The sequence below is a fragment of the Pseudomonas violetae genome, from assembly GCF_023072615.1.
GTDB lineage: Bacteria > Pseudomonadota > Gammaproteobacteria > Pseudomonadales > Pseudomonadaceae > Aquipseudomonas > Aquipseudomonas violetae.
The window spans coordinates 1-57058 of sequence record NZ_JAKNRW010000003.1; the positions used below are offsets into that span (position 1 = coordinate 1).

General features: G+C 60.1%; 51 protein-coding genes and 1 pseudogene (1 of these 52 cut by a window edge). 33 read left to right on the forward strand and 19 right to left on the reverse strand.

From position 1 onward, the window contains the following. The 12 genes and pseudogenes from L9059_RS04330 to L9059_RS04385 all read left to right on the forward strand — a co-directional run. Window positions 1-389, forward strand: a pseudogene (locus L9059_RS04330) (tetratricopeptide repeat protein); the annotation flags it as partial. Further along, on the forward strand, window positions 386-1069 hold the full coding sequence (locus L9059_RS04335) for a chemotaxis protein CheW (RefSeq protein WP_247288320.1): 684 nt from the start codon (window positions 386-388) through the stop codon (window positions 1067-1069). The pseudogene L9059_RS04330 and the gene L9059_RS04335, both read left to right, overlap by 4 nt. Beyond that, entirely contained in the window at window positions 1066-3363 is a 2298-nt protein-coding gene (locus L9059_RS04340; RefSeq protein ID WP_247288321.1) for a hybrid sensor histidine kinase/response regulator, read from the forward strand. Before L9059_RS04335 ends, L9059_RS04340 begins: the two co-directional genes overlap by 4 nt. Then, window positions 3360-4370 carry a chemotaxis response regulator protein-glutamate methylesterase gene (gene cheB / locus L9059_RS04345; protein ID WP_247288322.1) on the forward strand — a complete coding sequence of 337 codons (1011 nt, stop codon included), beginning with the start codon at window positions 3360-3362 and terminating at the stop codon, window positions 4368-4370. The genes L9059_RS04340 and cheB overlap by 4 nt, the downstream gene beginning before the upstream one ends. Window positions 4371-4418: 48 nt before the next feature. After that, a complete protein-coding gene (locus tag L9059_RS04350; RefSeq protein ID WP_247288323.1) occupies window positions 4419-5420 on the forward strand; it encodes a response regulator in 1002 nt (333 codons plus the stop codon). A 132-nt stretch (window positions 5421-5552) separates the two neighbouring features. Further along, window positions 5553-6648 (forward strand): peptide chain release factor 2 gene (gene prfB, locus L9059_RS04355; protein WP_122837662.1). Its coding sequence is split into 2 segments (ribosomal slippage): window positions 5553-5624 and window positions 5626-6648, totalling 1095 coding nucleotides; the frame shifts between segments, so codons are not numbered across the junction. 125 nt (window positions 6649-6773) lie between these two features. Then, window positions 6774-8276, forward strand: coding sequence for a lysine--tRNA ligase (lysS, locus tag L9059_RS04360; RefSeq protein WP_247288335.1), 1503 nt, complete (start codon window positions 6774-6776; stop codon window positions 8274-8276). A 99-nt stretch (window positions 8277-8375) separates the two neighbouring features. Continuing rightward, window positions 8376-9092 carry a TetR/AcrR family transcriptional regulator gene (locus L9059_RS04365; RefSeq protein ID WP_247288337.1) on the forward strand — a complete coding sequence of 239 codons (717 nt, stop codon included), beginning with the start codon at window positions 8376-8378 and terminating at the stop codon, window positions 9090-9092. 175 nt (window positions 9093-9267) lie between these two features. Next, on the forward strand, window positions 9268-9822 hold the full coding sequence (locus L9059_RS04370; RefSeq protein WP_247288339.1) for a hypothetical protein: 555 nt from the start codon (window positions 9268-9270) through the stop codon (window positions 9820-9822). Between the two features lie 34 nt (window positions 9823-9856). After that, a complete protein-coding gene (locus tag L9059_RS04375) occupies window positions 9857-11134 on the forward strand; it encodes a flavohemoglobin expression-modulating QEGLA motif protein (RefSeq protein ID WP_247288348.1) in 1278 nt (425 codons plus the stop codon). 158 nt (window positions 11135-11292) lie between these two features. After that, window positions 11293-12207 carry an alpha/beta hydrolase gene (locus tag L9059_RS04380; RefSeq protein ID WP_247288349.1) on the forward strand — a complete coding sequence of 305 codons (915 nt, stop codon included), beginning with the start codon at window positions 11293-11295 and terminating at the stop codon, window positions 12205-12207. Continuing rightward, window positions 12204-12533: a PA3694 family proteiin gene (locus tag L9059_RS04385; RefSeq protein WP_247288358.1), complete on the forward strand. Its 330-nt coding sequence runs from the start codon at window positions 12204-12206 to the stop codon at window positions 12531-12533. The genes L9059_RS04380 and L9059_RS04385 overlap by 4 nt, the downstream gene beginning before the upstream one ends. 174 nt (window positions 12534-12707) lie before the next feature. Here L9059_RS04385 and lptF read toward each other — a convergent pair whose 3' ends face one another. The 3 genes from lptF to L9059_RS04400 form a co-directional block, all read right to left on the reverse strand. Then, window positions 12708-13496, reverse strand: coding sequence for a lipotoxin F family OmpA-related lipoprotein LptF (gene lptF / locus L9059_RS04390; protein WP_247288359.1), 789 nt, complete (start codon window positions 13494-13496; stop codon window positions 12708-12710). 55 nt (window positions 13497-13551) lie between these two features. After that, the gene (locus L9059_RS04395; RefSeq protein ID WP_247288361.1) at window positions 13552-13965 is read right to left on the reverse strand and encodes a DUF4398 domain-containing protein; all 414 of its coding nucleotides are present in this window, start codon (window positions 13963-13965) and stop codon (window positions 13552-13554) included. A gap of 379 nt (window positions 13966-14344) precedes the next feature. Further along, window positions 14345-14689: a pilin assembly protein gene (locus L9059_RS04400; RefSeq protein ID WP_247288363.1), complete on the reverse strand. Its 345-nt coding sequence runs from the start codon at window positions 14687-14689 to the stop codon at window positions 14345-14347. A 201-nt stretch (window positions 14690-14890) separates the two neighbouring features. On the opposite strand from L9059_RS04400, the gene ppc reads away from it, so the two are divergent. From ppc to L9059_RS04435, 7 genes are all read left to right on the forward strand, one after another. After that, entirely contained in the window at window positions 14891-17521 is a 2631-nt protein-coding gene (gene ppc, locus L9059_RS04405) for a phosphoenolpyruvate carboxylase (protein WP_247288365.1), read from the forward strand. A gap of 287 nt (window positions 17522-17808) precedes the next feature. After that, window positions 17809-18459 (forward strand): adenylate kinase, encoded by a 651-nt coding sequence (gene adk, locus L9059_RS04410; protein ID WP_247288376.1) that lies wholly within the window; start codon window positions 17809-17811, stop codon window positions 18457-18459. Window positions 18460-18544: 85 nt separating this feature from the next. Continuing rightward, window positions 18545-19219 (forward strand): tRNA (adenosine(37)-N6)-threonylcarbamoyltransferase complex dimerization subunit type 1 TsaB, encoded by a 675-nt coding sequence (tsaB, locus tag L9059_RS04415; protein WP_247288377.1) that lies wholly within the window; start codon window positions 18545-18547, stop codon window positions 19217-19219. A gap of 188 nt (window positions 19220-19407) precedes the next feature. After that, window positions 19408-19713, forward strand: a complete 306-nt coding sequence (locus tag L9059_RS04420; RefSeq protein ID WP_247288379.1) for a hypothetical protein — start codon at window positions 19408-19410, stop codon at window positions 19711-19713. Beyond that, entirely contained in the window at window positions 19713-20573 is an 861-nt protein-coding gene (locus tag L9059_RS04425) for a DUF72 domain-containing protein (RefSeq protein WP_247288381.1), read from the forward strand. Before L9059_RS04420 ends, L9059_RS04425 begins: the two co-directional genes overlap by 1 nt. Before the next feature lie 31 nt (window positions 20574-20604). Then, window positions 20605-21426: an isocitrate lyase/PEP mutase family protein gene (locus L9059_RS04430; RefSeq protein ID WP_247288391.1), complete on the forward strand. Its 822-nt coding sequence runs from the start codon at window positions 20605-20607 to the stop codon at window positions 21424-21426. Between the two features lie 2 nt (window positions 21427-21428). Then, window positions 21429-22124 (forward strand): extensin-like domain-containing protein, encoded by a 696-nt coding sequence (locus tag L9059_RS04435; protein WP_247288408.1) that lies wholly within the window; start codon window positions 21429-21431, stop codon window positions 22122-22124. A gap of 3 nt (window positions 22125-22127) precedes the next feature. On the opposite strand, the gene L9059_RS04440 is transcribed toward L9059_RS04435, so the two are convergent. Continuing rightward, a complete protein-coding gene (locus L9059_RS04440; RefSeq protein WP_247288410.1) occupies window positions 22128-22751 on the reverse strand; it encodes an energy transducer TonB in 624 nt (207 codons plus the stop codon). A 92-nt stretch (window positions 22752-22843) separates the two neighbouring features. Between L9059_RS04440 and L9059_RS04445 the strand changes: the two genes are divergently transcribed. After that, on the forward strand, window positions 22844-23626 hold the full coding sequence (locus tag L9059_RS04445; RefSeq protein ID WP_282615336.1) for a class I SAM-dependent methyltransferase: 783 nt from the start codon (window positions 22844-22846) through the stop codon (window positions 23624-23626). Between the two features lie 114 nt (window positions 23627-23740). Here L9059_RS04445 and L9059_RS04450 read toward each other — a convergent pair whose 3' ends face one another. Continuing rightward, window positions 23741-24388, reverse strand: coding sequence for a TetR/AcrR family transcriptional regulator (locus tag L9059_RS04450; RefSeq protein WP_247288412.1), 648 nt, complete (start codon window positions 24386-24388; stop codon window positions 23741-23743). Between the two features lie 93 nt (window positions 24389-24481). On the opposite strand from L9059_RS04450, the gene L9059_RS04455 reads away from it, so the two are divergent. Then, window positions 24482-25582, forward strand: coding sequence for an efflux RND transporter periplasmic adaptor subunit (locus tag L9059_RS04455; protein ID WP_247288413.1), 1101 nt, complete (start codon window positions 24482-24484; stop codon window positions 25580-25582). A 6-nt stretch (window positions 25583-25588) separates the two neighbouring features. Continuing rightward, on the forward strand, window positions 25589-28654 hold the full coding sequence (locus L9059_RS04460) for an efflux RND transporter permease subunit (protein WP_247288415.1): 3066 nt from the start codon (window positions 25589-25591) through the stop codon (window positions 28652-28654). A gap of 113 nt (window positions 28655-28767) precedes the next feature. On the opposite strand, the gene L9059_RS04465 is transcribed toward L9059_RS04460, so the two are convergent. The 3 genes from L9059_RS04465 to plsB are packed head-to-tail and all read right to left on the reverse strand — an operon-like array spanning window position 28768 to window position 32439. Further along, window positions 28768-29457, reverse strand: coding sequence for a DUF4197 domain-containing protein (locus tag L9059_RS04465; RefSeq protein ID WP_247288417.1), 690 nt, complete (start codon window positions 29455-29457; stop codon window positions 28768-28770). Window positions 29458-29484: 27 nt separating this feature from the next. After that, on the reverse strand, window positions 29485-29883 hold the full coding sequence (locus tag L9059_RS04470) for a YbaY family lipoprotein (protein ID WP_247288426.1): 399 nt from the start codon (window positions 29881-29883) through the stop codon (window positions 29485-29487). 54 nt (window positions 29884-29937) lie between these two features. After that, complete coding sequence (gene plsB, locus L9059_RS04475) at window positions 29938-32439, reverse strand: glycerol-3-phosphate 1-O-acyltransferase PlsB (RefSeq protein WP_247288436.1); 2502 nt, start codon at window positions 32437-32439, stop codon at window positions 29938-29940. Between the two features lie 164 nt (window positions 32440-32603). Here plsB and L9059_RS04480 point away from each other — a divergent pair, with 164 nt between their 5' ends. Beyond that, entirely contained in the window at window positions 32604-32813 is a 210-nt protein-coding gene (locus L9059_RS04480) for a cold-shock protein (RefSeq protein ID WP_010462862.1), read from the forward strand. Window positions 32814-32934: 121 nt separating this feature from the next. Here L9059_RS04480 and L9059_RS04485 read toward each other — a convergent pair whose 3' ends face one another. The 4 genes from L9059_RS04485 to L9059_RS04500 all read right to left on the reverse strand — a co-directional run bounded on the left by L9059_RS04485 (window position 32935) and on the right by L9059_RS04500 (window position 38127). Beyond that, window positions 32935-33312, reverse strand: a complete 378-nt coding sequence (locus tag L9059_RS04485) for a hypothetical protein (RefSeq protein WP_247288438.1) — start codon at window positions 33310-33312, stop codon at window positions 32935-32937. Between the two features lie 76 nt (window positions 33313-33388). Further along, window positions 33389-34198: a putative RNA methyltransferase gene (locus L9059_RS04490; protein ID WP_247288440.1), complete on the reverse strand. Its 810-nt coding sequence runs from the start codon at window positions 34196-34198 to the stop codon at window positions 33389-33391. After that, window positions 34198-35349 (reverse strand): succinyl-diaminopimelate desuccinylase, encoded by a 1152-nt coding sequence (gene dapE, locus L9059_RS04495; protein WP_247288442.1) that lies wholly within the window; start codon window positions 35347-35349, stop codon window positions 34198-34200. Before dapE ends, L9059_RS04490 begins: the two co-directional genes overlap by 1 nt. A 186-nt stretch (window positions 35350-35535) precedes the next feature. Next, entirely contained in the window at window positions 35536-38127 is a 2592-nt protein-coding gene (locus L9059_RS04500) for a glycosyltransferase (RefSeq protein ID WP_247288453.1), read from the reverse strand. A 226-nt stretch (window positions 38128-38353) separates the two neighbouring features. Between L9059_RS04500 and tcdA the strand changes: the two genes are divergently transcribed. Beyond that, window positions 38354-39166, forward strand: a complete 813-nt coding sequence (gene tcdA, locus L9059_RS04505; protein ID WP_247288455.1) for a tRNA cyclic N6-threonylcarbamoyladenosine(37) synthase TcdA — start codon at window positions 38354-38356, stop codon at window positions 39164-39166. Between the two features lie 77 nt (window positions 39167-39243). Here the strand turns inward: tcdA and L9059_RS04510 are convergent, their stop codons facing one another. The 4 genes from L9059_RS04510 to L9059_RS04525 all read right to left on the reverse strand — a co-directional run bounded on the left by L9059_RS04510 (window position 39244) and on the right by L9059_RS04525 (window position 42557). After that, entirely contained in the window at window positions 39244-39648 is a 405-nt protein-coding gene (locus L9059_RS04510; RefSeq protein ID WP_247288457.1) for a SufE family protein, read from the reverse strand. Then, window positions 39645-40850: an aminotransferase class V-fold PLP-dependent enzyme gene (locus L9059_RS04515; protein ID WP_247288459.1), complete on the reverse strand. Its 1206-nt coding sequence runs from the start codon at window positions 40848-40850 to the stop codon at window positions 39645-39647. Before L9059_RS04515 ends, L9059_RS04510 begins: the two co-directional genes overlap by 4 nt. 276 nt (window positions 40851-41126) lie before the next feature. Then, the gene (dapD, locus tag L9059_RS04520; RefSeq protein WP_247288468.1) at window positions 41127-42161 is read right to left on the reverse strand and encodes a 2,3,4,5-tetrahydropyridine-2,6-dicarboxylate N-succinyltransferase; all 1035 of its coding nucleotides are present in this window, start codon (window positions 42159-42161) and stop codon (window positions 41127-41129) included. A 33-nt stretch (window positions 42162-42194) separates the two neighbouring features. After that, the gene (locus L9059_RS04525; RefSeq protein ID WP_282615338.1) at window positions 42195-42557 is read right to left on the reverse strand and encodes an ArsC family reductase; all 363 of its coding nucleotides are present in this window, start codon (window positions 42555-42557) and stop codon (window positions 42195-42197) included. Window positions 42558-42740: 183 nt separating this feature from the next. Here L9059_RS04525 and L9059_RS04530 point away from each other — a divergent pair, with 183 nt between their 5' ends. Next, the gene (locus tag L9059_RS04530; protein ID WP_247288470.1) at window positions 42741-44372 is read left to right on the forward strand and encodes a Na+/H+ antiporter; all 1632 of its coding nucleotides are present in this window, start codon (window positions 42741-42743) and stop codon (window positions 44370-44372) included. A gap of 27 nt (window positions 44373-44399) precedes the next feature. Here the strand turns inward: L9059_RS04530 and dapC are convergent, their stop codons facing one another. The 3 genes from dapC to map form a co-directional block, all read right to left on the reverse strand. Next, window positions 44400-45599: a succinyldiaminopimelate transaminase gene (dapC, locus tag L9059_RS04535; protein WP_247288472.1), complete on the reverse strand. Its 1200-nt coding sequence runs from the start codon at window positions 45597-45599 to the stop codon at window positions 44400-44402. 161 nt (window positions 45600-45760) lie between these two features. Beyond that, window positions 45761-48463, reverse strand: a complete 2703-nt coding sequence (locus tag L9059_RS04540; protein WP_247288473.1) for a [protein-PII] uridylyltransferase — start codon at window positions 48461-48463, stop codon at window positions 45761-45763. 44 nt (window positions 48464-48507) lie between these two features. Beyond that, window positions 48508-49290 (reverse strand): type I methionyl aminopeptidase, encoded by a 783-nt coding sequence (gene map / locus L9059_RS04545; RefSeq protein WP_247288476.1) that lies wholly within the window; start codon window positions 49288-49290, stop codon window positions 48508-48510. Between the two features lie 374 nt (window positions 49291-49664). On the opposite strand from map, the gene rpsB reads away from it, so the two are divergent. The 8 genes from rpsB to rseP all read left to right on the forward strand — a co-directional run. Beyond that, entirely contained in the window at window positions 49665-50402 is a 738-nt protein-coding gene (gene rpsB, locus L9059_RS04550; RefSeq protein ID WP_003219330.1) for a 30S ribosomal protein S2, read from the forward strand. Window positions 50403-50592: 190 nt separating this feature from the next. After that, on the forward strand, window positions 50593-51456 hold the full coding sequence (tsf, locus tag L9059_RS04555) for a translation elongation factor Ts (RefSeq protein ID WP_028622556.1): 864 nt from the start codon (window positions 50593-50595) through the stop codon (window positions 51454-51456). Between the two features lie 210 nt (window positions 51457-51666). Beyond that, window positions 51667-52410, forward strand: a complete 744-nt coding sequence (gene pyrH / locus L9059_RS04560) for a UMP kinase (RefSeq protein ID WP_003189161.1) — start codon at window positions 51667-51669, stop codon at window positions 52408-52410. After that, on the forward strand, window positions 52407-52964 hold the full coding sequence (gene frr, locus L9059_RS04565; protein WP_247288477.1) for a ribosome recycling factor: 558 nt from the start codon (window positions 52407-52409) through the stop codon (window positions 52962-52964). The genes pyrH and frr overlap by 4 nt, the downstream gene beginning before the upstream one ends. Before the next feature lie 13 nt (window positions 52965-52977). After that, the gene (uppS, locus tag L9059_RS04570; protein ID WP_247288480.1) at window positions 52978-53733 is read left to right on the forward strand and encodes a polyprenyl diphosphate synthase; all 756 of its coding nucleotides are present in this window, start codon (window positions 52978-52980) and stop codon (window positions 53731-53733) included. After that, entirely contained in the window at window positions 53733-54539 is an 807-nt protein-coding gene (locus tag L9059_RS04575) for a phosphatidate cytidylyltransferase (RefSeq protein WP_247288482.1), read from the forward strand. The genes uppS and L9059_RS04575 overlap by 1 nt, the downstream gene beginning before the upstream one ends. Beyond that, a complete protein-coding gene (gene ispC, locus L9059_RS04580; RefSeq protein WP_247288484.1) occupies window positions 54536-55726 on the forward strand; it encodes a 1-deoxy-D-xylulose-5-phosphate reductoisomerase in 1191 nt (396 codons plus the stop codon). The genes L9059_RS04575 and ispC overlap by 4 nt, the downstream gene beginning before the upstream one ends. Window positions 55727-55782: 56 nt before the next feature. Beyond that, window positions 55783-57058, forward strand: partial view of a sigma E protease regulator RseP gene (gene rseP / locus L9059_RS04585; RefSeq protein WP_247288486.1) — the 5' portion only. 77 nt of this gene lie beyond the right edge of the window; 1276 of the gene's 1353 nt are visible here — the first part of the coding sequence; its start codon is at window positions 55783-55785; the stop codon falls past the right edge of the window.

Consider the following 57058-nt stretch of genomic DNA (forward strand, 5'->3'; position numbering starts at 1 on the left):
GCCCGCGGCCCTTTGCAATCGCAGCCACGTTACCCGTTGCGGTAACGGTACCTGCGTCGGACGCTGCCGCCTTGTTGGCGAACATCGCCGCCCTGGCCAACGAGGGCAAGAGCGCCGAGGCGCGCGCCGCGTGTGACAGCTATTTGCGCAGCCACGAACCGGTGGCCCAGGTGTTCTACTGGTTGGGCCTGCTCAGTGACCTTGCCGGTAGCGCCCTCGAAGCCCAGGGTTTCTATCGCAAGGCGTTGTACCTTGAACCGCAACATTCCGACGCGTTGATGCACCTGGCAGCCTTGCTGCAATCCCAGGGCGATACGGCGGGAGCCAGACGATTGCAAGATCGCGCTGCTCGCAGCGAGCGCGCCGCTGACAGTGAGCGTAAACGATGAAAGCCTCCGACACCTTGAGCGTCACTCATGAAGATGCCCAGGCCATCGACGACTGCTGGAACCGCATGGGTGTCCACGGCGACAGGTCCTGCCCGCTACTGAGCGAGCACATTCACTGCCGCAATTGCGCGGTATATTCCGCTGCTGCCACGGGCTTGCTCGACCGCTACGCGCTGCAGCATGAAGATCGTGCACAGGTTTCCAGCATCGTCGAGAACGACGTGAAAACCCGTTCGCTGCTGGTGTTTCGCCTCGGCGAAGAATGGCTGGGGCTGGCCACCCGCTCCCTGGTGGAAGTCGCATCGTTGCAGCCGATTCACTCGTTGCCGCATCAGCGTTCCCGGGCCTTGCTTGGCGTGGCGAATGTGCGCGGCGCGCTGGTGGCGTGCCTGTCACTGGTGGAGTTGCTGGGGCTCGACGCTGCGGATGGCGTGGCTTCCAGCGCGCGAATCATGCCGCGCATGCTGATCATCTCCGCGCAGGGCGGCCCGGTGGTGGTGCCGGTGGACGAAGTGGACGGAATTCACGCCATCGCCGAGCGGGTTCTGGAAGCGGCGTCCCGCTCCGGCACCCAAGCCAGCAGCAAATACACCCATGGTGTCTTGCAATTCAAGGGGCGCAGCCTGCGTTGGCTGGATGAAGAGCAATTGCTGGCCGCTGTGACCCGGAGCCTTACATGACCCCCGAACAGATGCGCGACGCTTCGTTGCTGGAACTGTTCAGCCTGGAAGCCGAGACCCAGACCCAGGTGCTGAGCGCCGGTCTGCTGGCACTTGAGCGTGACCCGACCCAGGTCGATCACCTGGAGTCGTGCATGCGCGCCGCCCACTCGCTCAAGGGCGCCGCGCGGATAGTCGGCGTCGATGCAGGGGTCAGCGTGGCGCATGTGATGGAAGACTGCCTGGTCAGTGCTCAGGAAAGCCGCCTGTACCTGCGCCCCGAGCACATCGACGCCTTGCTGCAAGGCACTGACCTGTTGATGCGCATCGCCACGCCCGATAGTGCGCCAGGCACTGCGGACATTGAAGCGTACGTAGCGCTGATGGGGCTGTTGCTCGACCCGATGGCGCCGGCTCCTCCTATCAGCACGCCTATTGCACCGTTCATGGCCGCTCCGGAACCCGAAGCGCTGCCGCCGATGATCGAGTCGCCGGTCCCGGTGATGGAGCCATCACCTGTTGCTCCCGCCGAGCCAGGGGTGAAAAACCGTCGCAACACCGAGAATGGCGAGCGGGTCCTGCGGGTTACGGCTGAACGCTTGAACAGCCTTCTGGACCTGTCGAGCAAGTCCCTGGTCGAGACGCTGCGCCTCAAACCGCACCTGGCCACCATGCAACGCCTCAAGCGCATGCAGGGCAACGGATTGCGTGCGTTGGAAAACCTCAATGTGCACCTCAAGGATCAAGCCTTGAGCCTGGAGGCCCAGGAAGCCCTCGACGATGCTCGCCGGCTCCTGGCGGAATCCCAGTTGCTACTGGTGGAGAAAAACGCCGAACTCGACGAGTTTGCCTGGCAAGCCAGCCTGCGCGCCCAGGTCTTGTACGACACGGCGTTGGCCTGTCGCATGCGCCCGTTCGCTGATGTGCTGACCGGACAGGTGCGGATGGTCCGTGACCTTGGCCGCAGCCTAGGCAAACAGGTGCGCCTGGAAATCGAAGGGGAAAAGACCCAGGTCGACCGTGATGTCCTGGAAAAACTCGAAGCGCCGCTGACGCATCTGCTGCGCAACGCCGTAGACCACGGCATCGAGTCCCCCGAGCAGCGCCTGCTGGCGGGCAAACCCGCTGAAGGCCTGATCCGCTTGCGCGCCTCCCATCAGGCCGGGCTGCTGGTGCTTGAACTGAGCGACGACGGTAATGGCGTCGATCTGGAGAAAGTCCGGCGCAGCATCATGGAGCGCCAGCTGTCCCCGGCCGAAACTGCCGCGCAGTTGAGCGAAGAGGAGCTGCTGACCTTTCTGTTCCTGCCGGGCTTCAGCCTGCGCGACAAGGTGACCGAGGTCTCTGGTCGCGGTGTCGGCCTGGACGCGGTGCAGCACATGGTTCGCCAGTTGCGCGGCGCAGTGGAGCTTGAGCAAACGGCGGGCGAGGGCAGTCGCTTCCATCTTGAAGTTCCCCTGACGCTGTCGGTGGTGCGCAGCCTGGTGGTGGAAGTCGGTGACGAGGCGTATGCCTTTCCGCTGGCGCACATCGAACGCATGTGCGACCTCGAGCCTGCCGACATCGTGCAGGTCGAGGGTCGCCAGCACTTCTGGTACGAAGGCCGGCACGTAGGCCTGGTAGCGGCCAGCCAGCTGTTGCAGCGCCCGGCTAGCCAGGGCAGTCAGGAGTCGCTCAAGGTCGTGGTGATCCGTGAGCGCGAGGCGATTTACGGGGTAGCCGTCGAACGGTTCATTGGCGAGCGAACCCTGGTGGTACTACCGCTGGATGAACGCCTGGGCAAAGTGCAGGATATCTCCGCCGGTGCCCTTCTCGACGACGGTTCGGTGGTGCTGATCGTCGACGTCGAAGATATGCTGCGATCCGTGGACAAACTGCTTAATACGGGGCGTCTGGAGCGTATTGCGCGCCAGGGTAATCAGGTCGTCGAGGCCGCTCGCAAGCGCATCCTGGTGGTCGACGACTCCCTGACCGTGCGTGAATTGCAGCGCAAGTTGTTGCTCAATCGCGGCTACGACGTGGCCGTCGCGGTCGATGGCATGGATGGCTGGAATGCCCTGCGTTCGGAGGATTTTGATCTGCTGATTACCGACATAGACATGCCGCGCATGGACGGCATCGAACTGGTGTCGTTGTTGCGGCGCGACAACCGCCTGCAATCACTGCCGGTAATGGTGGTCTCCTATAAAGATCGCGATGAGGATCGCCGTCGTGGATTGGACGCTGGAGCCGACTATTATCTCGCCAAGGCCAGTTTTCATGACGATGCCCTGCTTGATGCAGTGGTTGAGCTCATCGGAGGAGCACGGGCATGAAAATCGCAATCGTCAACGACATGCCCATGGCGGTGGAGGCCCTACGCCGCGCTGTGGCTTTCGATCCAGCACACCAGGTGATCTGGACTGCCAGCAATGGTGCCGAGGCAGTGCAACGCTGTGCCGAGCAGACGCCGGACCTGATCCTGATGGACCTGATCATGCCGGTAATGGATGGCGTCGAGGCCACTCGCCGGATCATGGCCGAGACCCCCTGCGCCATTGTAATCGTCACTGTCGACCGCCAGCAGAATGTGCATCGGGTGTTCGAGGCCATGGGCCACGGCGCGCTTGACGTTGTCGACACCCCGGCGCTCGGGGCCGGCAACGCCCAGGAGGCGGCAGCGCCGTTGCTGCGCAAGATCATGAACATCGGCTGGCTGATTGGCGACAAGGGCAAACGCGAGCGCCCGGCCACCAGCCCGCTGCGCACTTCCGGCTCGCGCCAGCGGCTGATCGCCATTGGCTCTTCCGCTGGTGGGCCCGCTGCGCTGGAAGTGCTGCTAAAGGGCCTGCCGCGGGATTTTCCGGCGGCTATCGTGCTGGTGCAGCATGTCGACCAAGTGTTCGCCGCTGGCATGGCGCAATGGCTCAGCAGTGCCAGCGGCCTCAACGTACGCCTGGCCCAGGAAGGCGAGGCACCGCAAACCGGCACGGTGCTGCTGGCCGGCACCAACCATCATATTCGCTTGTTGAGAAACGGCACGTTGGCGTATACAGCCGAACCGGTCAACGAGATCTATCGGCCCTCTATCGATGTGTTTTTCGAGAGCGTGGCCAGCTACTGGAACGGCGATGCCGTCGGGGTTTTGCTCACGGGCATGGGGCGCGATGGCGCGCAGGGGCTTAAAATCATGCGTCAACAGGGCTACCTGACGATCGCGCAGGACCAGCAAAGCAGTGCGGTGTACGGCATGCCCAAGGCGGCTGCGGCCATCGACGCGGCAGTGGAAATTCGTTCGCTGGAAAAGATAGCGCCCCGATTGCTGGAGATTTTCGCCAAATGAATACCTCTATCAGCAATCCTGGCCCAGGCAGTACTCAGGTGATAGCACATGAATGATTTACAGCTCGACGACTTCAAGACCGATGAAAACGCCGCCATGGTGTTGCTGGTGGATGATCAGGCGATGATTGGCGAGGCAGTGCGGCGCGGCTTGTCGCACGAAGAAAACATCGATTTTCACTTCTGTGCCGACCCGCACCAGGCCATTGCCCAGGCGATTCGCATCAAGCCGACGGTAATCCTTCAAGACCTGGTGATGCCCGGTCTCGATGGCCTGAGCCTGGTGCGCGAATACCGCAACCACCCGGCAACCAAGGACATACCGATCATTGTCCTGTCGACCAAGGAAGACCCGCTGATCAAGAGCGCGGCATTTGCGGCCGGGGCCAACGATTACCTGGTCAAACTGCCTGACAACATCGAACTGGTGGCGCGTATTCGCTATCACTCGCGCTCTTACATGACCCTGCTGCAACGGGACGCGGCGTATCGGGCCCTGCGCGTGAGCCAGCAGCAGTTGCTCGACACCAATTTGGTGCTGCAACGCCTGATGAACTCCGATGGCCTGACCGGGCTGTCCAATCGCCGGCATTTTGATGAATACCTGGAGCTGGAGTGGAGAAGGTCGGTGCGAGACCAGACCCAGTTGTCGTTACTGATGATCGACGTCGACTATTTCAAGTCCTACAACGACAGCTTTGGTCACCTGGAAGGCGATGAAGCCCTGCGCAAAGTCGCCCTGGCGATCCGCGATGCAAGCTCCCGGCCGTCCGACCTGCCGGCCCGCTACGGTGGCGAGGAGTTCGCGCTGGTGCTGCCCAACACATCGCCCGGTGGCGCCCGACTGGTTGCGGAAAAACTGCGCCAGACCGTCGCGGCCCTGAAGATTCCACACATTGCGCCGGCCGAAGGCTCAAGCCTGACCATCAGCATCGGCCTGTCAACCATCACGCCGGAGCACGGCAGCGACTGCCGGCAATTGATCCTGGCGGCGGACAAGGGGCTGTACCAGGCCAAGCACAATGGGCGCAATCAGGTGGGCATCTCGTAGCGCACCAATGTGGTTCCAGTGTGGCAACAGGGCAAATCATTCACCCCTAAAGCCGCCAGGCGGGCTGCCGCGACAGCCTGATTACGGTATACTCGCCGGCTTTCAAAAGTTCGCCAACGAGTGCTGCCCGCCATGGAAATCAACCCGATCCTTAACAGCATCAAGGACCTGTCCGAGCGCTCCGAAACTATTCGGGGGTATCTTTGACTACGATCAAAAGCATGAGCGCCTGACCGAAGTCAATCGCGAGCTTGAAGATCCGAGTGTCTGGAACAACCCTGCCTACGCCCAGGAACTGGGGCGCGAGCGCTCCCTGCTGGCGCAGATCGTAGAAACCCTCGACGAGATGCACTCGGGCCTGGCTGATGCCAAGGACCTGCTGCTGATGTCCGCCGAGGAAGAAGACCAGGCTGCCGTCGATGACGTCGCCGCCGAAGTCGAGCGCCTGCGCGAGTCCCTGGAAAAACTCGAATTCCGCCGCATGTTCAGCGGTGAGATGGATGCCAACAACGCCTACCTGGACATCCAGGCCGGTTCGGGTGGCACCGAGGCCCAGGACTGGGCCAACATCCTGTTGCGCATGTACCTGCGCTGGGCTGACAAACGCGGTTTCGACGCGACCATCATGGAACTGTCCGCCGGTGAAGTCGCCGGGATCAAGGGCGCCACCGTGCATATCAAGGGCGAATACGCCTTTGGCTGGCTGCGGACCGAAATCGGCGTGCACCGCCTCGTGCGCAAGAGTCCTTTCGATTCCGGCAACCGTCGCCACACCTCGTTCTCGGCCGTTTTCGTTTCGCCGGAAATCGATGACAACATCGAAATCGACATCAATCCGTCGGACCTGCGCATTGATACCTATCGCTCCTCCGGTGCCGGTGGTCAGCACGTAAACACCACCGACTCGGCGGTACGTATCACCCACGTACCGTCCAACACCGTGGTCAGTTGCCAGAACGAACGTTCCCAGCACGCGAACAAAGACACCGCCATGAAAATGCTGCGGGCGCGCTTGTACGAGCAGGAAGTGCAGAAACGCAACGCTGCCTCGCAAGCCCTGGAAGACACCAAGTCGGATATCGGCTGGGGTCACCAGATTCGCTCCTACGTTCTGGATGCGTCGCGAATCAAGGATTTGCGCACTAACATCGAACGCAGCGACTGCGACAAGGTGCTCGACGGCGACATCGACGAATACCTGGTAGCGAGCCTGAAACAAGGCCTGTAACACATGCAATACGGGATCGCCTGAAAAACCGCGATTTCTGTGGGAGCGGCTGTGCGGCGATCCGACTTGCCCGCGATCTGCAGCCGCAGGCTGTGGACAATGAACCTGATGGAATACTTAAAGACATGAGCGACCTAGAACTCGACCCGCAAGCCCTGCAACAGGAAGAAAACTCCCTGATCGCACTGCGCAAGGAAAAGCTGGCTGCCGAGCGCGCCAAGGGCAACGCCTTCCCGAACGACTTCCGCCGCGACAACTACTGCGATGCGCTGCAGAAGCAATACGCGGACAAGACCAAGGAAGAGCTGGCCGAGGCTGCGATTCCGGTCAAGGTTGCCGGTCGTATCATGCTCAACCGTGGCTCGTTCATGGTGATTCAGGACATGACCGGTCGAATCCAGGTCTACGTCAACCGCAAGACCCTGTCCGAAGAAACCCTGGCCTCGGTGAAAACCTGGGACATGGGCGACATCATTGCCGCCGAAGGCACCCTGGCCCGTTCCGGCAAGGGCGACCTTTACGTCGAAATGACCAACGTGCGCCTGCTGACCAAGTCCCTGCGCCCTCTGCCGGACAAGCACCACGGCCTGACCGACACCGAGCAGCGCTACCGCCAGCGTTACGTTGACCTTATCGTCAACGAAGACGTGCGCCAGACGTTCCGCGTACGCTCGCAAGTCATTGCTCACATCCGCACCTTCCTGATGCAGCGTGACTTCCTGGAAGTGGAAACGCCGATGCTGCAAACCATTCCGGGCGGCGCGGCAGCCAAGCCGTTCGAAACCCACCACAACGCATTGGACATGGGCATGTTCCTGCGTATCGCGCCGGAGCTGTACCTCAAGCGCCTCGTGGTAGGTGGTTTTGAGAAAGTGTTCGAGATCAACCGCAACTTCCGTAACGAAGGCGTTTCGACTCGTCACAACCCTGAATTCACCATGTTGGAGTTCTACCAGGCGTACGCCGACTACGAAGACAACATGGACCTGACCGAAGAACTGTTCCGTGAGCTGGCGCAACTGGTTCTGGGCAGCACCGACGTGCCTTACGGCGACAAGGTGTTCCACTTCGGCGAACCGTTCGTGCGTCTGTCGGTGTTCGACTCGATCCTCAAGTACAACCCTGAGCTGACCGCCGACGACCTGAACGACATCGACAAGGCTCGCGCCATCGCCAAGAAAGCCGGCGCCAAGGTGCTGGGCTTCGAAGGCCTGGGCAAGCTGCAGGTGATGATTTTCGAAGAGCTGGTCGAGCACAAGCTGGAGCAGCCGCACTTCATTACCCAGTACCCGTTCGAAGTGTCGCCGCTGGCTCGTCGCAATGACGACAACCCGAACGTCACCGACCGTTTCGAGCTGTTCATCGGTGGTCGTGAAATCGCCAACGCCTACTCCGAGTTGAACGACGCGGAAGACCAGGCCGAGCGCTTCATGGCGCAGGTGGCCGACAAGGACGCCGGCGACGACGAAGCCATGCACTACGACGCTGACTTCGTTCGTGCGCTGGAGTACGGCATGCCGCCAACGGCGGGTGAAGGTATCGGCATCGACCGCCTGGTGATGCTGCTGACCAACTCCCCGTCGATCCGCGACGTGATCCTGTTCCCGCACATGCGGCCGCAAGCGTAAGTGTTTTAATTAAAAAGCCGCCTTCAAGGGCGGCTTTTTATTGCCTGTCTGGTACAAACGTATCAATTTATTGCTTTCATCTGAGAGGAAGGACCTGTCGTGAATCGTGCAATGGCTCAAGAAGGAGCAGCGGGTATCGCTACCGCGGTTGCTGAAAGTGTTCAGTACCAGGGTCGCAAGGCAAGCCGACAGGGCAGCGAGCAGCGTCGACAGGACATTCTCGATGCAGCGATGCGCATTGTGGTGCGTGAGGGTGTGCGGGCCGTGCGTCATCGCGCGGTGGCTGCTGAAGCGGGTGTGCCGTTGTCGGCGACAACCTACTACTTCAAGGACATCGATGACCTGCTCACCGATACCTTCGCCCAATACGTGGAACGCAGCGCGGCCTTCATGGCCAAGCTGTGGGTGAACAACGAGGGGCTGTTGCGCGAGATGGTGGTCAGTGGCGACGGCAGCCCGGAATCGCGCTCGCAATTGGCCGATGATATTGCGCGCTTGATGGCGGACTATGTGCATCGCCAACTGGTCAATCGTCGCGAGCACCTGATGGCCGAGCAGGCGTTCCGTCAGGAGGCGCTGCTAAACCCGCGCCTGGCGGAACTGGTGCGCTCTCATCAGCAGATTTTGCTGCACGGTACCTGTCAGCTTTTCCAGGTATTGGGATCCCGCGAGCCGCAACAGGATGCCAAGGTGTTGACGGCGATTATCGGACGGATGGAATATCAGGGCTTGCTGAACGACGTCGAACCTGCAGCAGAAGCTGAAATGCTCGGTATCCTCCATCGTTACATGCACCTGGTGCTGGCGTCGGTGTGATTCATTGTGGAGCCCGCTCCTCCTGTGGGAGCGAGCTTGCTCGCGAAGGCGGTTCAATATTCAACATTTGCGCTGTTTGATACAGCGCTTTCGTCGGAACGCCGCCCGGACCAAGCCCGCTCCCACAGGTTCGGTGGTCACTTCGGGTTGGTGTTTGTTTCATAGGGAGTATTGAATGAAAACCTGGCGTGTCGTTGTGATCGCCTTGTCATTCCTGTTGCTCAGTGGCTGCCTGGTGTCCTTCAAGGAGCCACTGCCCCAGAGTGATCCCGCGCCCAAGGGGCTGCTGGGCAAATGGACCAGCACCAATGCCTGGGGCGAACCCATGAACCTGGAGCTGACGCGCATCGGCAAGAATCGTTACCAGGCGGTCAGCTACTTCAAGGCCAGGCCCAAGGCGCGTGAAGCCTATCCTTTTATCGTGTCGCGCCACGGTGATCGCTGGTACCTGTCGGCGAAGGTGCCGGCACAATTTGGCGGACACTTCATCATCGCCGGTTTCGAGCTCAACGAGCAGCGCGAACTGGTGGTCTACAACCTCGACCTTGAACAGATAAACCAGGCCTTGGAGCAGAAAACCCTCAGCGGCCAGGGCTTCCAGACGGATGATGGCGATGGCGTGCTGATCAACAACAGCATGCCCGATGTATTCGCCTACCTGGACGATCCGGCTAATTCCGACGTATTTGTCGAGGCCGTGCGTTATCAGCGCCTGGCCAAAGCCAACTAACCCAGCACTAACGGTTTTACTACAGGAGTTTCGGGTGGACGATTACCAGCAGACGATACGCATTTTGTCCGATCGCATTGTGCTGGCACAGACACCGATTCGTGTCCTCGACGCGGTGAAGTGGGACGAAGGCATCCGCAAGGGTTTCCTCAAGGCCAAGGGCAAGGAAATGCCGGCGGTAGACCGTGATTACTACCTCAATCGGCCGCTGTCTTTCGACTCCAGCAAAGTGAAACTGGAATTCCAGAACATCGAACGCGACATCACCCGCCAACTTGGCCAGTTCAACCCGGTCGGCCAGATCATGCGGCGCATGTGCAAGGAATACCGGATGGTGGTGCGCATGCTGGAAGCGCGCGGCACCGAGGATTTCGGGTTGATCTCCCAGGAACTCTACGGCGCAGCGTCCGATGCTTTTCACGCCGGCGACCCGACCTTGTCCGACCTTGGCTTGATGCTGTCGGATTACCTGAACAACATCGATGGCCGTGGCGATCTCAAGGATGAGCCGAAAATCCTTACCGCCAAGGACGCCGTGAACCTGCTGCAAACCCGCCTGAGCAAGGTGTTTGGCGAGGCCGAGGAAACCATCCGGGTGTTTGAGTCCGATGGCATCGTCGCGGACGCTGCAGCCGGGGCGGATTACATTAAGATCCGCACCGATGCGATGTTCAACGAGCGCGACGTGCGCGCGCTGGAAGTCCATGAAGGGCTGGTGCATGTCGGCACTACCCTCAATGGCCTGAACCAGCCGATCTGCACCTTCCTCTCCAAGGGGCCGCCGTCATCGACCGTGACCCAGGAAGGCCTGGCGATTCTCATGGAGATCATCACCTTCGCCTCCTACCCGAGTCGCCTGCGCAAGCTGACCAATCGCACTCGGGCCATCCACATGGTGGAGGAGGGTGCCGACTTCCTGCAGATATTTGAGTTTTTCCGCGAGCAGGGCTTCGAAATGGCCGAAAGTTACGGCAACGCCAGCCGGGTTTTCCGGGGCTCGGTGCCGACCGGCCTGCCATTTACCAAAGACTTGTCCTATCTCAAGGGCTTTATCATGGTTTACAACTACATTCAGTTGGCCGTGCGTAAAGGCAAGCTTGAGCAAGTACCGTTGCTGTTCTGCGGCAAGACAACCCTGGAAGACATGCGTACTTTGCGCCAACTGGTAGATGAAGGGCTGGTGGTGCCGCCCAAATATTTGCCGGAGCAGTTCCGCGACATGAACGCGTTGTCCGCCTGGATGTGCTTCTCCAACTTCCTCAATCACTTGAGCCTGGACCGGATCGAAGCGGATTATTCCAATATCCTGTGACCGAAGACGGGTAATTTCCCTGTGGGAGCGGGCTTGCCCGCGATTGCGGTTCAACATTCAACATCACCGTTGTTTGCCACTCCGCCATCGCGGGCAAGCCCGCTCCCACAGGTAATACACGATTGTGTTCCAACCTATTACCAGCGGGGCTTCAACGGATGAGAATCCTCGGCATCATCTGCCTTCTCCTGACCTTGAGCGGTTGCAGTTCACTGCTCTTCTATCCTGAGCCGGGCCAGCTGTTCACCCCGGAAAAAGCCAAGCTCGAATACCGTGAAGTCACCCTGGTCACGGCCGATGGCCTCAAGCTGAATGCTTGGTGGCTTCCGGCGAAGCAGGGCGTCGCGGTCAAGGGCACAGTGCTGCACCTGCACGGCAACGGCGGTAACCTGCCTATGCACTTGGGTGGTAGCTGGTGGTTGCCGCAAGAGGGTTACCAGGTGTTGCTGGTGGACTATCGCGGGTATGGCTTGTCCGAAGGCGAACCTAGCCTGCCAGCGATCTACCAGGATATCGACGCCGCCTTCGAGTGGCTCGACCAGGCGCCCGAGGCCCAGGGTAAACCGTTGATCCTTCTAGGACAGAGCCTCGGTGGTTCGATGGCCGTGCATTACCTGGTCCAGCACCCGGAGCGCCAGAAGCAATTCAAGGCGCTTGTCCTCGACGGTGTACCGGCCAGTTACCGCAGCGTCGGGCAATTTGCCCTGAGCACTTCCTGGCTGACCTGGCCCTTGCAGGTGCCTTTGTCCTGGCTGGTGCCGGACGGCGACAGCGCGATCAACTCCATGGCGCAGCTTGATGGCGTGCCCAAATTGATCTACCACAGCATCGACGATCCGATCGTGCCTCTTTCCAACGGCATCCGTCTGTATCAAGCTGCGCCGCCACCGCGGGTGCTGCAGCTGACCCGCGGTGGTCACGTGCAGACCTTTGCCGACCCGGTTTGGCGCAAGGTCATGCTGCGCTACCTCGATGATCCGCAACACTTCGACGGCCTGCGCCGCCTGGGTGAAATCCCGAACTACCCGGCACCCCCGAATTCTGAAGATGAACCACCAGAGAGTCCGCAATGAGTGAAGAACGTAACGCCATCCCGCTGATCATCACCGGTATCTGCAGCATCCTCGGCACCGTCGCCGCCCTGTGGTGGTACGGCTACCTGCACTTCGCCAAACCCGAAGACGCGCTACTGCTGAGCGAATTCACCATGCTCAAGACCGTGCCCGGCGAAGACTACAAGATCTCCCTGCAGCCCGCCGCGCAAGTGGCCCAGTGCATCGATGGTGTGCTGGTCATGTTCGACACCGAGCAGAAAGGCCTGACGGGTGTGCTGGTGGATAACAAGAAGAAGGCGGTGCGCTGCGTGGGGCAGGAAACTGCGCAGAAGCTGGAACCTTAGCCTTCTGGGGACCGACTTGGCTTCGTCGCGAGCAAGCTTTGTGCCCACAGGTTCTCGGCAGTTCGCGATGTGTCTGCCCCTGTAGATAGCTGCCGAAGGCTGCGATCTTTCGATCGTCAACAAAAAGCCCCGCCTGATCAGATCAGGCGGGGCTTTTGTGTTATTGCGTGACGTTTAGTTCGAGCTGACGGCCGAGCGCGGGATGACCGGCTGGTTATCATTGGAAATGGTCACTTCAACACGACGGTTCATGGCACGACCTGAAGCGCTGCCATTCTCGGCAACCGGGTATTCCTTGCCATAACCCTGGGCAACAACGCGCGCTGGATCAACGCCCATTTTCACCAAGGCGGTGCGGACCGATCCGGCGCGGCGCTCGGACAGCGACTGGTTGTACGACGCGGTACCGGTGCTGTCGGTGTAGCCTTCGACGATCACTTTACGGTCCGGGTTTTCCTGAAGGAACTGCGCCAGCTTGTTGATGTTCACCAGGCCGCTGGATTTTAGGTCGGCACGGTCGGTTGCGAACAGCACATCACCGAAGGTCACCAGCGTACCGCGATCGGTCTGCTTGGCGTTCAGGCTGCTCTGCAGTTGCTTGATCTGCGCGTCACGGGCATCCAAGCGAGCTTGGGCACGTTGGGCTGCGGCGTTCTTCAGATTGGCTTCAGCGGTGCGCAGGGCGATGGTCTGCTTGGCCACTTCGACTCGCTGGTTGGTCAGGTAAGCCAACTGATCGACTTTCGACGTGTCTTCTTTGTTCAGGTAGGCCTTTTCAGCCTTGTCCAGGTAGTCACTGGCTTCCTTGGTTTCCAGCGCCGCAACTTTGCTGGCCTGCGGGTTGGTCTGCAGGCCGGTGTAGTTGGTGCGGGCGTTTTCCAGGTTCGTGTTAGGTGGAGTGGAACAGGCAGCCAGTGCAACGCTTGCGGCCAGAAGAGCGGGGATCATCAATTGTTTACGCATAATAAGTCGTCCTTTCTATCGATTAGAGCTTCAGGTCTGGGGTCTGGATGCGCGCTTACTGCACGGTGCGCTGGCTTTCCTGACGCAGTTCCTGAACACCTTTCTGAGAGTCTTTGACTGCCTGTTCGGCTTTCATTGCCTGGGCTTTGCGCTCTGCTACGCGGGCGTCCCATTCGGCTTGTTCAGCCAGAACCTTCGCTTCGTCGTACTTCTTGTCGTGCATGGCCAGTTCGGCTTGCTTGAGTTTGTCCTGAGCCGACTTCATTTCCACGGCGGCGAATTCGGTACCGCCAGCGCTGACGGCGCTATTGACGGCCGACTCAGTCACGGCGAATTGCTCGGTCGGCGGGTTACCGGCACAACCGGCCAGAACGAAGCTGGTGCCGATTGCCAGTGCAGCCATTTTCAGACCGCGCAGGTGGGTGGACGGGGATTTGGCGATGCTGGTCTTCATGGTCTTCAACTCCATTGGAAATACTCCTGAAAAACTTTGAAAATCCATCCTGGGCATGGAGCCGTACCATCGATGTTTGCAGGCGTTTTTAAACGGCCGTCCCAGGCGTGGTTACTGGGTACGACCTGAGGCTTTTTTCAAAAGTTCAGAAGAGATGGCCATTCGCCTGAAAAAATAACTGACCGATCGGTCATGGGTTCAGCGGAGGAACTTTTGCGGGTGAACGGGTGTATTCACAGGCTTTATGAGCCTCAAAAATAAGCTGATGGTGAAGTCAGGAGGGGGCTAATGTGGGCGTGAGCCTGGTCGCGATGCGATGGGCCAGACACATAAGTTTTGAATGTGCGGACGCCTTCGCGAGCAGGCTCACGCCCATAGGTTCGCAGCCGGTAAATCAATGCTTTGGCTTATCGCCACCGCTCGCCAGATCATGCAAATGACGCCGTGACAGCGCCAGAAATCGTGGGGTCGCGCCAACGTCTTCGTACAATGGGTCGCCTTCTTCATCGGTCGCCACGACGGTTGATCCTTTCACATACGGGAAGCTTTTCTCCAGCTCCTCCAGCGCGGCGCCGATCAGCTCTCCGAGCAGTTCTTCGGGTTGGCGTTTGGGGTACATTTCGGTGATTGCCGCCAGCCTGGCGGCAGCTTCCATGTCCAGATGAATCTTGTAGCCGGTGTCGGTCAGGCGACCTTTGGCATTTTCTTCCCAATGCTGGGCGAGCTCGCGAATTTTCATGACAACCTCATTGCGCGCCTGCTCGTGGCAGGCCTGAGAATATCCGCCAGTGAGCGGCGGCAAGCCGTTGTACGGCTTACTCTTCAGACTAGCCTCAACCCCAAAGGTTTACAGTCCCTTCGTCGTCTGCTTGTAAGAAACGGTCTGGAGCGGCACTCTTGAGTTTCTTGGCCGCCCGGATTTTTTGCTGGAGAACTGCTGATGACCGATATTGATGCACGCTTGCGCGAGGATGTTCACCTGTTGGGTGAGCTGTTGGGCAACACCATTCGCGAGCAGTATGGCGATGGCTTTCTCGACAAGATCGAGCAGATTCGCAAGGGGGCAAAGGCCGACCGTCGTGGTTCGATGGACGCCGAACTGAGCGCCAGCCTCAACCAGTTGAGCGAAGACGAACTGCTTCCGGTTGCGCGGGCGTTCAACCAGTTTCTCAACCTGGCCAATATCGCCGAGCAATATCAGCTGATTCACCGGCGCGACGAATCCCAGCCTGCACCTTTTGAAACCCGGGTATTACCGGAGTTGCTGGCGCGGTTGCGTGCCGAAGGCCATGGCGCCGAAGCCTTGGCGCGACAGTTGGGGCGGCTGGAGATCGAGCTGGTGCTGACGGCGCACCCGACTGAGGTGGCACGCCGCACCCTGATCCAGAAATACGACGCTATTGCTGCGCTACTGGCCGACCAGGATCATCGCGACCTGACCAGCGCCGAGCGCGAACATATCCAGGTCAAATTGCAGCGCTTGATCGCTGAAGCCTGGCACACCGAGGAAATCCGGCGCACGCGCCCGACTCCGGTGGACGAAGCGAAATGGGGTTTTGCGGTCATAGAGCATTCGCTGTGGCAAGCCATTCCGAACTATTTGCGCAAGGCCGACAAGGCCCTGCACGACGCCACCGGCCTGCACCTTGCACTGGAAGCTGCGCCGATTCGCTTTGCCTCCTGGATGGGCGGCGATCGTGACGGCAACCCGAATGTCACGGCGGCGGTCACCCGAGAAGTGCTGCTGCTGGCGCGCTGGATGGCGGCGGACCTATACGTTCGCGACATCGATCAATTGGCAGCGCAGCTGTCGATGCAGCAGGCCAGCGATGCGCTCAAGGCCAAGGCGGGCGACAGTGCCGAACCCTATCGCGCGGTGCTCAAGCAACTGCGTGAACGCCTGCGCGCGACGCGCAATTGGGCGCATGCATCCCTGACAACCAGCACCCCGACAACGGCTGATGTGCTGCAGGACAATCGTGACCTGCTGGATCCGCTGCAGCTGTGTTATCAGTCGCTGCACGAGTGCGGCATGGGCGTGATCGCCGATGGACCGCTGCTCGATTGCCTGCGCCGTGCGGTGACGTTCGGGTTGTTCCTGGTGCGCCTGGATGTGCGTCAGGATTCCTCGCGGCATTCGTCGGCTATGACCGAAATCACTGATTACCTGGGCCTTGGGCGCTACGAAGACTGGAGTGAGGAAGAGCGCATCGACTTCCTGATGCGCGAGCTGAACAACCGCCGGCCACTGCTTCCGGCATATTTCAAACCGTCAGCAGACACCGCCGAAGTGCTGGCCACCTGCCGGGAGATCGCCGCGGCGCCGGGCGCTTCGCTGGGCTCTTATGTGATCTCCATGGCCGGTGCCGCCTCGGACGTGCTGGCCGTGCAACTGCTGCTCAAGGAGGCCGGAGTGTTGCGGCCGATGCGGGTGGTGCCCCTGTTTGAGACCCTCACCGACCTGGATAACGCCGGCCCGGTGATCGAAAAACTGTTGCTTCTGCCAGGCTATCGTTCTCGTCTGCAAGGCCCGCAGGAAGTGATGATCGGCTACTCCGACTCGGCCAAGGACGCCGGCACCACGGCGGCGGCCTGGGCGCAGTACCGAGCGCAGGAACGCCTGGTCGACATCTGCCGCGAGCAGCAAGTGGAGCTGCTGTTGTTCCATGGTCGCGGTGGTACCGTTGGGCGTGGCGGCGGTCCTGCTCACGCAGCGATTCTGTCGCAGCCGCCGGGTTCCGTAGCAGGGCGGTTCCGCACCACCGAACAGGGGGAAATGATTCGTTTCAAATTCGGCCTGCCGGACATCGCAGAACAGAACCTCAACCTCTATCTGGCGGCGGTACTGGAGGCGACGCTGTTGCCACCGCCGCCTCCGGAGCCGGCCTGGCGCGATCTGATGGACGAACTGGCGGACGATGGGGTCAAAGCCTATCGCGCAGTTGTGCGGGAGAATCCGCAATTCGTCGAGTATTTCCGCCAGTCCACCCCCGAGCAGGAGCTCGGTCGCTTACCGTTGGGCAGTCGCCCGGCCAAGCGGCGCGCTGGTGGCATCGAAAGCCTGCGGGCGATTCCGTGGATCTTCGGCTGGACCCAGACCCGCCTTATGTTGCCTGCCTGGCTCGGTTGGGAAGCGGCATTGAGCAAGGCCCTGGAGCGTGGCGAAGGTGAGTTGCTGGGGCAGATGCGCGAGCAGTGGCCGTTCTTCCGCACGCGCATCGATATGCTGGAAATGGTCCTGGCCAAGGCGGACGCGGATATCGCCCGCTCTTACGACGAGCGTCTGGTGGAACCGGATCTGCTGCCATTGGGCGCGCATTTACGCGACCTATTGTCGCAGGCCTGCGCTGTGGTCCTGGGGTTGACCGGGCAGTCCCAACTGCTGGCGCATAGCCCGGCCACCCTCGAATTCATCCGCTTGCGCAACACTTACCTCGACCCGCTTCATCTATTGCAGGCGGAGTTACTGGCGCGCTCACGACAGCAGCCAGTGACTCAAGGCAGCCCGGTAGAACAGGCGCTGCTGGTGTCTGTGGCGGGGATCGCCGCCGGTTTGCGTAACACCGGCTAACATTTTTGCGATGGCGTCCGGCACCTGCGGCAGGTGGCGGATGCCTGCCGGCGAGTCGTGGGAAAGTTTGGTCAGGCGACAGTTAGTGATGGGGTTGCGACTTGGGGCACCCCGTCGCAAAGTCACGCAAGGCGCGGGTTTCTCCGACTTTCGGCGGCTTGTGTGGGCAGGAACTGCTGTGTATCTTGATCAGCCTTTGGCCGTTTGGGCGGTCACGACCCTATTTTTGAGATTGGCCCCATGAGGCGAATCTGACGTTATCCATATAAAAATTGAGGAGCACATCGATGCGCGTCATTCTGCTGGGAGCTCCCGGGGCTGGTAAAGGTACTCAGGCGAAGTTCATCACCGAGAAATTCGGCATTCCGCAAATCTCCACTGGCGACATGCTGCGTGCAGCGGTCAAGGCTGGCACCGAGCTGGGCCTGATTGCCAAGAGCGTCATGGACAGCGGCGGTCTGGTCTCCGACGACCTGATCATCAACCTGGTAAAAGAACGCATCAGCCAGGCTGACTGCACCAACGGATTCCTGTTCGACGGTTTCCCGCGCACCATTCCTCAGGCTGAAGCACTGGTCAAAGCTGGCGTGGAACTGGATCACGTGGTCGAGATCGCCGTTGACGACGAAGAAATCGTTCAGCGTATCGCCGGCCGCCGGGTTCACGAGGCCAGCGGCCGCGTATACCACACCGTCTACAATCCGCCGAAAATTGCCGGTAAAGACGACATCACCGGTGAAGAACTGGTGCAGCGCAAGGACGATACCGAAGAAACCGTACGTCATCGCCTGTCGGTCTACCATTCCCAGACCAAACCCTTGGTGGCCTTCTACCAGAAGCTGTCGGCTCAAACCGACGGCAAGCCGAAGTACAGCCACATTGCTGGTGTCGGTTCGGTCGAAGCGATCACTGACAAGGTGCTTGAAGCACTGAGCTGATATTCGCTTGATCTTCTACGGCCCGCTTGCGGGCCGTAGTTGTTTATACTGGCGCACTTTTTCTGACTCTCTTACGGAAACATCGATGAGCACCTTGCTGGCCCTGGATACCGCGACTGAAGCCTGCTCTGTTGCCTTGCTGCATGACGGCAAGGTCACGAGCCATTACGAGGTGATCCCGCGCCTGCACGCGCAAAAGCTGTTACCGATGATTCAGCAGTTGCTGGCAGACGCCGGGACCACTTTGCAGGCGGTCGACGCCATCGCGTTTGGCCGTGGTCCTGGAGCGTTTACCGGTGTGCGGATTGCCATCGGCGTGGTCCAGGGGTTGGCTTTTGCCCTGGATCGCCCGGTGTTGCCGGTGTCCAACCTGGCGGTGCTGGCGCAACGGGCCTTGCGCGAGCATGGCGTCAACCAGGTGGCCGCGGCTATCGATGCGCGCATGGATGAAGTGTATTGGGGGTGCTACCGCGAGACGGCGGGGGAAATGCGCCTGGCCGGCGACGAAGCGGTGCTGGCGCCGGAAACGGCGGCGTTGCCTGCCGATGCCAGCGGCGAGTGGTTTGGTGCCGGTACCGGTTGGGGATATGCCGAGCGCATTGGTGTGGACCTGGTCGGACAGGATGCGGGCATGTTGCCGCACGCTGAAGACCTGCTGACGCTGGCTCGATTTGCCTGGGAGCGCGGCGAGGCAATTGTGGCCGATGAGGCGCAGCCGGTTTATCTGCGCGATAAAGTGGCGACGCCCAAAGTCCGCTGACTCAGCACTATTCTGTGGCGAGGGAGCAAGCTCCCTCGCCACAGCGATCTTTCCGATATAGCCAATCGTCAGTTTGTAACTCCCATACTTAAACCTTTTGCCCTTTCTGTGTTCTAGTTATCACTCGGCAGTTTGCGAAGAGCCTTGCGCGCCACTAAACTGCCATCATCGATACCGAGCATGACTTTATGCGTATAGACGGCTTTTCCTCTCAGTCTTACCCCATCAAGCGCCAACAGCGTAAGAGCACTGTGGTGCAGGACGAGCCGGTCGATATAGACGGCGAGCTGGAATATCCCTCCGAAGAGCAGTTGGCTGCTCGCGCCGCCAAAACCTCTGCGCAACGCCTGAGCAACCTTCCGGCACGTCAGCAGGACATGATTTACCACCGGGCCATGAGCAAGAGCGTCGCGATGGCCCTGGCCAGCTACCTCAGCACTGCCGGTTTCGTTGATTGGGATGCCGATGTGCTGGGCCTTGACCTGTATATCTGATGCTGCTGCCGTATTACCTCGGATGCCCATCCTGGAGTGAAAACGCCTGGCGCGATTACTTCTATCCGCAAGATGCCCGGCCTGCCGAGTTCCTGACGCTTTATTCCCAGGTTTTCAACGCCGTAGAAGGCAATACGACCTTCTACGCGAGCCCGGCTGCCAGTACTGTGCAGCGCTGGGCCGAGACCATGCCCGAGCACTTTCGCTTCACTGCCAAATTCCCCGGCGACATCAGCCACAACGGCGACCTGCGTGAACAACTGACCGCCGCCGAGACGTTCCTGCAGTTGCTCAGGCCACTGGGTGAACGGGTCTCGCCGGTCTGGCTGCAACTGTCGAAAAGCTTCACGCCGCAGCGCCTACCCGAACTGGCCGGGTTCATCGACGGCTTGCAGCGGCCGCTGGCGGTCGAAGTGCGCCACCGGGAGTTCTTTGCCAAGGGTGACAGCGAGCGGATGCTCAATCGACTATTACGCGATCGCGGCGTCGAACGTATCTGTCTCGATCCACGGGCGCTGTTCAGCTGCACCTCGACTGATCCTGCAGTGCTCGACGCTCAGAATAAAAAGCCCAACGTGGCGACCCGCCCGGCTGCGTTCACGCAATGCCCCCAGGTGCGCTTCATTGGTCATCCGCACCTGGAAGCGAATGATCCGTTTCTGGCGCCCTGGGTGGAAAAAATCGCGCAGTGGATCGAAGAAGGGCGCACGCCTTATATATTCCTGCACACCGCCGACAACCTGCTGGCGGCGAAACTCGCGCAACGCTTCCACACTCATTTGATGCTGCGTTTACCTGGCCTGTCGCCTCTGCCTGAGCTATACAGAGAGCCCGCCGCCGAGCAACTGGGTTTGCTCTGAGGCGCGACTCGTCTTTTTCAGGAGCCTGCCAATGGATGCGCAAACCCTTCGAGCCCAGGCGTTCAAAGCGCTGCATGAACGCGACGAGGCTTTTGTCATTCCCAACCCTTGGGACGCCGGTTCGGCGAAAATGCTCGCCAGTCTGGGATTCCAGGCACTGGCCACCACCAGCGCCGGTTATGCCTTTTCCAATGCTCGCCCTGACGGCGGGCTGAGCCTGGATGACACCTTGGCCAATGTTCGGGCGATCGTCGCGGCCACGGATCTGCCAGTGGCAGTCGACCTGGAAAACGGCTTTGCTGATGATCCGGCCGAATGTGCGCAGAGTATTCTGCGTGCGGCAGAGGCCGGAGCTGTCGGCGGCTCAATCGAAGACGCGACGGGCCGCGAAGACGCTCCGATCTATTGCTTCGAACATGCTGTGGCGCGCATCGAAGCGGCTGTATCAGCCACACGCCGCCTGCCTTTCGCCTTCACGCTGACGGCCCGGGCGGAAAACTTCCTGCACGGCAATCCCGACCTGGCGGACACGATTCGTCGCCTGCAGGCGTATTCCGAAGCGGGCGCCGACGTGCTTTATGCACCCGGCTTGCGCAGTGCCGAGGAGGTGCTGGCTGTAGTTCGTGCGGTCGCGCCCAAGCCGGTCAATGTGCTGATGTCCGGCGGTCTCAAGTTGACGGTTGCGCAATTGAACGACATGGGCGTCAAACGCATCAGTGTCGGTTCGGCGCTGGCCCTGGCGGCCTATGGCGAGTTTTTCCGCGCGGCGCAGGAGATCAAGGAGGCCGGCACGTTTTGCTTCACATCAAGGTCCATGCCGTACGCCCAGGCCAATCAATTGTTCAAGGGCTGACGATGCGGCTGCGCTGGTGGTTGTTTTTACTGCTGCTAATCATCGGCGTAACCGCTGCGGGCGCCTGGCGTGGCTGGATCGCAGTGCCGCCGCAATGGAATCCCTGGGCACCGCTGGATGTTGCCGCTGCGCCGAATTTCCTAACTCGCTACAAGCTCATGCGCCTGCGCACCGATCCGCAGTTGTGTGCCCAGGCCCTGTCCAGTTCCGGCTTGCGCGTGAACCATCAAGCTGACAGTCCGGACGCCACCTGCCCGCTGATCAATACCTTGCGCATACAGGGTGGCGAGGTCGCCCTGAGCAGCAGCTTTCTCGCCAGTTGCCCATTGGCCGTATCCTTTGCACTATTCGAACGCCACGCCCTTCAACCTGCGGCTCAGGCGATCTACGGTCAGGCGGTGACGCGAGTCGATCATTTGGGCAGTTTCGCCTGTCGCAACGTCTACGGGCGCGAGAATGCGAGGCGCAGCCAACACGCGTCCGCCGATGCGCTGGATATGGCCGGTTTCCGCTTGGAGCAAGGGCGTACGATCAGTGTGCTCAAGGACTGGCCAAAGGATAACCGGGACGCTCAGTTCTTACGTCAGGTTCGCGATGGCGCCTGCGAGATGTTCAGTGTGGTCTTGAGTCCGGATTACAACGCCGCCCACCGCAATCACTTTCATGTGGATGTCGGGCCGTGGTCGGTGTGCCGCTGACGATCAGGCGGCGATGCGCAGGTTGTGCAGGACGATCGGGCGAGCCCAGCCGATATCGAAGTCGAAGTTTTTCTGCTGATCCAGCAGCTCTTCGGGCGAGAAAGGCGGGAAGGGCTTGTCCAGCAAATCCAGTTCGAACTCGGCAATCGGCAGGTGCAGCGGGCGCGGTTGTGGCGCCGGGCCGGCGTTTGCCAAGGGCTGGCCAGCATTGAACACAATCGGGCGAACCCAGGCGCTTTCGAAGTCCTGCTGTTTTTGCTGGGCGACGATTTCTTCTTCAGGGAACGGCGGGAATGGCTTGTCCGCCAGGTCCAGTTCGAACTCGGCAATCGGCAGGAACAACGGCTCGGGTGGGCGTACTTCGTGGTCCTGCACGTTACATTCGCGCTGGGAAACGATATGCGCCAACAGGTCGCTACCCACGGTGGGTTCGACCGGGCTGTCGAGATCTACCGGTGGGAAATCCAGCGAAGCCGGCAGCACATCTTCCTTAGACTGATCGGCCAGGGCCCGGGCAAAAAAATCCTGCCACAGGTGACTGACGCCGCTCAGTGCTTGGGAGTTTCGCAGGCTGTAATCGCCGTAGGGCGAGATGAAACCTGTGATGATGGGTTGAATGTCTGACATTTTTCTCGGTCGACGCTCAGCTCTGGCAAAATGCTCGATAGTTTTGTTATCGGCCGTTTTTGCCGATCATTAATTTTTTGAGTGGGTTTTCCATGATTGAGCAACCGGCGGCCTGCCGCATCCATGTAGAAGCCCTGGGCACGACCTTCCAGCCGCAGGCCGAACAATGGGCCGAACGCCTGGGGCTGCCATTGCAGGTGGACGACGCTGAGTTCGCGCTGCAGGTCGGCGAGCAGGGGTTGCAATTGCAACAACTGGGGCCCGATGTGCCGGGGCCGGTGCGGGTGGATTTTGTCGAAGGCGGTGCGGCCCACAGGCGTCTGTTTGGCGGTGGCACCGGGCAGATGATCGCCAAGGCGGTGGGTATCGGCCAAGGCGTGCGGCCGCGGGTGCTGGATGCCACGGCGGGCTTGGGCAAGGATGCGTTTGTATTGGCGAGCCTGGGGTGCGAGATGAGCCTGATCGAACGCCAGCCCTTGATCGGTGCCTTACTGGAAGATGGTCTGCTGCGTGCGGCGGAGGATTTTGATGTGGCGCCGATCGTAGCGCGCATGCGCTTGCTCAAGGGCAACTCGATCGAGGTGATGCGCAATTGGGAAGGTGAGCCGCCGCAGGTGATTTATCTGGACCCGATGTTTCCGCACCGTGAGAAAACTGCACTGGTGAAGAAGGAGATGCGCCTGTTTCGGCCGCTGGTGGGCGATGACCTGGATGCGCCGGCCCTGCTCGCAGCGGCGTTAGCCTTGGCCAGCCATCGGGTGGTGGTCAAGCGCCCGCGCAAGGCGCCGTGCATCGAGGGGCCCAAGCCCAGCCATGCGCTGGATGGGAAATCGAGTCGGTATGATATCTATCCGAAGAAGGCGCTCAAGTCCTGAGACCGAGTTGGGCCCTTCGCGAGCAAGCCCGCTCCCACAGGAGATCTGCGGTCTACCACGAATCCCTGTGAGAGCGGGCTTGCTCGCGAAGGCGCCGGTACCGACACCCACAATCTATGAGGCTGACCCCGGCCGATAAGCCCGCATAAACAACCCCACCACCTCCCGCACATGGCTTTCCGCTGCCTCCCCGGCCAGCGGCTCGCCGCAGCCATAAAGCAGGCGAAAATTCCCCGCACCCTTGAGCAGGCAAAAGAAGTGCTCGGCAGCGTTGCGCGGTTTATCGATGCTCAGCGCGCCGCTCTGGTCGATCCTGCCCAGCAACCGCTCCATGCCATGTAGCATGCGCTCCGGACCGGCTTCGAAGAAGATCAGGGAGAGCTTCGGATCCTGGCTGCCCAGCGTCATCATCAGGCGGTGCAGGTTGACCGATTCATCGCTATTGATCAGTTGATGAAAACCACGGGCAATGTTCAGCAGCACCGTCTCCACTGCGATGCCATCGGGCAATTCAAAAAACAGCGGCGGCAGCTGTTCTTCGCATTTGGCCACGACGGCGGCGGAAAATAGCGTCTCCTTGTCGTTGAAGTGGCTGTACACCGTGAGCTTCGACACTCCGGCCTCGGCTGACACCGCGTCCATGCTGGTGTTCGCGTAGCCGTTGCTCAGGAACAGGCTTTTCGCCGCATCGAGGATCGCTTGGCGTTTGGCCGGATCCTTGGGGCGACCAGGGCCATTGGGGGCTGAAAGATTGTTGGACATTCTTCGCTTTAATACTGGACTGGTGAGTTTGCTATTAATAACATACCGCTCAGTATAATTATTCCAAGCACCATTAGCGAAAGGTCCTTCACCATGTTCCGCTATGCCTTGCCCCTCGCGTTGCCAGTCGGTCTGGCTTTTTTATTGTCCGCGTGCGGTCACGAGGAGGCGCCTCAGGTCACTGTGCGACCGGCCATGATGGTCCAGCCAGAGCCTTCGGCGCAGGCAATGGAAAGTTATCCCGGTGAAGTGCGGGCCCGTTACGAGCCGGACCTGGCTTTCCGTATTGGCGGCAAGGTGATTCGACGACTGGTCGAGGAGGGGCAGCGGGTCAAGGCCGATCAGCCGCTGGCTGAACTCGATCCCCAGGATGTACGCCTGCAACTGGAGGCCACCCGCGCCCAGGTCGCGGCCGCTGAAGCCAATCTCAATCTGGTGCGAGCCGAGCGTGATCGCTACAAGACCCTGATGGATCGTCAGATGGTCAGCCGTTCGGCGTACGACAATTCCGAGAATCTCTACCGATCCGGTGAAGCGCGCCTCAAGCAAATCAAAGCCGAATTTAACGTATCGACCAACCAGGCCAGCTACGCAGTATTGCGGGCTCCCCAGGACGGCGTGGTGGCCAAGCGCGCGGTGGAAGTCGGGCAGGTAGTGGCGGCTGGGCAAACCGTATTTACCCTGGCTACTGATGGCGAACGTGAAGTCCTGATCAGTCTGCCGGAACAGAGTTTTGGCCGGTTCAAGGTGGGCCAGCCGGTGTCCGTGGAACTCTGGACCCAACCTGACCAGCGTTTTGCCGGGCGTATCCGTGAGTTGTCGCCTGCGGCCGATCCAAAGTCGCGCACCTTCGCCGCGCGTATTACCTTCACCGCCGGTAAAGTGCCCGCCGAACTCGGCCAGAGCGCCCGGGTGTTTATCCAGGCCGCTGACGTAGTATCGCTGTCGGTGCCGCTCTCGGCCGTGACCGCAGAAAACGGCGCCACCTATGTCTGGGTACTCGGCGCCAACAACACCCTGAAAAAAGCCCCGGTGCGGGTCGGCGCCTTCGGCGAGAAGACCGTGCCGGTGCTGGAAGGCCTGAACGCCACTGATTGGGTAGTCGCCGCCGGTGTGCATGTGCTGCATGACGGGCAGCAGGTGCGCCCGGTGGACCGCTCCAACCGCGTGATCAATCTGGCGGACAAGGAGTAATTCCCCATGGGCTTCAATCTTTCCGAATGGGCGTTGCGTAACCGCCAGATCGTGCTGTTCCTGATGCTGTTGCTGGCCGTGGTTGGAGCGCTTTCCTACACCAAACTTGGCCAGAGCGAAGACCCGCCGTTCACCTTCAAGGCCATGGTGATTCGTACCAATTGGCCGGGCGCAACCGCCGAGGAGGTCTCGCGGCAGGTCACCGAACGCATCGAAAAGAAATTGATGGAAACCGGGGAGTACGAACGGATCGTGTCGTTTTCCCGTCCGGGTGAGTCCCAGGTGACTTTTATCGCCCGGGACTCCATGCACTCGGTGCAGATTCCCGAGCTGTGGTATCAGGTGCGCAAGAAAATCAGCGACATTCGCCACACCTTGCCCCCGGGCATCCAGGGGCCGTTCTTCAACGATGAATTTGGCACCACCTTCGGCAACATCTACGCCCTGACCGGCGATGGTTTCGACTACGCGGTGCTCAAGGACTACGCCGATCGCATCCAAATCCAGCTGCAACGGGTTAAGGATGTGGACAAGGTCGAGTTGCTTGGCCTGCAGGACGAGAAAATCTGGATCGAGCTATCCAACGTCAAACTCGCCACCCTCGGTTTGCCCTTGGCTGCGGTGCAGCAAGCTTTGGAAGAACAGAACGCGATGTCCACGGCGGGGTTCTTCGAAACCAGCAGCGAGCGCTTGCAACTGCGGGTTTCGGGGAATTTTCAGTCAGTTGATGAGATAAAGAAGTTTCCGATCCGGGTGGGCGATCGTACGTTCCGAATTTCCGATGTGGCTGACGTACGCCGTGGTTTCAACGACCCGCCCGCGCCACGTATGCGCTTCATGGCGCAGGACGCCATCGGCCTGGCCGTTGCGATGAAGGGCGGCGGCGACATTCTGGTGCTGGGCAAGGCGCTGGAAGTCGAATTCGACCGCATCCAGCAGAACCTTCCGGCGGGCATGCAGTTGCGCAAGGTCTCGGACCAGCCCGCCGCGGTGAAAACCGGTGTAGGTGAGTTCATCCAGGTCCTGGTGGAAGCCCTGGCGATCGTGTTGCTGGTGAGTTTCTTCTCCCTTGGCGTGCGCACCGGCATGGTCGTGGCGCTGGCGATTCCCCTGGTGCTGGCGATGACATTCGCCTGCATGTATTACCTCGGCATAGGCCTGCACAAGATCTCCCTCGGTGCCTTGGTGCTGGCGCTGGGCTTGTTGGTGGACGATGCGATCATCGCCGTGGAAATGATGGCGATAAAAATGGAACAAGGCTTCGACCGGATCAAGGCGGCCAGCTATGCCTGGACCAGCACAGCGTTCCCGATGCTCACCGGCACGCTGATCACCGCGGCCGGCTTCCTGCCGATTGCCACGGCGCAATCGGGGACAGGTGAGTACACCCGCTCGATCTTCCAGGTAGTGACCATCGCGCTGCTGGCGTCCTGGGTCGCTGCCGTCGTCTTTGTACCCTACCTGGGAGAAAAGCTCCTGCCTGATCTGGCTAAAATTCACGCAGCCAAACATGGCAGTGGCCAGCCGGATCCTTACGGCACGCCTTTCTATCAGCGGGTGCGGCGCCTGGTGGAGTGGTGCGTGCGCTGGCGCAAGACGGTGATCGTACTGACTGTGGTGTTGTTCATTGCCTCTATTGCGTTGTTCCGCTTTGTGCCGCAGCAATTTTTCCCGGCTTCCGGTCGCCTGGAACTGATGGTCGACCTGAAGCTGGCCGAGGGCGCATCCCTGAGCAATACCGCCGAGGAGGTCAAACGCCTCGAAGCGCTGCTGAAGGATCATGCCGGCATCGATAATTACGTGGCCTACGTGGGCACCGGGTCACCGCGCTTTTACCTGCCGCTGGATCAGCAACTGCCCGCTGCGAGCTTCGCCCAGTTTGTGGTGCTGGCCAAGACCATCGAGGACCGCGAACCCCTGCGCACTTGGTTGATCGAGACCCTAAACGAACAGTTTCCGGCGCTGCGTTCGCGCGTTACGCGCCTGGAAAACGGCCCGCCTGTGGGTTATCCCGTACAGTTCCGGGTCACCGGCGAACACATTGAGGAAGTGCGTGCCCTGGCGCGCAAGGTCGCGGCGAAAGTGCGCGAGAATCCGCATGTGGTCAACGTGCACCTGGACTGGGAAGAACCGAGCAAGGTGGTGTACCTGAACGTCGATCAGGACCGTGCCCGGGCGCTTGGGGTGAGCACGGCGAGTCTGTCGAAATTCCTCCAGAGTTCCCTTACCGGTTCCAGCGTCAGCCAGTATCGCGAAGACAACGAATTGATCGAGATCCTGCTGCGCGGCACCCTGCACGAGCGCACCGAGCTGTCATTGCTGCCGAGCCTCGCCGTGCCGACCGACAACGGACGCAGCGTGGCGCTGTCGCAGATCGCGACCCTGGAGTATGGCTTTGAAGAGGGCATCATCTGGCACCGTAATCGTCTGCCCAACGTCACGGTGCGCGCTGATATCTATGGCAAGGAGCAACCGGCGACCCTGGTGAAACAGATCCTGCCGACCCTCGACCCGATTCGCGCCGAACTGCCGGACGGTTACCTGCTGGATGTCGGCGGCACCGTCGAGGATTCGGCCCGCGGCCAGAACTCGGTGAAGGCCGGCGTGCCATTGTTTATCGTGGTGGTGCTAACGTTGCTGATGCTGCAACTGCGCAGCTTTTCGCGCACGGTCATGGTGTTCCTGACCGCGCCGCTGGGGCTGATCGGCGTGACGCTGTTCCTGTTGGTATTCCGTCAGCCGTTCGGGTTCGTCGCGATGCTGGGGACCATCGCCCTGTCAGGGATGATCATGCGCAACTCGGTGATCCTGGTAGACCAGATCGAACAGGACATCGCCGCCGGACTCAAGCCTTGGCAAGCGATCATCGAAGCCACGGTCCGGCGCTTCCGGCCGATTGTGCTGACGGCGCTGGCGGCAGTGCTGGCGATGATCCCGCTGTCACGCAGCGTGTTCTTCGGGCCGATGGCGGTTGCCATCATGGGAGGGTTGATCGTGGCGACAGCGTTAACGTTGTTGTTCCTGCCGGCCTTGTATGCGGCATGGTTCCGTATCAGGAAGGACCCGGCCTGATCCTCCCCTGTGGGAGCAAAGCTTGCTCGTGATCGATGCTACGCGATTTCACTCGCAGATCGCCTCAGGGCTATCGTCGGAACGCCACCCGCAGCAAGCTTTGCTCCCACTGTTTACAGGCTGCCAAACACCTTCTTCGCCAAACTGGTCGCCGCAGCGGCCGGGTTGTTGCGGATGGTTTCTTCCTGTTTGCCAATCATCTCGAACAGGCCATTCAGTGCCTGTTCGGTCACGTAACCTTCGATGTTGGCGTTCTTGGCGTCCAGTACACCCAGAGTAGCCGCCTGGCCGGCGAAGGCGTTGTATTGCTTGGCCAGGCCGACCTGGTCGGTGGCTTGCTTGACGATGGGCAGGAACTTGACGCGGATCTGTTCGCGACTGGTTTTGCTCAGGTACTGGGTGGCCGAGTCATTGCCGCCGCTGAGGATGCCCTTGGCATCGTCGACCGTCATCTTCTTCACCGCATCGACAAGAATCGGCTGGGCCTGGACCACGGCCGTTTCAGCGGCCTTGTTCATGCTGGTCTCCAGTTGATCGACCTGGGCACCCATGCCGAACTGTTTCATTTTGCTGGCGACCTTGCCCAGTTTGCCCGGCAGCTCGATTTTCACTTCCGGGTTGTTGCTGAAGCCGCCCGGAGCGCCGAGTTGTTTGACGGCGAGCTGGGCGCCCTGGGTCAGGGCGTCCTTGAGGCCGCCGGTAGCGTCTTTTTGCGACAGGTCATTGAGCGACAGCGCCATGGCGTTGGCGCACATCAGCAAGCCTGCACAGAGGCCGGTGAAGCGGAGGGTCATGGGGTGCATGGCGGCTTCCTTAAAGGTAATAGTGCGTTAGCGAGCGGCGTCTACGCGAATCTTCAACGGCTGCGGATCACTGCCATCCAGTTTCACGGCGTGATTTTCGGTGGTGATGAACAGTAACTGGCCATCCACTTCGATGCGCGCGCTGACCGAGTAACGATGCCCAGGCTTGACCTGCGCCGGATCGTAGCTCAGGTGAAACGGCAGCGGCACCTGGCCTTTGACCGGGCCTTTCTGTTCGTCGAGGACTATCGCTGGCGCGTCGGCCAGGGAGACGTCCTGCAAGCTGACGCTCAAGGTGGCGGTCGGCGGCAGGGCGATGCGTTGCAGGTAGAAAACTTCGCCGTCGAGGCTGGTTTTTGCCGCGGGTTGCATTGATTGACAGGCGCTGAGCAGGGTGGCTGCGGCCAGGAGCGAGAGTTTTTTCATGGGGGGTCTCCATTCTAAATGTGGGAGCAAGCCCGCTCCCACACGCGGGTTTCTTCATGTCTCAGGTTGAGCGGGTGGCTGATCCGCCGCATCTTCACTGCGGTGCAGCGCCACTTGGCGGATCGACAGGCGAATCTCGGCCGGTAACACCCGCTTCGCCGCGCCTTCGGCCAGTTCGCCAAGCAGCTCGTGATAGCTCAGCTTGCCGGCTTCGTCACGGCGCAACACGTCAAGGTCGAGCAGAGTCTGGATGAAGTGCCGGAACAGGCTCTTGTCGAAGAATTCCGGCGCGTTCAGCCCGTGCAGGATCGACAGGCGCTGGGCCATGACGGTGCACAGGTCTTCCAGTTCTTCGGCGCTGATACTGTGCTGACCGCTGTTGAGCAGCAGGGACACGGTCATGTAGAAGCGCTGCAAGGTCTGGGCGATGCTCTTGGACAGTAGGGTCAGCAACACGAAGTGCCGCGAGCTCGGTGCGGGGCGCAGGTAAACATTATTTTCGAATCGTAACAGACCTTGCTCGACGAACGCCTCAAGCCATTGATCGACCACCGCATCCAGCTCGTCCAAGGACCAGCGGATGAACAGCTCCGACTGCAGGTATGGATACAGCGCGCGGGTATAGCGCAGGATCTGCTCCCGGCTCATGCGCGAGGCGCTCTGGAAGAAACTGGCTAGTAGCGCGGGCAGCGCGAAGATATGCAGCACGTTGTTGCGGTAGTAGGTCATCAGGACGGCGTTCTGCTCATCCAGATACAGGATCTTGCCCAAGGCATCGCTCTGCTCGGAGAGCAGGTCCATGTCCTTTACGTGCTCGATCAGCGCCCGACCATCGCCTTCCGGCAGGGTGGTATGCGGCGAGTACGGCACTTTGCGCAGTAGCGCCAGGTACAGGTCGAGCACCCGCGCCATGGCGCGGTCGTCCAGGGCCAGGCGGCTGGTGGAGAGCAGCGCGAGCGCTACCAGGTTGACCGGATTGATTGCTGCCGCTTCGTTCAGGTGCTGCGCAACTTTCTCGCCAAGGCGGTTGGTGGTTTCGTTGAGCCACGCCGGTTTGAACTGCGGGCCGAGCGCCTGCTGGCGCCAGTCAGGCTGTTCGCTGTCGAGGAACTCCGCCAGCTTGATCGGCTCGCCGAAGTTGACGGCCACCTGACCGAAGCGTTGCTTGAGGGCGCCAATGACCTTGAAGATGTCGAAGATCGACTCCTTCTTCTTCGTGGCCCCACGCAGCTCGCCCAGATACGTGCGGCCTTCCAGTACCCGCTCGTAACCGATGTACACCGGCACGAAGACGATAGGCATCCGCGAGGAACGCAGGAAACTGCGCAGGGTTATCGCCAGCATCCCGGTTTTCGGTTGGAGCATGCGCCCGGTGCGTGAACGGCCCCCCTCGACGAAATATTCGACCGGAAAGCCTTTGGTGAACAGGGTATGCAGGTATTCGTTGAACACCGAGGTGTAGAGCGGATTTCCCTTGAATGTGCGGCGCATGAAAAACGCCCCGCCGCGGCGCAATAGGCTACCGATCACCGGCATGTTGAGGTTGATCCCGGCGGCGATGTGCGGCGGGGTCAGGCCATTGCGGAACAGCAGGTAGGACAGCAGCAGGTAATCGATATGGCTGCGATGGCACGGCACATAGATGACTTCGTGCCCCTGGGCGACCTTTTGCACGCCTTCGATGTGGTTCACCTTGATCCCGTCGTAGATCTTGTTCCAGAACCAGCTCAGCACCACTTCCAGGAAGCGGATCGCGGTATAGGTGTAGTCCGAGGCGATCTCGTTGCCGTAGCGCAGGGCCTGGGCTTTGGCTTTTTCCGGGGAAATGTTTTCGCGCTCAGCTTCGTCGAGGATCGCCTGCTTGACCAGCGGCTGGTTGAGCAGACCCTTGACCAGGTTGCGACGGTGGGAAATGTCCGGACCGATCACCGCAGCTTTCAGGTTGCGAAAGTGTACCCGCAGGATTCGCTGGGCCATGCGCACTGTACGCTCGTGGCCCTTGTTGTGGTCAATCAACTCACGCAAGTGGATTGGCGCGGAAAACTGTACCCGGGTCTTGCGCCCCAGCACGATGATGCTGAGCAACCGGCGCAGGCGCCCGGTGACGGCCCAACTGTCGGCGAACAGCAGTTTCCAAGGGCTCGACTCGCTGTCTGGTGACTGGCCCCAGAACACGCTGACCGGAATGATCTGCGCGTCTTCGGCGGCATTCTGGCTCAGGGCACTGACCAGGCGGGTCAGGGTCGGCGGCGCGCCACGCTTGTCCTGGCGGCCAAGCCAGTCGGGGTCGGGCGTCAGGTAAAAGAACGCTGCCGGTTCCAGCAGGTTGCCCACCGACACCGGCAGGACAGGGCGCGGCAGGCCGGCCTTGGTGCATTCGGCATCGACCACGGCAAGATCGGTCAGCGAAGGGTTTTGCAGGACGTAGAGCACCGGCCGGCTGCGGTCGAGGTTGAGGGTGAACGACGACTGGTTGATCGTCTCTGAGCGAACCCAGAGGTACAGCAGTCGGCGCAGGGTGCCAAACACTAGACGGCGGAACGGGGAGCGGGTCATACGGCTTCTGCGTGAGTGAATGAGACCAAGCATTTGCTCGGGCGGCCGATAGTGTGCCGGATTCATCGAAAATCGGCAAAAAAGCGGGTAAGTAAAGTTGCGTTGAGAGTTTTCCGGGCTGTCATATACTCGCCCCTCAACAATAAAAAGAAGAGGTACGATTCATGGCAACGCGCGAGACCGGCAATGTGAAGTGGTTCAACGACGCCAAGGGCTACGGCTTCATTCAGCGCGAGGACGGGGTGGACGTGTTCGTGCACTACCGCGCAATCCGTGGTGAGGGACATCGTTCGCTGGCTGAAGGTCAGCAGGTTGAATATGCGGTGGTGACGGGGGAGAAGGGGTTGCAGGCTGAGGATGTTGTAGGTCTGTAAAAGCATTCTTCAGATCACACCAGACCCTGTGGGAGCGGGCTTGCCCGCGATTGCGGTGTATCCGTCAACATCATCTACGACTGACAGAGCGCATTCGCGGGCAAGCCCGCTCCCACAGTTTTTAAACGGTTTTCCAGGTGATCTCTTCTTCACCATCGGCGCTGATACGCATCCAGCGATCCGCCGACTCTTCGCCTTCTTCCTCGACCCAGCTTCCCGGTGCGCAGCGCACTTCGACGTTCAGCGCGGCAAACGCAGCGCGGGCGCAGGCGATGTCGTCTTCCCATGGGGTCTGGTCGCTTTCCAGGTACAGGCTGTTCCATTTCCCTACAGCCTTGGGCAACCAGGTCACCGGGACATTGCCGGCCGTGCACTTGTAGGTCTGGCCCTTCTGGACCCAGTCGGTGCACGGCCCCAAGGCTTCGCCGAGCCAGGCTGCGACAGCCTTGTAGTCGACGTCAGCGTCTTTCAGGTATATCTCGATATCGGGTTGGCGCATGGATGTCCTCACTGCGGGTCTGAAAAATCCATTCGCGGATTTAGCCGGTCTCAAGTTGTTAACTCAAGACCAAAAATTATTGAAGTACAAAGTAATCGTAACGCATTGAAACGGTGACCTCGAACGGTTCAACTTGCTCGATGACCGCAGTCCGGCGTTCGGCACTTGCGCGCCAGCCATGGGGGGTCATTGCCAGCAGGTTGGCACGGTCCTGACCACTGTCCAGGGTCAGGCGAAATTCCAAAGTTTCACTGTGTTGCAGCACCATGCCCACTGGCACCAGTGCCAGATGCTTGTCGTCGGTGTATTCACGGACTTCATCGTACAGGCGCTCGCGTAACTCCATCAGGTGGCCACTGGTCGGCCCAACCTTCATCAGGCCGCCCCCGGGGCTGAGCATGCGCTTGGCTTCTTCCCAGTCCAGCGGGCTGAAGACGCTGGCCAGGAACTGGCAACTGCCGGAAGCCAGCGGCACCCGCGCCATACTGGCAATCAACCAGGTCAGCTGCGGGTTGCGCTTGCAGGCGCGTTTGACCGCCTCCCGGGAGATGTCCAGCGCATAGCCGTCAGCATTGGGCAGGGCCTGGGCGATCTGCGCGGTGTAGTAGCCCTCGCCACAACCGATATCCAGCCAGCGTTGCGGCGCGTACTGAGTCGCCAGTTCGGCCAGGCGCCGGGCAACCGGGGCGTAATGACCGGCGTTGAGGAAGTCGCGGCGTGCCTCGACCATCGCCTGGTTATCCCCAGGGTCGCGGCTGTTTTTGTGCTGTACCGGCAGCAGGTTGAGATAACCCTGGCGTGCGCGGTCGAACCGGTGCCCGGCGGGGCACGCCACGCCGTTATCCACCGCGTTCAGCGGTTCGCTACAGATCGGGCAGGCGAGCATCAGGCGAGCAACTTGATCAGGGTCTGGTAGTAGATTTCGGTCAGCACGTCGAGATCGGCGGCCAGCACGCGCTCGTTGATCTGGTGGATGGTCGCGTTGACCGGCCCCAGTTCGACGACCTGGGTGCCCATGGTCGCGATGAAACGTCCGTCGGAGGTGCCACCGCTGGTGGATGCCTGGGTATCGCGACCTGTGATGTCCTTGATGCTCGATGCAACGGCATTCAGCAACGCGCCCGGCTCGGTCAGGAATGGCAGGCCGGACAACGCCCAGTCGATGTGCCAGTCCAGGCCGTGCTGGTCGAGGATGTCGGCAACGCGCTTTTGCAGGCCTTCAACGGTGGACTCAGTGGAGAAGCGGAAGTTGAATACCGCCACCAGGTCGCCCGGGATCACGTTGGTTGCGCCGGTGCCGGAATTCACGTTGGAAATCTGAAAGCTGGTAGGCGGGAAGAAGTCGTTGCCGTTGTCCCAGTGCTCGGCAGCCAGTTCGGCCAGCGCTGGGGCTGCGAGGTGGATCGGGTTCTTCGCCAAGTGCGGGTAGGCCACGTGACCTTGCACGCCGCGCACGGTCAATTTGGCACCCAGGGAGCCTCGGCGACCATTCTTGACCACATCGCCCACCAGCGTGGTGCTCGACGGTTCGCCGACGATGCACCAGTCCAGGCGCTCCTTGCGTGCCGCCAGTCGTTCGATCACGGCCTTGGTCCCATGATGCGCGGGGCCTTCTTCGTCGCTGGTGATCAGGAACGCGACCTTGCCCTTGTGGTTCGGGTAGTCGGCAACGAAGCGCTCGGCGGCTACAGTCATGGACGCCAAGCTGCCCTTCATGTCTGCCGCCCCACGGCCGCAGAGCATGCCGTGTTCATCGATCAGCGCGTTGAACGGGTCGATCTGCCATGCAGTCACCGGGCCGGTTGGCACTACGTCGGTGTGGCCGGCGAAACACAGCACCGGGCCATCTTCCTGACCATGGGTGGCCCAGAAGTTATCCACATCCTCGATGCGCATCGGCTCCAGCGTGAAACCGGCATCGCCCAGGCGCTGCATCATCTGCTTCTGGCAATCGGCGTCGAGCGGCGTCACGGACGGACGACGGATCAGGTCGATGGCGAGTTGAAGCGTCGGCGAAAGGTCGGCATGGACCGTCATGAAAAACTCCGGAAAACTTGAATATGGGCGCGGACCACCTGTGGGAGCGGGCTTGCTCGCGAGCCCGCTCCCACAGATTTAGAGTACGCTCAGTAAGAGCGCATACCCCGTCAAGCCCTGCAAAATGGCGATTATCTTAAAGCAAAACGGCGGCCATTGGCCGCCGTTTAGTACATCGGCAAAGATTTAGACTGCAGGGACCGTCTCCGGCTCGGCGGCGGGTTTGGGCAACGAAGACAGGAACGCCATGATCAACGCCGCCAGGTAAGGCAGCGATTGCACCAGCAACATGGTGACCCAAAAGCGCATGTCGTTACTTGGCAAACCGTTCACCAGGAAGATCCCCAGTGCCGCGCCCCACAACAGCAACATAATGAACACCTCTTCCCGTGCCTCCGAAATCGCCACCCAGAAGCCGTGGTTATCGGCATTTTTCGGTGTGCGGAAGAACGGAATACTGCTGGTGAAGAAACCGTACAGCACCGCTTTGGCGATGGTGTGCGACAACGCCAGCCCTGCCAATGCCGCGCAGAACGCATCCTTCAGGTTGACCCCGACCGCACGGCGGTACAGGAAGATGATCTTGCCGACCTTGAACACGAACAGCGCCAGGGGCGGAATCGCGAAAATCAGCAACGGTGGATCGACCCGCTGCGGCACGATGATCATCGCCGCCGACCACAACAGGGCGCCGACGGTAAAGAAGATGTTCATGCCATCCGCCACCCACGGCAGCCAGCCTGCGAGGAAGTGGTAGCGCTGGCCACGGGTCAGTTCGGTGTCCTTGCCGCGCAGCAGGCTTGCGGTGTGCCGTTTGATAATCTGTATCGCACCGTAGGCCCAGCGGAAACGCTGCTTCTTGAAGTCGATAAAGGTATCGGGCATCAACCCCTTGCCGTAGCTGGTGTGGTAGTACGCTGCCGACAGGCCTTTTTCGAACACCCGCAGACCCAGCTCGGCGTCTTCACAGATGCACCAGTCAGCCCAGCCCAGCTCCTCGAGCACTGAGCGACGGGTCATGGTCATGGTGCCGTGCTGGATGATCGCGTCACGGTCGTTGCGGGTCACCATGCCGATGTGGAAGAAGCCTTTGTATTCCGCGTAGCACAACTTCTTGAAGGTGCTTTCGTTCTGGTCGCGGTAATCCTGCGGCGACTGCACCACGGCGATCTTCGGATCGGCAAAGTGCGGCACCATGTGCTTGAGCCAGTTCGGGTCGACGCAGTAATCGGAGTCGATCACCGCAATGACCTCGGCATCCTTGGCGGTGTGCGGGATCAGGTAGTTCAGAGCGCCACCCTTGAAACCGGCGAGGGGCGCGACGTGGAAAAACTTGAAGCGAGGTCCCAGGGTTTCGCAGTAGGCCTGCACCGGTTCCCAGACGGCCGGGTCCTTGGTGTTGTTGTCGATGATCAGGACTTCGAAGTCTGGATAGTCGAGGTTGGCGAGGGCGTTGAGGGTCTGTTTGACCATCTCCGGTGGCTCGTTATAGCAAGGCACGTGGATCGAGACTTTTGGCCTGTAGTCCGAGTTGCCCACTACCGGCAGGAATTCGCGTCTACGTTTGTGAGTCCAGACCGCTTCCGCCAGTTCATGGGCCTCGGTCAGCAGCACGATGAACACGCCGAGAGCACCGAGAGCGAGCAGAAACCCCACCGTCAGGCTGAACCAGGTGCTGTATTGTTGGCTGTAGTCGTAACCGATCCACACTAGGACCGAGCCGCAGAGAAAGGCGATGAAGGTCAGGAAGGTTCGGCCACGCTGTCGCAGTGCCGAGCCGTCGATCATCAGCAGCGTCAGGGACAACAGGGCCAGCACTGCCGAGCCGATCGCCAGCACGCGCCATTGCGGGATCGCAACGACCGGGCCTACGAAGTTGAATTTCTGCTGGCGAGCTGCGTTGAAAACGCCCCAGTACGCGCCTACCGAACCTTCGTCGCTGGCTTTCCACGGCTGGTCAAAGGCTTCAATCACGAAGTAGTTGAACCCTTGGCGGTTGAGCGTGTTGACCAGGGTGCGCAGGTAGATGGCCTGATCCGCCGGACTGGCGTCGGTGCCGCCGCGCATGCGGCCGTTACTTGGCCAGCCAACTTCCGAGAGCAGCAAGGGTTTCTTGGGGAACATTTTCTTCAGGTCACGGGCGCGGTCCAAGACAAATTGTCCGGCCTTGTCCACCGGGATGAACTCCCAGTAAGGCAATACGTGAGCGGCGATCAGGTCGACGTGTCTGGCCAGCTCCGGGTGTTCTTCCCAGACGTGCCATTGTTCGGACGTGGTCACAGGTACCTTCACCGCCGCCCTTACGCGATCGAGGATCATGCTCAGTTCCGCAGCGGTAATTTCCTTACGGAAAATTGCCTCGTTTCCTACAACCACCCGAACCACACTGCGCGACGTGTTGGCGATTTCAATCGCGCGCAGGATTTCCCGTTCATTGCGCTCCTGGTCGGGGCTGATCCAGATGCCGAGGGTCACTCGCAAGCCGAACTCTTCCGCCAGTTTGGGAATATCACCCAACGTGCCGTCGACCGAGTAAGTGCGGATGTTATCCGTCAGCTTGCTCATGATCTCCAGGTCACGGCGCATTTCATCGTCGTTTGGATATTGATCTTTTTGCGGGTACTGGCCTTGCTGGAATGGCGAATAGGAGAAGCCGGAGATCTGTTCGGGCCAGTTGGGAGCGGAGACCGGGCGATTGATCAGCGCCCAGAAGCCGGTAAACAAGGCTGCGATGGCGAGCACCACGACCAGGTTGAGTCCAAATTTACGCGATGACATAGCTTTTTCGGGTTCCAAAGGCTGTGGAACGAAGGAGCGGTTGGCAACTGACTGCCAGAGGCAGGGGCGCGCATCCTACACTGGGGGTTCTCTGACCGTACAGCTAACAGGGAAATGCCTGACATTGGGCACTCCGGTTTCACATAAGTTCTTACACTTGTCGGCGAAGCTTAAAACTTGTTGCTTGATAGCCCTATAATGCGCGCCGGTTTTTGGGGTAATGGTCATGAGTACAGAAGATCCACGCTTTGCCGGAATCGCCCGCTTGTATGGCATCGAAGGCCTTGGGCGCCTGCGCGCCGCGCATGTGGCAATCGTCGGCGTCGGTGGCGTCGGTTCCTGGGCGGCGGAAGCCATTGCCCGGTGCGGCGTGGGCGAGATTTCGCTGTTTGATCTGGACGACGTCTGCGTCAGTAACGCCAATCGCCAGTTGCACGCACTGGACAGCACGGTGGGCAAGCCCAAGGTCGAGGTGATGGCCGAGCGTTTGCGCGGGATCAACCCGGATTGCACGGTGCACGCGGTGGCGGATTTCGTCACCCGCGAGACCATGGCTGAGTACATCACGCCGAACATCGACTGTGTGATCGACTGCATCGACAGCGTCAACGCCAAGGCGGCGTTGATCGCCTGGTGCAAGCGCCGCAAGATCCAGATCATCACGACCGGCGGCGCGGGCGGGCAGATTGATCCGACGCTGATCCAGGTCTGTGACCTGAACCGTACGTTCAATGACCCACTGGCTTCGAAAGTACGCTCCACACTGCGCCGCGATTACAACTTCTCGCGCACCGTGACGCGCCATTACAGCGTGCCGTGCGTGTTTTCCACCGAGCAACTACGCTACCCGAAACCGGATGGCAGTATTTGCCTGCAGAAGAGTTTTGTGGGCGATGGGGTGAAGCTGGACTGCGCGGGCGGGTTTGGTGCGGTGATGATGGTCACGGCGACGTTCGGCATGGTCGCGGCGACCAAGGCTGTGGACAAGATTGTGGCGGGCGTGCGGCGCCCGGCGGATCGCATCAAACCCGAAGCATAGACCTCGGAGCTGCCGAAGGCTGCGATCTGTTGATCTACAGCGTCACCACTGGCGCCAAAGATAGCAGCCTTCGGCAGCTACGGGGCGAGTTCTTGCATGCGTTGCAGGACTGCATTGAGGCCATTGCTGCGTGAAGGGGAGAGTTGCCGGCTCAGTCCAAGCTGATTGAACCAGTCCGGTAAATCGACCTGCTTCAACTCACTGGCCGAGAGTCCGTTGACCCGCGCCAGCAGCAACGCCACCAGCCCGCGGATCAATCGCGCGTCGCTGCTCGCGGCAAACTGCCAGTGGCCGTCCTGCAGCGAGCCTACCAGCCACATCTGGCTTTCACAGCCGTGCACGCGGTTGCCGTCGACTTTGTCCTCATCGCTGAGCGCAGGCAGGCCGTCGCCCCACTGCATCAGCAGGCGCGCACGTTGTTCCCAGCCTGCGGCTTTCTGGAAGGTATCCAGCGCCGTGACGGCATCCGCTGGCAGGTTCATCGCAGTAACTCCAGGGCCTGGTCCAGCGCTTCAAAGAACCGCTCCAGATCGTCGGAGTCGTTGTACAGCGCCAACGACACCCGAATCGCCCCGGCCAGTTCAAGGCTCTTGAGCAACGGCATGGCGCAGTGGTGACCGGCGCGTACGGCAATGCCCTGTTCGGTCAGCAGATGCGCCACGTCCGAGTTATGCACACCCTCGACGACAAAGCTGGCCAGCGCCAGTTGCGGTTTGCCCAGCAGACGGATGCCGTTGCGGGCCTGCAGACCCTTGAGCAAATAGTCATGCAGTGCGGCTTCATGGGCCGACACGGCGTCCTGGTCCAGCCCTGCAAGATAATCCAGGGTCGCACCGAGCCCGATCACGCTGGCAATTGGCGGAGTGCCTGCCTCGAAACCCAGCGGCGCCGGACGAAAGCGCGCGTCGTGATACTGGGTATCCAGCACCATTTCGCCGCCAAATTGCCAGTGACGCAGTTGTGTCAGCGCTTCATTTCGCCCAAACAACACGCCGAGGCCATCGGGGCCGTACAGCTTGTGACTGGAGAACACATAGAAGTCGCATCCTAGCGCCTGCACGTCATGCCGGCCATGGACCACGCCCTGGGCTCCATCGACCACGGTCATGGCGCCGTGGGTCCGGGCCATAGCCAACAGGGACGGCAGCGGTTGCCAGGCGCCAAGCACGTTGGACAACTGGCTGACAGCCAGCAAACGCGTGCGCGGGCCGATCAGCTGCGTGGCGGCGGCGAGGTCGATCAAGCCGTCGGCGTTGAGCGGCAGGATCACCAGCTTCAGGTCGCGACGACGGGCCAATTGTTGCCATGGCAACAGGTTGGCGTGATGCTCCAGGGCGCTGATGACGATCTCGTCGCCCGGATTGAATGAGTGTTCCAGGCCATAGGCCAGGAGGTTCAGCGCAGAAGTGGCGCCGTGGGTGAAGATGATCTGCCCGCAATCGCCAACATTCAGCCATTGCCCGACTTTGCTGCGGCTGTCCTCGAAGGCCTGGGTCGCGTGAGCGCCAGGCAGGTGCTGCGCCCGATGCACGTTGGCTGCGCCATTGGCGTAGTAATGCGCCAGCGCATCCAGCAGAGCTTGGGGTTTTTGCGTGGTGGCGGCGTTGTCCAGATAGGTCTGGTCCTGCCGTTGCAGCGCGGCGATGGCCGGGAAGTCGGCGCGCCACGGGGAGGGAATCATCATGCAAATTGGCCCTGCCAAACATGGGCGGAAAAATGCCAAACCCGTTGTAGGAGCGAGCTTGCTCGCGATGGACGTCAACGATAACTCGGGCTGCTTGAATAACCGCGTTGCACTAGCGTTTTTCGCGAGCGAGCTCGCTCCTACAGAATTGACTGTGCATCTGTAGGAGCGAGCTTGCTCGCGATGGACGTCAACGATAACTCTGGCTACCTGAATAACCGCGGTGTCGTTGCGTTTTTCGCGAGCGAGGTCGCTCCTGCAGGGTATTGGCGCAGTTTAGTTGTGAGCGTGCAGCGCTTCGTTCAGTTCGATGGCCGATTTGTGGGTCTTGCATTCCACGGCACCGGTTTCCGAATTGCGGCGGAACAGAAGGTCTGACTGACCGGCCAGTTCACGGGCCTTGACCACTTTCACCAACTGGTTTTTTTCGTCCAGCAGCGCAACCTTGGTGCCAGCGGTCACGTACAGGCCCGACTCAACGGTGTTGCGATCGCCCAACGGGATACCGATACCGGCGTTGGCGCCGATCAGGCAGCCTTCGCCCACTTTGATCACGATGTTGCCGCCGCCTGACAGAGTGCCCATGGTGGAGCAACCGCCGCCCAGGTCGGAGCCCTTGCCGACGAATACGCCAGCCGATACCCGGCCTTCGATCATGCCTGGGCCTTCGGTGCCGGCGTTGAAGTTGACGAAACCTTCGTGCATCACGGTTGTGCCTTCACCGACATAAGCGCCCAGGCGCAGACGGGCCGCATCGGCGATGCGCACGCCGGCCGGTACGACGTAGTCGGTCATTTTCGGGAACTTGTCCACCGAGAACACTTCCAGCAGCTCGCCGCGCAGACGGGCTTCGAGTTGTAGTTCGGCCAGTTCGCTCAGGTCGATGGCGCCCTGGCTGGTCCAGGCTACGTTCGGCAGCAGCGGGAAGATCCCGGCCAGGTTCAGGCCGTGGGGCTTGACCAAACGATGGGACAGCAGGTGCAACTTGAGGTAAGCCTCAGGGGTGGAAGTCAGTTGCGCATCTTCAGCCAGCAGGGTGGCGACCAGCGGCTTGTGGCTTTCTGCCAGGCGGGTCAGCAGCTTGCCTTGTACCGCGTCGATGCCTTTCACGGCTTCTGCCAGTTGCGCAGCCTGCGCAGTGGTGAAAGTGATGGCCTGGTTGCCTTCGCTATAACCGAGAATTGGCGCAACGGCAGCGACCAGTTCGGCCGAAGGGTTGAGCAGTGGCTGTGCGTAGAATACTTCCAGCCATGCACCTTGACGGTTTTGGGTGCCGACACCAAAGGCCAGGCTGAACAGGGTAGTGGACATGTAAATACCTCTAACAAAATTGAACGGGCTGGCTTATTTGAGCGCTGCCGCGTAGATATCTGGCTTGAAGCCAATCAGGGTTCGGTCACCGAGATCGAGCACCGGGCGCTTGATCATCGAGGGTTGCGCGAGCATCAGTTCGATGGCTTTCGATTGGTCGAGATCGGCTTTGCGTTCGTCTTCGAGTTTGCGAAAGGTCGTGCCTGCGCGGTTCAACACCACTTGCCAGCCGTGCTCGTCACACCACTGGGTCAGGTGTTCACGGTCGATTCCGGCCGTCTTGTAATCGTGGAAGTCATAGCTGACAGCGTGTTCATCAAGCCAGGTGCGCGCCTTTTTCATGGTGTCGCAAGCTTTGATGCCGAAAAGGTGCAACGATTTACTTGAAACGGTCAAGGAATTGCCCCCTTTACAGGTGCTGGAAAAAAAAGGTGAAGGATTATGCCATGACCCTTCAGTTAAAACCCAAAACCCTGTGGGCGTCTCCTGCCCGAGTACGACATTGGTGTAACGGCCAACCCGCAGTCTAAACCGCTAATATGGCACTTCAATGCTGTTGATTGCCTGGGAAAACGCTTCGTGCAAACCGCCTATACCGTGCTCATCCTGCTCATGCTGGTCAGCGTTTCCCGCCTGGTAGGGCGGATGATCCCGCTGCCCCTGCCGCTGGTGCAAATTTGCGCCGGGGCCTTGCTGGCCTGGCCGACGCTGGGTTTGCATGTGGCGCTGGACCCTGAGTTGTTTCTATTTTTGTTTTTGCCACCTTTGTTGTTCTCCGATGGCTGGCGGATGCCCAAGCGGGACCTGTGGCGGCTGCGCGGGCCGATCCTGACACTGGCAGTGGGACTGGTGTTGTTCACCGTAGTGGGTGCCGGTTACTTCATTCATTGGTTATTGCCGAGCATTCCCTTGCCAGTGGCGTTTGCGCTGGCGGCAGTCTTGTCCCCGACGGATGCCGTGGCGGTTTCGGCGATTTCGCAGAACAGGCTGCCGACGCCGTTGATGCACATGTTGCAGGGCGAGGCACTGATGAACGATGCATCAGGCTTGGTGACGTTCAAATTTGCCCTGGCCGCCGCCGTGACCGGTGTGTTTTCCCTGGCCAATGCCAGCCTGACTTTCGTCCTGGTAGCGGTCGGCGGACTGGCGGTCGGCGTCGCGTTGAGTTGGCTGGTGGGGCGCTTGCGCTCCTGGATGATCGCGCGAGGTTGGGATGACCCGGCAACCCACGTGGTGTTCATGCTGTTGCTGCCTTTCGCTGCCTACGTACTGGCCGAGCGCCTCGGAGCGTCAGGCATCCTGTCGGCGGTAGCGGCAGGGATGATGCAGAGCTGGCTCGACCTGCTACCGCGCCAGACGAGTACCCGGCTGCTCAATCGCAGCGTCTGGTCGCTGCTGGAGTTTGCCTTTAACGGTTTGATCTTCCTGCTGCTGGGCTTGCAGCTGCCGGACATCATCAAGGCTGTTGTCAGTCATGAAGCATCTTTGTGGCCGACCTTGTTCTTCCGTTGCCTGGACGTGGTGGCGATCTTCCTGGTGCTGTTGGTGTTGCGGTTTGTCTGGGTGCAAAGCATCTGGCGATTGTCGGGCCTGCTGCGCCGCTGGCGCGGAAAGGGCGAAATGGCGCAAGTTCCGACCGCCCGTTCCTGCTGGTTGCTGACCGTTGGCGGCGTGCGCGGGGCGGTGACGCTGGCAGGCGTGTTGTCGGTGCCAATGTTGATGGGTGGCGCGCCATTCCCTGAGCGTGACTTGCTGATCTTCATTGCTGCGGGAGTGATTCTGCTGTCGCTGATTGCCGCCTGTATTGCGCTGCCCTTGTTGCTGCGCGGCATTGAGAAAAGCCCCGACGACAAACGTCGCAGTGAAGTGCGTGACGCCTGGCGCAAGACCGCCGAGGCGGCGATTCATGCGCTCGAAGCCGAAGAAGCCAATCCGCAGGACGCGGCTCAGGCAGCGCTCGCCGCCGAACTCAAGGCGCGGATCATGTCCGAATACCGGCATCAACTTGAGGTGTTCAACGATTCTGCGGAAGCCCAGGCACTGGCATTCCAGATGGACTTGCTGGAGCGGCGGATGCGCTTGAAAGCACTGCGGGCGCAGCGATTGGAACTGTATAGCCTTAGCCGTCATCACCAGATTGGCGATGACGTACTGCGTGAGGTGTTGGCCGAACTGGATTTGAGCGAAGCCAATCTTGGGCAGGTTAAATAACGACCGCCTGCGGCAGCGGTCGATGGCTTACCGGCGACTTTGGATGAACGCGCGGATACGTTCGGCGGCCTCGACGCACTCGGCCAGTGGCGCAACCAGTGCCAGGCGCACCCGGCCAGCCCCGGGATTGAAGCCATCCACTTCACGCGACAGATAAGAGCCCGGCACCACCGTTACATGTTCTTCGGCGAACAGGTCCCGGCAAAACGCCTCGTCATCACCTTCAACGTTCGGCCACAGGTAGAAACCGCCGTCCGGGCGCTGCACGTCCAGCACCGGGCTGAGGATTGCCAGCACGGCGTCGTATTTCTCGCGGTACAGGTCGCGGTTAGCGCGCACATGCACTTCGTCATTCCATGCGGCAACGCTGGCCAGTTGAGTCTGTACCGGCATCGCGCAGCCGTGGTAAGTGCGGTACAGCAGGAATCCCTTGAGGATGTCTGCGTCACCGGCTACGAAGCCCGAACGCAAGCCTGGCAGGTTGGAGCGCTTGGACAGGCTGTGGAACACTACGCAGCGCTTGAAGTCCTGGCGACCCAGCTCCACGCAGGCGCTGAGCAGGCCGGCTGGCGGAGTCTGTTCGTCGAAGTAAAGCTCGCTGTAGCACTCGTCGGCGGCTATCACGAAGTCGTATTCGTCTGCCAGGGTGATCAGCTTTTTCAGGGTTTCGACCGGAATCAGGGCACCAGTCGGATTGCCTGGCGAGCACAGGAACAGGATCTGGCAGCGTTTCCAGATTTCCGGCGAAACTGCGTCGAAGTCCGGATTGAAGCCATTTGCATCAAGACAAGGAAGGTAATACGGCTTGGCGCCAGCCAGGAGCGCCGCACCCTCGTAGATCTGGTAGAACGGGTTCGGGCTCACCACCAGCGCGTCATCGCCACGATTAACCACGGTCTGGGTGAAGGCGAACAGCGCCTCGCGGGTGCCGTTGACCGGCAGCACGTTACGCGCCGGGTCGAGCCAGCCGCTCGGAACGCTGAACCGGCGTTCGCACCAGGCGGCGATGGCTTCGCGCAGTGCGGCAATGCCGAGAGTGGTCGGGTACACGGCCATCTGATCCAGGTTGCTTGCCAGTGCTTCGGCGACAAAAGCTGGCGAGCGGTGCTTAGGCTCGCCGATGGACAGGGCGATAGCGCGCTTGTTCGGGTTTGGCGTGACGCTGCCGAGCAGGGCGCGGAGCTTCTCGAAAGGGTAGGGCTGCAACTGGGTCAGGGCGTTGTTCATGGGGGCCTCTATTAATGCAGAAGTGGGCTTGTGCGTGGCGAGGGAGCTTGCTCCCGTTCGACTGCGCAGCAGTCGCAAAGCTTTTGGGGCCGCTTCGTACCCCAGCGGGAGCAAGCTCCCTCGCCACACAAGCTCGCTCCCACAGGGGGTGATGTGTTAATTCAGATAGTGAGTCGCGACAGTTTGATTTCAGATTCCTGATTGACAGTCAGTTGTTCGACGATGGCGTCCTGCAAACGGCTGCATAGCAACGGATCGGACAGAGGCTGATTGTTGGCATCGGTGATGAAGAACACGTCTTCCACGCGTTCGCCCAAGGTGGCGATCTTCGCGTTCTGCAACGACAAGTCGAACTCCAGGAAGATCGTGCCAATGCGCGCCAGCAGGCCTGGACGGTCAGGGGCGCTGAGTTCCAGTACGGTCACCGGACGTTGGGCGTCGTTGTGAATGGTCACCTGGGGCGCAAACGCGAAATGCTTGAGCTGGCGCGGCACTCGACGCTGAATGATGGTCGGGTAGTCGTCCGGGTTGCGCAAGGCCTCGGTCAGGCCTTCGCGGATCTGCTTGACCCGTGTTGGATTGTCGCCAATCGAGTCGCCGTCCGTGTCGAGCACGATGTAGGTGTCGAGGGTGAACTGACTGCTAGAGGTAATGACCCGCGCGTCGTGAATGTTCAGGTTGAGCTGGTCCATCGCAGCCACGGTCACGGCAAAAAAATCATGTTGATCGGGGGCATAGATGAAGATCTGGGTGCCGCCCTCGAACTCGCGCTGGGTGGTTTCCTTGATCAGCACCAGGGGGCCGCCGTCAGCCGGCTGCTGAAGGATCGCGTCACTGTGCCACGCCACGTCGCCAGCGGTGTGGCGCAGGAAGTAGTCATCCCCCAGTTGCGCCCACAACTGCTCGACGTCGTCCGGATCGGTCCCGCCGCGCACCAGGATGTCCAGGGCGGCGCTTTGGGTCTGGCGAATCTGTTCCTCGCGGTCCACCGGGTTTTCCAGGCCACGGCGCAGGGCGCGCTTGGTCTCGGTGTAAAGCTGGCGCAGCAGGCTGGCGCGCCAGGAGTTCCACAGCGTCGGGTTGGTGGCGTTGATGTCCGCCACGGTCAGCACGTATAGATAGTCGAGGTGGGTTTCATCGCCGATGATCTGTGCGAAGTCGTGGATCACTTGAGGGTCCGACAGGTCCTTGCGTTGGGCGGTGGTGGACATCACCAGGTGGTTCTGTACCAGCCAGACGATCAGGCGGCTGTCCCACACCGGCAGCTGGTGGCGCTGGCAGAACGCCTCGGCATCGACTGCGCCGATTTCCGAATGGTCGCCGTGCCGACCTTTCCCGATATCGTGATACAGGCCCGCAAGGTAGATCAATTCGGGTTTCGGCAGCTTGGCCATCAACTTGCTGGCCAGCGGGAATTTTTCCGACACCTGGGTGTACTGCAGCTTACGCAGGTGCTTGATCAAATTGAGGGTGTGGGCGTCGACCGTATAGATGTGAAACAGGTCGTGCTGCATTTGCCCGACGATGAAGCCGAACTCCGGCAGATAACGCCCAAGGATGCCGTAGCGGTTCATCCGGCGCAGGTTGCGATGGATGCCGATCTTGCACTTGAACAGCTCGATGAACAGGCTGGTGTTGCGAATGTCGTTGCGAAAGTCATCGTCGATCAGATGACGGTGCTCGCGCAGCAGGCGAATGGTATCGGCGCGCACACCTTTGATTTCTGGCTGCTGGGCCATCAGCACGAAGATTTCGAGCATGGCGAACGGCGTACGACGGAACACGTTGTCATTGCGCGCCTCGATGTAACCGTCGTGCAGTTGAAACCGCGAGTTGATTGGCTGCGGCGGCGCTTCGTCCTCCGGGGCGAGGATGACTTCTTCGAAATGCTGGATGATCAGGTCGCTGAGCTGGGCGATGCTCATCACCACCCGGTAGTACTGCTGCATGAAATTTTCGATGGTTTGCTTGGCGTCATCGCCTTCGAAACCCAGCAGCCCGGCAATCGAGCGCTGGTGATCGAACAGCAGCCGGTCTTCGGAGCGACCGGCGAGCATGTGCAGGGCGTAGCGCACCTTCCACAGAAATTCCTGGGAAGAGGCCAGCAGGGCATTTTCGCTTTCAACCAGGAAACCTTCACCGGCCAGCGCCCGTAGGTTCAGGGTGCCGTACTCGCGTCGGGCGACCCACAGAATCGTCTGGATATCCCGCAGGCCGCCGGGCGAGCCCTTGACGTTGGGTTCCAGGTTATATTCGGTGTCGTTGTATTTGTGGTGACGGGCCTTTTGCTCGGCGCGCTTGGCCAGGAAGAAGTCCTTGCTCGGCCACATGTGCGCGGTACTGGTGACGTCGAGCATGCGCTGGCGCAAACGTTCCGGACCACAGATGGTACGGCTTTCCATCAGGTTAGTGACAACCGTCAGGTCGGCGCGGGCTTCAATTACGCATTCGTCCACCGAGCGAACGCTCTGGCCGACCTCCAGGCCTATGTCCCACAGCAGTGTGAGAAAGCGCTCGATGGAGTCTCGGAAAACTTCGTGATCGGCGCTGTCCAGCAGGATCAGCAGGTCAATGTCGGAATAAGGGTGCAACTCACCGCGACCGTAGCCGCCGACCGCTACCAGCGCGATATCGGCGTCTTCGCTCCAGTCGAACTGCTCCCAGGCCTTTTGCAGGATGTTGTCGACGAACCAGGCGCGATCCTCGATCAGGCGCCGAATGTCGCGGCCGCTGCGGAAGCGCCCGTCGAGCACCTCGCGGGCCTGGCGGATTGCCTTCTTGAAGGCAGCAATAGGGCTTGCCTTCAGGGCCAGTTCAGCCTGGAACTGGCCGCGGTCGAAGAGTTCTGGATCCACCTGCGGCATCGATTGGCTTTCCTTTCTATAGGCTGGGAGCTGCGCTGGTTGAATCAGGCCGAAACGCGAGGGATGGTGTCATCGCCGCGCAGGGTGAAAATCTCGTAGCCGGTCTCGGTCACTACAAGGGTATGTTCCCACTGGGCGGAGAGCTTGCGGTCCTTGGTAATGGCGGTCCAGCCGTCGCCCAGCACCTTGGTGTCGGCCTTGCCCTGGTTGATCATCGGCTCGATGGTGAAGGTCATGCCCGCTTTGAGCTCCATGCCGGTGCCGGCACGGCCGTAATGCAGGATCTGCGGCTCTTCGTGGAACACTTTGCCAATGCCGTGGCCGCAGAACTCGCGAACCACCGAGAAGCCGTTCTTTTCAGCATGCTTCTGGATAACTTCGCCGATATCACCCAGGCGGCAGCCCGGCTTGACGATTTCGATGGCCTTGTACATGCATTCCTGGGTGACCTGGGACAGGCGTTCGGCCCAGACAGGCACGGTGCCGACGTGAAACATGCGGCTGGTGTCGCCGTGGTAGCCGTCCTTGATGACGGTAACGTCGATGTTCAGCGTGTCGCCATTCTTCAATGGCTTCTCGTTCGGAATGCCATGGCAGACCACGTGGTTGATCGAGGTGCAGATCGACTTCGGGTAGCCTTTATAATTCAGCGGGGCAGGAATGGCCTGTTGCACATTGACGATGTAGTCGTGGCAGATTCGGTCCAGTTCTTCGGTGGTGACGCCTGGTTTGACATGTTCGGCAATCATTTCCAGCACATCGGCGGCCAGTTTGCCGGCGACACGCATTTTTGCAATGTCCTCTGGAGTCTTGAGGTTGACGGTCATACAGGCTCTCTCTGCGCTCAATGGCGCTTAACTAAGTCAAAATGGGCGTTACGCAAACGATCTTCGCCGCCCTGAAAAACGCGATTCTACCAGACGATCAAGGCAAATCTGAGGCTCTGTGCATCGCTTCTTCATCTAGGTGGGCGCATTCCAGGGCGATTCCAAAGGGGCGGATAAAGGTGTGCGTCAGGAATTGAGAATCCTGGTTCCGTTTTTGCGAGTCTTATGATATAAAATGCGCCGCTTTCCGGGGATACCCCGAAAGGCTTAAATCCACACACGTGTCGACACGATGACCTGGGTGCCTTCAGCTGATGCTGCTGGTTGGTCATTGGGATACGTGGAGGCCAAACCCGACTTATTAAGGAACTATCATGTCCCAAGTCAACATGCGCGATATGCTGAAGGCCGGTGTGCACTTCGGTCACCAGACCCGTTACTGGAACCCGAAAATGGGTAAGTACATTTTCGGCGCGCGTAACAAGATCCACATTATCAACCTTGAAAAAACCCTGCCAATGTTCAACGAAGCTCTGACTTTCGTAGAGCGCCTGGCACAGGGCAAAAACAAGATTCTGTTCGTCGGCACCAAGCGTTCCGCTGGCAAGATCGTTGCTGAAGAAGCAGCACGTTGCGGTTCGCCGTACGTCGATCACCGCTGGTTGGGCGGCATGCTGACCAACTTCAAAACCATCCGTGCTTCCATCAAGCGTCTGCGTGACCTTGAAGTGCAAGCCGAAGACGGTACTTTCGCCAAGCTGACCAAGAAAGAAGCGCTGATGCGCACTCGCGATCTTGAGAAGCTCGATCGTTCCCTGGGTGGTATCAAGGACATGGGCGGTCTGCCAGACGCTCTGTTCGTTATCGACGTTGATCACGAGCGCATCGCGATCACCGAAGCCAACAAGCTGGGTATCCCGGTTATCGGCGTAGTCGATACCAACAGCAGCCCGGAAGGCGTTGACTACATCATCCCAGGCAACGATGACGCAATCCGCGCTATCCAGCTGTACATGGGTTCGATGGCTGATGCTGTAATCCGTGGCCGCAACCACGTTGCTGGTGGCACCGAGCAGTTCGTTGAAGAAGCTCCGGTAGCTGCAGCTGAGTAATTGACGCCTTGGCGTTGACTCAGTAAGCAAAAAGGGGGCCTGGCCCCCTTTTTGCCACCTCGAAAACCATTTGTGTGCAGCGCAGTTGCAGCCCTGTAACGTGCAGCCGCTATCAAAGAGGCTTCGGGAAGAATTGAACGCCCGTTTGGTCGGGTGGAATGGTTGAAAACCTATCCAAGAGGATTTTGAAATGGCAGAGATTACTGCAGCGTTGGTCAAAGAACTGCGCGAGCGTACCGGCGAAGGCATGATGGATTGCAAAAAGGCCTTGACCAAGGCTGGCGGCGACATCGAGAAAGCCATTGATGACATGCGTGCTTCGGGCGCCATCAAGGCCGCTAAGAAAGCAGGCAACGTGGCTGCTGAAGGCGCTATCGCTCTTAAAGAAGACGGTAAATCCGCCGTTCTGCTGGAAGTGAACTCGCAGACTGACTTCCTGGCTCTGCAGGACGACTTCAAGGCATTTGTTGCGTCCAGCGTTGAAAAAGCGTTCGCTGACAAACTGACTGACGTCGCTCCGCTGATCGAAGCTCAAGAAGCTGATCGCCTGGTTCTGGTCGGCAAGGTTGGCGAAAACGTTAACATCCGTCGCCTGGCTCGCGTTGAAGGTGATGTTGTTGGTGGCTACCTGCACGGCAACAAAATCGGTGTTGCGGTTGTTCTGAAAGGCGGCGACGTTGAGCTGGCCAAAGACATCGCGATGCACGTAGCGGCTACCAACCCTGAATTCCTGCTGCCATCGGAAGTTTCCGCTGAAGCAGTAGAGCGTGAGAAGGGCGTGTTCCTGACCCTGAACGCTGACAAAATTGCCGGCAAGCCGGAAAATATTGTTGAAAACATGGTTAAAGGCCGTATCAGCAAGTTCCTGGCTGAAGCGAGCCTGGTTGAGCAGGCGTTCGTCAAGAACCCTGAAATCAAGGTTGGCGAGCTGGCTAAGAAAGCCGGTGCTGAAATCGTTTCCTTCACCTACTTCAAAGTAGGCGAAGGCATCGAGAAGCCGGTCGACAACTTCGCTGAAGAAGTTGCTGCCCAGCTGGCTGCCGCCAAGCAATAAGACAGTTTTCAACTGTCGCCCTGAAGAGGCTGCCCGCTCACGCGCGCAGCCTCTTTTCAGATGGGATACCAAATTTTTAATTGGTTTCCCGTTGGAACTGGCTTACAAAGCCATGTTCCGATGGCGCTGAAGCAGCGCCACGCTAGAGTGAACGCCAGCTGTAAACAGCTCGCAAAGAATTTTTAAAATACGCCGCAGGAGAGATTCGCAATGGCTCAGCAGGGCAGTGGTTATCAGGCTCGCTATAAACGCATTCTACTCAAGCTTAGCGGCGAGGCCCTGATGGGCTCGGAAGAGTTCGGGATCGATCCGAAAGTTCTGGATCGCATGGCACTGGAAGTCGGCCAGTTGGTTGGCATCGGTGTCCAGGTCGGTCTGGTGATCGGTGGTGGTAACCTGTTCCGCGGTGCAGCGCTGAGCGCAGCCGGGATGGATCGTGTAACTGGCGACCACATGGGCATGCTGGCCACTGTGATGAACGCCTTGGCCATGCGCGATGCGCTGGAACGTGCCAATATCTCGGCCATCGTGATGTCGGCCATTTCCATGGTGGGTGTGACTGATCATTACGATCGTCGCAAGGCCATGCGCCACCTGAACTCCAAGGAAGTGGTGATTTTCGCAGCAGGTACTGGCAATCCGTTCTTTACCACGGATTCGGCTGCATGCTTGCGAGCGATCGAAATCGATGCCGATGTTGTGCTCAAGGCTACCAAGGTCGATGGCGTCTACACTGCCGACCCATTCAAAGACCCGCATGCCGAGAAGTTCGATCATCTGACTTACGATGAAGTGCTGGATCGCAAGCTGGGTGTGATGGATCTGACGGCCATTTGCTTGTGCCGCGACCACAAGATGCCATTGCGCGTCTTTAACATGAACAAGCCCGGCGCCCTGCTGAATATAGTACATGGCGGCGCTGAAGGGACCCTGATCGAGGAAGGCCAACAATGATCAACGAAATCAAGAAAGACGCTCAGGCGCGCATGCAGAAGTCCCTGGACTCTCTGTCCCACGCGTTTGGACAGATTCGTACCGGCAAGGCTCACCCGAGCATTCTGGGTAGCGTGATGGTGCCTTACTACGGTACTGACACCCCGTTGAGTGGCGTGGCCAACGTTACCGTAAAAGACTCCCGCACCCTTCAGGTCGTGGCGTTCGAGCGCAATATGCTTGCAGCAGTCGACAAGGCTATCCAGAGCGCCGGTTTGAACCTCAATCCGACCAACCTGGGCGAGTTGCTGCTGATCTCCATGCCTGCCCTGACCGAGGAAACCCGCAAGGGCTTCACCAAACAGGCTCGCAGCGCCGCGGAAGATGCTCGCGTTGCCGTACGCAACATTCGTCGCGATGCGCTTGGCGACCTGAAGAAGCTGGTGAAGGACAAGGAAATCAGCGAAGACGAAGAACGTCGTGCTGCTGCCGATATCCAGAAGCTTACCGACAAGGCTGAGGCGGATATCGACGCAGCGACCAAGCAGAAAGAAGCGGACCTGATGGCCGTATAAGGGTCGCGTTTTCATGGAAAAGACTAAGCAGACTGCGCCCTTTGCGGTGCCGCGCCATGTCGCGATTATCATGGATGGTAACAACCGCTGGGCGAAAAAGCGCTTTTTGCCCGGTGTCGCCGGTCATAAGGCGGGCGTGGATGCGGTGCGCGCAGTGATCGAGGTGTGTGCCGAGGCCGGGGTCGAGGTATTGACCCTGTTCGCGTTCTCCAGCGAAAACTGGCAGCGTCCGGCCGATGAGGTCAGTGCCTTGATGGAGTTGTTCTTCAAGGCGCTGCGTCGGGAGGCCAAGCGGCTGAACGAAAACAACATCAGTTTGCGCATTATCGGTGACCGTTCGCGCTTCCATCCCGAGCTTCAGGCCGCCATGCGCGAGGCTGAAGCCATGACGGTGGGCACGAATCGCCTGGTCCTGCAGGTCGCCGCCAATTACGGCGGTCAGTGGGATATTGCTCAAGCCGCCCAACGCCTGGCTCGTGAAGTGCAGGCCGGGCACCTGCGTCCGGAGGACATCACGCCGGAGTTATTGCAGACCTGTCTGTCGACGGGCGACCTGCCGCTGCCAGACCTGTGCATCCGCACCGGTGGCGAGCACCGCATCAGCAACTTCCTGCTATGGCAACTGGCTTACGCCGAGTTGTACTTCTCCGACCTGTTCTGGCCGGACTTCAAACACGACGCCATGCGCAAAGCGCTGGCCGATTTCGCTTCGCGCCAGCGCCGTTTCGGTAAAACGAGCGAGCAGGTCGAAGCTGGAGCCCGGGCTTAATGCTTAAACAACGAATCATCACTGCTCTGATCCTGCTGCCAATAGCCCTGTGTGGCTTTTTCCTGCTGGAAGGCTCCGGCTTTGCGCTGTTCATTGGCCTGGTCGTGACGCTGGGCGCATGGGAGTGGGCTCGCCTGGCGGGCTTTACCGACCAGCCAGTACGCGTCGGCTATGCACTGGCGGTCGCGGTGATGCTGTTTTTCATGCATATATTGCCGGGGCTTGCGCCGTGGGTACTGGGCGCTGCCGTGCTGTGGTGGGCCGTGGCGACCTATCTGGTGCTGACGTATCCGCGTTCAAGCGGCCATTGGTCTACTGCTGCCTGCAAACTGGTCATCGGCCTGCTGGTCCTGCTTCCAGCCTGGCAAGGCCTGATCCTGATCAAACAGGAGCCTCTGGGCAACTGGCTGATCATGGCGGTGATGGTGCTGGTCTGGGGTGCGGATATCGGGGCTTACTTCTCCGGTCGTGCCTTCGGCAAGCGCAAATTGGCGCCGCAGGTCAGTCCTGGCAAAAGCTGGGAAGGGGTTTACGGCGGCCTGGCGCTGGCGCTGGTCATTACGGCTATCGTTGGGCTGGTTCGCGACTGGACGGTTGCGGAGTTGCTCAAAGGGCTGGTCGGTGCGGCAGTGATCGTGTTCATCTCGGTCGTGGGCGACCTCACCGAGAGCATGTTCAAGCGTCAGTCCGGGATCAAGGACAGCAGTAACCTGCTGCCGGGTCACGGCGGGGTGCTGGATCGCATCGACAGTCTGACGGCGGCCATTCCGGTGTTTGCGGTGTTGTTGTGGATGGCGGCGCCGTGAGCCGTCCACAGCAGATTACCGTGCTGGGGGCTACGGGCTCGATTGGCCTGAGCACCCTTGACGTCATCGCTCGTCATCCCGATCGCTTCCAGGTGTTCGCCCTTAGCGGGTTCACTCGCCTGGGCGAATTGCTGGCCTTGTGCGTGCGCCATGCGCCACGTTTTGCCGTGGTGCCTGGAGTCGAGGCCGGTCGGCGCCTGCAGCAAGAGTTGCGCACGGCCGGGCTGTCGACTCACGTTTTGGTGGGCGAGGAAGGCTTGTGCCAGGTCGCCGCCGACCCGGAGGTGGATGCGGTCATGGCGGCCATTGTCGGTGCGGCAGGCTTGCGTCCGACCCTGGCGGCGGTCGAGGCGGGCAAGAAGATCCTGCTGGCCAACAAGGAAGCGCTGGTGATGTCCGGTGCCTTGTTTATGCAGGCGGTGCGCATGAGCGGCTCGGTATTGTTGCCGATCGACAGTGAGCACAATGCGATTTTCCAGTGTATGCCACGGGATTTCGCCCGGGGGCTCGGTTCGGTCGGGGTTCGTCGTATCTTGCTGACGGCCTCCGGTGGTCCGTTCCGCCAGACACCGATGGCTGAGCTGGAGCACGTCACTCCAGAGCAGGCCTGTGCCCATCCGAACTGGTCCATGGGGCGCAAGATTTCGGTCGATTCGGCCAGTATGATGAATAAGGGGCTTGAGCTGATTGAAGCCTGTTGGCTGTTCGATGCCAAGCCGTCCCAGGTCGAGGTGGTGATCCACTCGCAAAGTGTCATACATTCCCTGGTTGATTACATTGATGGTTCGGTGCTGGCGCAATTGGGCAATCCCGATATGCGCACGCCGATAGCCAACGCACTGGCCTGGCCGGAGCGCATCGACGCGGGCGTGGCGCCCCTGGATCTGTTCGCGATCGCGCGACTGGATTTTCAAGCTCCCGATGAAGGGCGTTTTCCATGCCTGCGCCTCGCGCGTCAGGCGGCCGAGGCTGGCAACAGTGCTCCGGCCATGCTCAATGCCGCAAATGAAGTGGCGGTAGCCGCCTTTCTCGACGGGCGGATTGGTTATCTGGAAATCGCGAGTATCATCGAGGAAGTGTTGAATCTTGAGCCGGTGGTCGCGGTGGGCGATCTTGATGCCGTATTTACGGCAGACGCCAAGGCTCGTGAACTGGCCGGGCAATGGCTGAATCGCCACGGGCGGTAACACGTGTTGCAATACGCAAGCCCATGCAGCACTGGAAAGTATTGCGGAGAGAGTAGATGAGCGCACTTTACATGATTGTCGGCACCCTGATTGCGTTGGGTGTGCTGGTCACCTTCCACGAGTTCGGCCATTTCTGGGTCGCGCGTCGCTGTGGGGTTAAAGTGCTGCGTTTCTCCGTAGGCTTCGGCATGCCGTTGCTGCGTTGGCACGACAAGCAGGGCACTGAGTTCGTGGTCGCCGCCATCCCGCTGGGCGGCTACGTGAAAATGCTGGATGAGCGCGAAGGCGAAGTGCCGGTCGAGCAGCTCGATCAGTCTTTCAATCGCAAGTCAGTACGCCAGCGTATCGCCATCGTGTCTGCGGGTCCGATCGCCAACTTCCTGCTGGCAATGATTTTCTTCTGGGTGCTCGCCATGCTGGGCAGCGACCAGGTGCGCCCCGTCATCGGCGGTGTCGAACCCGCCAGTATCGCGGCCAAGGCCGGCCTGACGGCGGGTCAGGAAATTGTCGCGATCGATGGCGAGCCGACTTCCGGCTGGGCCGCAGTGAACCTGCAGCTCGTTCGCAGGTTGGGCGAAACCGGGGCGTTGCAGCTGGTTGTAAGAGATCAGGGCTCCACGACCGAAACCCCGCGCGAACTGGTGCTTGATGAGTGGCTCAAGGGCGCCGATGAGCCCGATCCGATTCGTTCGCTTGGCATTCGACCATGGCGCCCGGCGCTCCCGCCTGTATTGGCCGAACTCGATCCGAAAGGCCCGGCGCAGGCTGCCGGCCTGAAGACCGGTGACCGCTTGCTGGCCCTCGATGGCAAGGCCCTCGAGGACTGGCAACAAGTGGTCGATAGGGTTCGCCTGCGCCCTGGCAGCAAAATCGTGTTGCGAGTCGAGCGTGATGGGGCTCAAGTCGACGTTCCGGTGACCCTCGCCGCTCGCGGCGAGAGCAAGGCACCCAGCGGATACCTGGGGGCCGGGGTAAAAGCAGTCGATTGGCCACCAGAGATGATTCGCGAGATCAGTTACGGTCCGGTGGCGGCAATCGGGGAAGGGGCTCGACGTACCTGGACCATGAGCATTCTGACCCTCGATTCGCTTAAGAAAATGTTGTTCGGCGAGCTCTCGGTAAAAAACTTGAGTGGACCGATAACCATTGCTAAAGTGGCGGGCGCTTCTGCCCAGTCGGGTGTCGCTGATTTCCTGAATTTCCTTGCTTATCTGAGTATTAGCTTGGGTGTTCTGAATTTGTTGCCCATTCCAGTACTGGATGGGGGACATTTGTTGTTTTATCTGATCGAGTGGGTGCGTGGTCGCCCCTTGTCGGATCGGGTGCAGGGTT

What these genes read in the sequence shown, in the direction of transcription:
- L9059_RS04335 (WP_247288320.1), top strand. Translation starts at nt 386, where the DNA reads ATGAAAGCCTCCGACACCTTGAGCGTCACTCATGAAGATGCCCAGGCC.
- L9059_RS04340 (WP_247288321.1), top strand. Translation starts at nt 1,066, where the DNA reads ATGACCCCCGAACAGATGCGCGACGCTTCGTTGCTGGAACTGTTCAGC.
- cheB (WP_247288322.1), top strand. Translation starts at nt 3,360, where the DNA reads ATGAAAATCGCAATCGTCAACGACATGCCCATGGCGGTGGAGGCCCTA.
- L9059_RS04350 (WP_247288323.1), top strand. Translation starts at nt 4,419, where the DNA reads ATGAATGATTTACAGCTCGACGACTTCAAGACCGATGAAAACGCCGCC.
- lysS (WP_247288335.1), top strand. Translation starts at nt 6,774, where the DNA reads ATGAGCGACCTAGAACTCGACCCGCAAGCCCTGCAACAGGAAGAAAAC.
- L9059_RS04370 (WP_247288339.1), top strand. Translation starts at nt 9,268, where the DNA reads ATGAAAACCTGGCGTGTCGTTGTGATCGCCTTGTCATTCCTGTTGCTC.
- L9059_RS04380 (WP_247288349.1), top strand. Translation starts at nt 11,293, where the DNA reads ATGAGAATCCTCGGCATCATCTGCCTTCTCCTGACCTTGAGCGGTTGC.
- L9059_RS04385 (WP_247288358.1), top strand. Translation starts at nt 12,204, where the DNA reads ATGAGTGAAGAACGTAACGCCATCCCGCTGATCATCACCGGTATCTGC.
- lptF (WP_247288359.1), bottom strand. Translation starts at nt 13,496, where the DNA reads ATGCGTAAACAATTGATGATCCCCGCTCTTCTGGCCGCAAGCGTTGCA.
- L9059_RS04395 (WP_247288361.1), bottom strand. Translation starts at nt 13,965, where the DNA reads ATGGAGTTGAAGACCATGAAGACCAGCATCGCCAAATCCCCGTCCACC.
- L9059_RS04400 (WP_247288363.1), bottom strand. Translation starts at nt 14,689, where the DNA reads ATGAAAATTCGCGAGCTCGCCCAGCATTGGGAAGAAAATGCCAAAGGT.
- ppc (WP_247288365.1), top strand. Translation starts at nt 14,891, where the DNA reads ATGACCGATATTGATGCACGCTTGCGCGAGGATGTTCACCTGTTGGGT.
- adk (WP_247288376.1), top strand. Translation starts at nt 17,809, where the DNA reads ATGCGCGTCATTCTGCTGGGAGCTCCCGGGGCTGGTAAAGGTACTCAG.
- tsaB (WP_247288377.1), top strand. Translation starts at nt 18,545, where the DNA reads ATGAGCACCTTGCTGGCCCTGGATACCGCGACTGAAGCCTGCTCTGTT.
- L9059_RS04420 (WP_247288379.1), top strand. Translation starts at nt 19,408, where the DNA reads ATGCGTATAGACGGCTTTTCCTCTCAGTCTTACCCCATCAAGCGCCAA.
- L9059_RS04425 (WP_247288381.1), top strand. Translation starts at nt 19,713, where the DNA reads ATGCTGCTGCCGTATTACCTCGGATGCCCATCCTGGAGTGAAAACGCC.
- L9059_RS04430 (WP_247288391.1), top strand. Translation starts at nt 20,605, where the DNA reads ATGGATGCGCAAACCCTTCGAGCCCAGGCGTTCAAAGCGCTGCATGAA.
- L9059_RS04435 (WP_247288408.1), top strand. Translation starts at nt 21,429, where the DNA reads ATGCGGCTGCGCTGGTGGTTGTTTTTACTGCTGCTAATCATCGGCGTA.
- L9059_RS04440 (WP_247288410.1), bottom strand. Translation starts at nt 22,751, where the DNA reads ATGTCAGACATTCAACCCATCATCACAGGTTTCATCTCGCCCTACGGC.
- L9059_RS04445 (WP_282615336.1), top strand. Translation starts at nt 22,844, where the DNA reads ATGATTGAGCAACCGGCGGCCTGCCGCATCCATGTAGAAGCCCTGGGC.
- L9059_RS04450 (WP_247288412.1), bottom strand. Translation starts at nt 24,388, where the DNA reads ATGTCCAACAATCTTTCAGCCCCCAATGGCCCTGGTCGCCCCAAGGAT.
- L9059_RS04455 (WP_247288413.1), top strand. Translation starts at nt 24,482, where the DNA reads ATGTTCCGCTATGCCTTGCCCCTCGCGTTGCCAGTCGGTCTGGCTTTT.
- L9059_RS04460 (WP_247288415.1), top strand. Translation starts at nt 25,589, where the DNA reads ATGGGCTTCAATCTTTCCGAATGGGCGTTGCGTAACCGCCAGATCGTG.
- L9059_RS04465 (WP_247288417.1), bottom strand. Translation starts at nt 29,457, where the DNA reads ATGCACCCCATGACCCTCCGCTTCACCGGCCTCTGTGCAGGCTTGCTG.
- L9059_RS04470 (WP_247288426.1), bottom strand. Translation starts at nt 29,883, where the DNA reads ATGAAAAAACTCTCGCTCCTGGCCGCAGCCACCCTGCTCAGCGCCTGT.
- plsB (WP_247288436.1), bottom strand. Translation starts at nt 32,439, where the DNA reads ATGACCCGCTCCCCGTTCCGCCGTCTAGTGTTTGGCACCCTGCGCCGA.
- L9059_RS04480 (WP_010462862.1), top strand. Translation starts at nt 32,604, where the DNA reads ATGGCAACGCGCGAGACCGGCAATGTGAAGTGGTTCAACGACGCCAAG.
- L9059_RS04485 (WP_247288438.1), bottom strand. Translation starts at nt 33,312, where the DNA reads ATGCGCCAACCCGATATCGAGATATACCTGAAAGACGCTGACGTCGAC.
- L9059_RS04490 (WP_247288440.1), bottom strand. Translation starts at nt 34,198, where the DNA reads ATGCTCGCCTGCCCGATCTGTAGCGAACCGCTGAACGCGGTGGATAAC.
- dapE (WP_247288442.1), bottom strand. Translation starts at nt 35,349, where the DNA reads ATGACGGTCCATGCCGACCTTTCGCCGACGCTTCAACTCGCCATCGAC.
- L9059_RS04500 (WP_247288453.1), bottom strand. Translation starts at nt 38,127, where the DNA reads ATGTCATCGCGTAAATTTGGACTCAACCTGGTCGTGGTGCTCGCCATC.
- tcdA (WP_247288455.1), top strand. Translation starts at nt 38,354, where the DNA reads ATGAGTACAGAAGATCCACGCTTTGCCGGAATCGCCCGCTTGTATGGC.
- L9059_RS04510 (WP_247288457.1), bottom strand. Translation starts at nt 39,648, where the DNA reads ATGAACCTGCCAGCGGATGCCGTCACGGCGCTGGATACCTTCCAGAAA.
- L9059_RS04515 (WP_247288459.1), bottom strand. Translation starts at nt 40,850, where the DNA reads ATGATGATTCCCTCCCCGTGGCGCGCCGACTTCCCGGCCATCGCCGCG.
- dapD (WP_247288468.1), bottom strand. Translation starts at nt 42,161, where the DNA reads ATGTCCACTACCCTGTTCAGCCTGGCCTTTGGTGTCGGCACCCAAAAC.
- dapC (WP_247288472.1), bottom strand. Translation starts at nt 45,599, where the DNA reads ATGAACAACGCCCTGACCCAGTTGCAGCCCTACCCTTTCGAGAAGCTC.
- L9059_RS04540 (WP_247288473.1), bottom strand. Translation starts at nt 48,463, where the DNA reads ATGCCGCAGGTGGATCCAGAACTCTTCGACCGCGGCCAGTTCCAGGCT.
- map (WP_247288476.1), bottom strand. Translation starts at nt 49,290, where the DNA reads ATGACCGTCAACCTCAAGACTCCAGAGGACATTGCAAAAATGCGTGTC.
- rpsB (WP_003219330.1), top strand. Translation starts at nt 49,665, where the DNA reads ATGTCCCAAGTCAACATGCGCGATATGCTGAAGGCCGGTGTGCACTTC.
- tsf (WP_028622556.1), top strand. Translation starts at nt 50,593, where the DNA reads ATGGCAGAGATTACTGCAGCGTTGGTCAAAGAACTGCGCGAGCGTACC.
- pyrH (WP_003189161.1), top strand. Translation starts at nt 51,667, where the DNA reads ATGGCTCAGCAGGGCAGTGGTTATCAGGCTCGCTATAAACGCATTCTA.
- frr (WP_247288477.1), top strand. Translation starts at nt 52,407, where the DNA reads ATGATCAACGAAATCAAGAAAGACGCTCAGGCGCGCATGCAGAAGTCC.
- uppS (WP_247288480.1), top strand. Translation starts at nt 52,978, where the DNA reads ATGGAAAAGACTAAGCAGACTGCGCCCTTTGCGGTGCCGCGCCATGTC.
- L9059_RS04575 (WP_247288482.1), top strand. Translation starts at nt 53,733, where the DNA reads ATGCTTAAACAACGAATCATCACTGCTCTGATCCTGCTGCCAATAGCC.